Below are 53,409 nucleotides of genomic sequence, written 5' to 3'. Positions count from 1 at the left end.
GCTCACGTCATGCGACAGCGCGACACCCGCCGCGACTGCCCTGATACGGTCGGCGATGCGCCGTTTCAGCGCGCCGTCGAGCGTGCGCACCGTGCCGCGCAGATGAACGGTTTCGGGAATGACGTTATAGGTGACGTTCGAGTTGATGGCCGTCACCGACAGCACCGCCGCCTCGCGCGGCGGCGTATGGCGGCTGACGATGCCTTGCAGAGCGGCGATCAGCGCAGCGGACGCCACGATCGGATCGCGCGCCATGTGGGGATGGGCGGCATGGCCGCCGCTGCCGCGGATCACGATGTCGAAAAAATCCGCCCCCGCCTGCACCGGCCCCGGCGAGACATGGACATGACCGTGCGGCGTGAGAGGGGAATTATGCAGGCCGTAGATTTCGTCGACCGGAAAACGCGCGAACAGGCCGTCGTCGATCATGGCGCGCGCGCCGCCCAGCCCTTCCTCCGCCGGCTGAAAGACGAACACCACCGTGCCGTCGAAGCGGCGGGTCGTCGCCAGATAGCGGGCGGCGGCGAGCAGGATAGCCGTATGCCCGTCGTGCCCGCAGCCGTGAAAGCGGCCGGGGCTCCGCGACGCGAACGGCAGGCCGCTTTCCTCATGCATCGGCAGGGCGTCCATATCAGCCCGCAGGCCGATGCTGCGGTTGCCGCCGCTGCCGGCGCGCAGCACGCCCACGACCCCTGTGCGCCCGACGCCGCGATGAACCTCGACGCCCCAACCGGCCAGCCGCTCGGCGACGATGCCCGCCGTGCGCACTTCCTCGAATCCCAGTTCCGGGTGCTGATGCAGATCGCGGCGGATCGCCACGATTTCGTCGTTGAAGGCCGCGATCTCGTCCGGGATCGCGATACCGCCGTGTTCCGGCATGATGTCTCCACCTGTTGAGCCGGCGATAAAACCGGCGACACAATCGTCACGATAGCGCAGACCGCTGCCGTGACAACCGTTCCCGCGCGCGCCTCACCGCCGTTCCGGCGGATCGGCCGGCCGGCCGCGAAGGTCGAACGCGCCGCCGGTATGCGCCTCGCCGCGAAGCGTGACCGGTTCCTTGCCCGGCAACAGCGGAAAGACGAGTTCAGCGAAGCGGATCGCTTCCTCCAGATGCGGATAGCCGGAGAGCACGAAGGTATCGACGCCGAGATCGGCATATTCCAGAAGGCGCGCGGCGACGGTCGGCGCATCGCCCACCAACGCTGTGCCAGCGCCGCCGCGCACCAGACCGACGCCCGCCCACAGGTTCGGGCTGATTTCCAACCGGTCTCGCCGGCCGCCGTGCAGGGCGGCCATCCTTCTTTGCCCTTCGGAGTCCATGCCGGCGTAATTCTCCTGCGCCAGACGGATATCCTCGTCGGTGAGCTTGCTGATCAGGCGTTCGGCATCCGCCCACGCCTCCTCGGTGGTCTCGCGCACGATGACATGCAGCCGCACGCCGAAACGCACGCTGCGCCCGTATTTCGCGGCGCGATCGCGCACGTTGGCGATTTTTTCCGCCACCGCCGCCGGCGGCTCGCCCCACGTGAGATACGCGTCGACATGCTTCGCGGCCAGTTCATGCGCCGCCGGCGAGGAGCCGCCGAAATAGAGCGGCGGATAGGGCTGTTGCACCGCCGGGTGAATGTTGCGCGCGCCCTGCACGGTAACGTGCTTGCCGGCAAAATCGACCGTCTCGCCGCTCTCCAGCAACCGGCGCCAGACGGTCAGGAACTCGTCCGCGGCGTCGTAACGGGTATCGTGATCGTGGAACACGCCATCGGCCGCCAGTTCCCGCGCATCGCCGCCCGGCACGACGTTGAGCAGCAGACGCCCGCCGAGCGCCTCGTCGAGCGCCGCCGCCTGCCGCGCCGAGGCCGTCGGCCCGCTGATCGAGGTGCGCAAGGCCACCAGCAGCCGGATGCGATGCGTAACCGGCACAAGGCTCGCCGCCGTCACCCACGGATCGAGGCATGTCGAACCGGTGGGAATGAGCAGGCCGTCGTAGCCGAGATGCTCGGCCGTAACGGCGATCTGCCGCATGTAGGCGTTCGTCGGCTTGCGCCCGAAATCGGACTTGCCGAGATAACGGGTATCACCCGATGTCGGCAGGAACCAGAAGATATCAAGGCCCATGAAGCTACTCCGCGAACAGGCGACACGCCAACGGCCGGGCTCTCGCGAGCCGCTCCCGAAAACGGCATCGGCGAGGCGCGCCCTCGCCTGTCCGGTATCTCCGATGACGGGGAATTTTTATTCCATATAATCTACATTATCAATATATAATCAAAGTCACCGGCGGGCGCCGGCGGCGCCGAGATAGCGCTCGAGCCATCTGCTGTAGCGCGACCCGCCGGAGCAGAACGCCAGATAGATCGCAGCGACGAAAAGATAGGCCTCGTCATGGAAGCCGAGCCATTCGGGATCGGTCGTCGCCGCGCGGGCGGCGTTGAGGAGATCGACGATGCCGATCACGGTGAGCAGCGAGGTCGCGAGCAGAAAGCCGATGGCGAGGTTGACCATCGCCGGCACGACGGTGCGCAGAGCCTGCGGCAGGATGACGAGTTGCATGCGCCGCCAGTAGCCGAGCCCGAGCGCCGTCGCCGCCTCGTCCTGCCCCGGCGGAAGGGCCTGCAACCCCGCCCGCACGACTTCCGCGATATAGGCCGACCAGAACAGCGTGATCATGATCATGGCGCGGATGTTCTTGTCGATGAGCTGGCCGTCCGGCACGGCCATCGGCAGGATCAGCATCGCGACATAGAGTATGGCGACCATGGGGACGGCGCGCATCAGCTCGATGAAGGCGACGGCGAGCATCCGCACGCCGCGCATGGCGGATTGCCGGGCGAGCGCCAGCCCGATCGCCAGCGGCGTCGCGATGCCGAAGCACACCGTCCATACCAGCAGGGTGACGGGCAGCCCGCCCCATTGGTTGGACGGCACCGCCGGCGGCGTGAAGGTGCCCGCCATCAGCAGCCAGCTCGCGACGATGGCAGCCGGCCAGGCCAGCAGCAGTTCCCGCCGCCAGAAGCGCGGCAACGCCGTCACGGCGAGCAGGCCGAGCAGAAGAACGATCGCCAGCGTCGGCCGCCAGTGCAGCGCGGGCGGGTAGAACGCGAAGCTGATGAAGCCGAATTTCGCGGCCACGAACGCCCAGCAGGCACCCGCCGCCTCGGCGCAATCGGCCGCCGTGCCGCTCCAGGTCGCGTCGATGACGGCCCAGCGCAGGACGGGCGGCACGGTCCAGCCGAGCGCCGCGAGCGTGGCGAGCGTGATCGCGGTGTTGCCCCGCGTGCCGAACAGCCCGGCGCGAAGACGCCGCCAGAGCGGCGCAGGCCGCAAGGCTGCATGCGGCGCGGCTATGGGCGCGCCGGCCGGTTCGTTCCGCAACGTCATCGGCGGGCGGCTCCCCGCAACGCGACACGCCGGTTATAGACGTTCATGGCGTATGACACCGACAGATTGATCACGAGAAACACCCCGATGAGGATGACGAGCGCCTCGAACGCCTGTCCCGTGGTGTTGGCCGTCGTGTTGACGATGCTCACGAGATCGGGATAGCCGATGGCGACGGCGAGGCTCGAATCCTTGGTCAGATCGAGATAGTTCGAGGTGATGGGCGGCGTGATGACCCGGAGCGCCTGCGGAATCACGACGAGGCGCATGATCTGGCCCCGATGCAGGCCCAGCGCGCGCGCCGCCTCCCACTGTCCTTGTCCTACCGACTGGATACCGGCGCGGACGATCTCCGCGATGGCCGCCGAGAACTTGACCGTCAGCCCGATCAGAAGCGCGGTGAATTCCGGCGTGATGACCGCGCCGCCGCGAATGTTGAACCCGGCAAGCGCCGGCACGTCGAAACCGACGCGCCCGCCCGCGAGCGCGAACGCAACGCCTGCGAGAGCGGCGGCCGCGAGCGCAGCCGGCAGCGTCCCGCGCTTGGAGAGCGCGCCCCTGCGCCGTGCCCGCCACGAAAAAAAGGCGCAACCGGCGAGCACGGCGACGACGGCCAGCCCCGCGACGGCAGGGCTGTTCTCGAACGTCACGCCGGGAAAGAAGATGCCCCGGTTGGTCAGGAACACCGCGTCAAGCAGCGGCTGCGCCTGCCGCGGCGGCGGCAGCGCCTTGGTCAGCGAGACCCAGAAGAACAATTGCAGCAGCAGCGGCGTGTTGCGGATGGTCTCGATATAGCCGCGCGCAAGACCGGCGAGCAGCATGTTGCCCGACAGCACCGCGATGCCGACCGCGACGCCGAGGACCGTCGCCAGAACGCAGCCCGGCGCCGCCACCCGGAGGGTGTTGATGACGCCGGCCAGCATTGCATAGGCATAGGTGTTGCCGGGGCTGAACGGTATCGGCGACTCGCCGATCTCGAAGCCCGCCGCATGGCCGAGGAAGCCGAAACCGGGCGTGATCCCGATCCGCTCCATCGTGACGAAGGTATTGCGGCCGAGCAGGTAGAACAGGGCGATGACCGCGCATATCGTCACCACCTGCGTGACGATGCGCGGCCCCCACCATGTCCTGATCCGGTTGACGGCTCCCGGCGCAATCCGGGCCAGTCCCGTTTCCGACACGTTTTACGTCCGCCGATCAGCGGAACGGCGGCGAATAGAGCAGGCCCCCGTTGGTCCACAGGTTATTGTAGCCGCGCTCCCAGCCCAGCGGCTTCAGGTGGCGATCGAAGATCTCGCCGTAGTTGCCGAGGGTCTTGACGATGTTGTAGGCCCATTTGGGATCGAGCCCGATCGCCTCGCCGAGCGCCGGATCGACGCCGAGGAAGCGGCGGATCGCCGGATCTTCGGAGGTCAGGAACGTATCGACGTTCGCCTGCGTGATGCCCCATTCCTCGGCCTGGATGAGCGCGTTCACCGACCAGTTGACGAGTTCGAGCCAACGGTCGTCGCCGCCGGCGATGGCGGGCGCGAGCGGTTCCTTGGACAGGCGCTCGGGCAACACGATGTAGTTTTCGGGATTCTTGATCTGCTTCAGCTTGCCGACGAGATCGGACGAGTCCTGCGTGATCGCATCGACGCGGCCTTCCTCCAGAGCGGAAATGAACTGCTTCGTGTCCTCGATGGTCAGCGCCTTGAAGGACTTGCCGGCCTTGCGGAAGAAGTCGGCAATATTCAGCTCGCCGGTCGTGCCGCTCTGCACGCCGATGGTGGCGCCGTCGAGATCGGCGGCCTTCGTCACGCCGAGATCCTTGCGCACCAGAATGCCCTGCCCGTCGTAGAAGATGGTCGGACCGAAGTGGAAGCCGAGCTTGAAGGCGCGCGTGATCGTGACGGTGACGCCCGACAGCAGGATGTCAAACTCGCCGGCCTGCAAGGCCGGCAGGCGTTGCTGCGGCGAGGAGACGGTGAACTCGATCTTGTCCTGATCGCCGAGGGTGGCGATGGAGATGGCGCGGCCCACGTCGACGAAGAAGCCCTGCCAGCGGCCGTTGCTGTCGGGCGAGAAAAAGCCCGGCGTCGTGCCGACGCCCGCCTTGATCGCGCCGCGCTGGGTGATCTTGTCCAGCGTCGGCCCGGCCTTGGCGTCAACCGACAGAAGACTGCCGGCGACGACGAGCGACGCCGCCAGCGTCCGCCCCCAGCGCTTCACCAGCGCCTTGTGAAAATCGTTGATCGAAAGCCCCATGATTGCCCCTTCTTCACTTCAAACCAAACTGACGATGGAAAAACGGTCCCTACGCCCCGAGACTGTCGAGCGCCCCGGCGAGATCGCGGAGGATGTCGTCCGGGTGCTCGATGCCGACCGAAAGGCGCACATAGCCCGGCGATACGCCCGTGCGCAGTTGATCCTCCGGCGATAGCTGCGAATGCGTCGTGGTGGCCGGATGGATGGCGAGCGATCGCGCGTCGCCGATGTTGGCGACGTGGTAGAACAGCTTCAGCGCGTCGATGAAACGCCGCCCGGCTTCCACGCCGCCCGCCAGCTCGAAGCCCACGAGCCCGCCGTAACCGCCGTTCAGATAGGCTTGCGCGCGGCGCCCCTCTTCACCGGTCTGGAACGCCGGGAAGATGACACGGGATACCTCGGGCCGCGCCTTGAGGAAATCCGCCACCCGGATCGCGTTCTCGTTGTGCTGGCGAATGCGCAGCGGCAGCGTCTCCAGCCCCTGAATGAGCTGGAAAGCGTTGAAGGGCGAGATCGCCGCCCCCACGTCGCGCAGCAGCACCGCGCGGATGCGCAGCACATAGGCCACCGGCCCCAGCGGCTTCGCCGCCTCCGTCCATACAGCGCCGTGATAGCTCGGGTCCGGCTCGTTCAGGGTCGGGAACCGCGCCTTGTGCTCATCCCAGGGGAAATTGCCGCCGTCGACGATCAGACCGCCGATGGACGTGCCGTGGCCGCCGATGTACTTCGTCGCCGAATAGACGACGACCGCCGCGCCGTGCTCGAAGGGCCGGATGGTAAGCGGCGCGGCCGTGTTGTCGACGATCAGCGGCACACCCAGCTCGCGGCCGATGGCGGCGACTTCGGCGATCGGAAACACCTGAAGCTTGGGATTGGGCAGCGATTCCGCGTAATAGGCGCGCGTGCGCTCGTCGGTCGCGCGGCGGAAGTTTTCGGGATCGGCGGGATCGACGAAACGCACCTCGACGCCCAGATGCCGCAGCGACGCCGCGAACAGCGCCCAGGTGCCGCCGTACAGATCCGTGGAGCTGACGATGTTGTCGCCCGCGCCGGCGACATTCAGCACGGCATAGGCGGAAGCCGCCTGCCCGGAAGCGACGGCCAGCGCTGCCGCGCCGCCTTCCAGCGCGGCGACGCGCTGCTCGAAAGCGTCCTGCGTCGGGTTGGAAAGGCGCGTGTAGATAAAGCCGAGTTCCTTCAGCGCGAAAAGACGCTCGGCATGATCGGTATCGGTGAACTGGTAGGAAGTGGTCTGGTAGATCGGCACGGCCACGGCGCCGGTCGCGGTGTCGGCGCGGTAGGTGCCGCCGTGCAGCGCCAGCGTCTCGGGGTGTTTGAAATCGGATGGCATGAATCGGATCCTCAATGAACGGGAAAAAGAATGAAGCAGTCTTCAGCGCCGTTCTCAATAGGCGGGCGGCGCCTGTCCGCCCGCGCCCCGCCGCGCCGGCGCATCGGCATCTTGGCGGCTGCAACGGGATCGGGAACGGATGATGTAGACATCGAGGCTGCCAGTCTCTTCGCGATTCTGCCGTATTGTGGCAGCATGAATCATATTAGTCCATAGATTGTATATATTATATCTCCGACTCCAGGCCGCGCGGATCGGGCGCGGGAGAATTTTCGGCTTTCGGGAATAATCCGCGCGGCAAGCCGCTCATGCGGCGTCGTCCCTGCCGGCCTGCCCCGGCCGGATTTCGCTCTCGATCTCGCGCCGGCCGAGCGGCGAGGCGGTGACGAGGCCGGAAGCGGCCAGAACATCATATCCGAGGCCGGCGAGATGGCGCACGCCGGCGATGGCGCCCATCGAATCGCCGCCTGCGAAGATGGCGCGCGCCCGCTTCGATGGCGTCGGGCGGCGAGCGGAATGTGGTGGCGAAACCCGCATCGGTGAAATCGAGCACCGCGATCGCGCCGGAGTCGCGCATGATCCTCAGATCGTTGCCCGCGCCGGTGCCGGTGGCCTTCATGGGGCCGACCCGATGGCCGGCCCTGGTGAGCCCGCGCACCAGCACCGCCATGGATGAGGTCTTGCCCGCGTTCATCGAAGTGCCGCAAACGCAGATAACCGGCGCGGAGCCGCGCGGATTACGGGCGGGCAACGCAAATTCCGCCAGATTGAGCGCCCGCCCGTGGCTGTCGCCCAGCACGCCCGTCACGGTGATGTCCGTCGGCGGCCGGACCCGCCCGTGGAGCGCGACGACATTCGCGGCGATCCCGCCGCCTGCCGCCAGATGGCACGGTCCGAGCGCGTCGGGCACATAGGCCTCGAACTGGTCGGGCGCATAGCGGTTGCCGTAGGCGAGCAGGATCTCGTCGCCCGGAAAGATCGCGGACCTGCGACCGTCGACCGATTCCACGGCTTTGTGATGGCCGACGGTATCGACGACGGCCAACGCGATCTCGCCGGCGGCGGGAACGTGATCCGCATCCACGATGATCGTGCGCGCACGGCCGAGATCGACGATGCGCGTCGTGAAGCTCCACTTCACACCCTTGAAGCGGTGAATGTCGATGATCTGCATATCCGTAACCTCTTCATCCTTCCGCGGACGCGGTGTCCGCCTGCATGAGGATGAACGGGGCTGACGGCCTTCTATTCCATCGACGGCGCACTTTTCAGCCGGCGCGCTTCCCGGCTCCATGCGTCAAAGATGCTGGCTCTCCGTTTCCGCGCAGGAGTAACCGAGCATCGAAAGCCCCTCCTCGAGGAAATCGCCGAGAAGAGGCGTGCCGAGCAGATATTCGGCCGTGCGCCTGTTGTGCGCCTGCGCGGCCTCCTCGCGCACCTGCGGCCAGTCCTCGGAAGAGTAATCTTCCCGCCCCAGCCAGGTCAGCGCGACGAGATCGATCTGCTCGTCTTCGGACAGCGCCCTGATGAACGAGGTGAGTTCCTCCACCACCGGATCGTCCCGATGGCTTTCGAGAACCGCCGCGTCCATGTCGTCGGCGGGATTCGATCCGGGATCGGGTTCCGTCACCGCGTCCTTGGCGTCGAACTGCCGTGCCTTGACGATGATGAAACAAACGTTGTCCGGCGAGATCGTGAGCGAAGGGCCGTCTCCGTTGTCGGCGTCGTCGGTCTGTGTCGATCTTTCTTGCATGTTCGGTTGCCTCCCGTTGCAATGCGGAAATATTGACTGCCGGCCTGCAACACATCATTGGCATATATCATAACGATGCGCGATAAGCGGATTGCGGGGGCGGCACTCCCGCGCCGACATCCGCCGCCGTCACGCTCTCGTCGGCTTCGATGCGGGCGAGGATTTTGGCGCGCAGCGTATCGGCGCCCAGCCGGCCGACCAGTACCGGCGCGTTGGCGACGGCGTATTCCGCCGCTGTCTCGATCACCGCATGCGTCGTCACGATATCGAGTTTCTTGCCCCGTGTCGCGCCCTTGACGGCGTTGATGCCGTAGTCGACGGCGCGCCCCAGCAACTGCTCGGCGCGCAACTGCCGGATGATCGCGTGGATGCCGGCGGGGAGCCGGCGCAGCGCCCACGCGATCACGGCAATGACGATGGCCGACGCCCAGTCGAGCACGGCAGCCAGCCATGCGCCCCATGGAATTGTGATCACGCCGTCGGTCGCCGTGACCGATGCGTTCGCGAAAGCGAAATCGACGGCGGACGTGAGAAAAGCGAGCGCGAACGCGCCGCCCATGAAAAGGCCGCGAAACATGATGATGCTCCGGATGATCGGGAACGGGCTGCGCCGAACCGGCGCGCGGCGGATGAGCCGGGAAACGTCAGCGGGGAATCCTGAGGACCTCGCCCGGCGTCAGGTCGGTGCGCACCCGGCCGTTGCGTTCGACGAGGCGGAACAGATCCGCCCCGTGCCTGTTTGCGATACCGTAGAGCGTGTCGCCCTGCCGCACGACATACGTGCCGGGGGACTCCGCGGGATCGGCGGCCGGCGCCTTCGCGCCCGCCTCGCGCCACCACGCCCGCGCATCGAACGACGGGCAAGCCTTGCCGACACCGGGAAAATCGCGGTGCCCCAACACTTCCGCGCCGGGATAGCGGGTCAGCAGTTCCCGCACGAGCCGTTCCATCGCCGCCTTCTGGGCCGGCGTGCGGGTATCCTGCGCCACGTTGACATTGCTGGCCGAAACGCCGCCGACATAGCAGATGCCGATGGAGTTGGCGTTGTGGCCCGCGACATGCGCGCCGGCCTGCGCCTCCGCGCGACCGCGCTCGACGGTGCCGTCGAGCCGGATGACGAAATGATAGCCGATGCCGGCCCAGCCGCGCTCGCGATGCCAGCGATCGATCTCGGCGGCGGCGACGTCGCGCTCCGGCGGGGTGGCGCTGCAATGGATGACGATATGCGTGATTTTTCGCATCATGATCTTCTCCAGCCGACAAAAAGCCCGCATGAAGCGGGCGGCAAATACGGGCAGGTTGTGGAGGCCGGTCAGGCTTGAGGCCACGCGGCCGTCACGGCCCGCGCCGACGTTTCGTCGGACGCCGCCTCGACGGCCGCCTTTGCGGCGAGCCGCGCCGCCTCGATCTGCGCCCCGATGGCGAGCCATTGCTGATAGGCGGCGTGCACCACGTCCGCCACCTCGGCCAGCGTCGCTCCCGTAATGCCGATTTCGGCCGCCAGCAGCGGATAGTCGCCCGCGCCGCCGCTCTCGATATGGCGCGCCGCCTCGGCCGCCTTGGCCTGATAGGTCAGCGCCTGTCCTGCGCCCGGTGTGATGTAGCGCTGGCGCCCGGCCTCCGCCTGCGCGTCGATGCCGGCCTTGAGCGCTGCCTTGAGCGCGGCCAGGTCGGCCGGCGGCAGCGGCTCCGTCTCGTAGACCCGCGTCACCGCGCCCGTCTGCGCATCCCGATGCAGGGCGCTGCCGGTGGCGCGATGGCCGGCGGGCACCGGCGTTTCGACGATCGGACAGACGCCGATCGCCGCGAGTTCCGCCGCGCTCCACAGGCGCAGCACGCCGGCCGGATGTTGCACGCCGGCAGAGTCGGCGAAGGGCTTTCCCGGATGCAGCTCGACGGGCGCACCGTCGCGGATGATGGCATGTGTCATGGTCGTCTCCCGATGATCTACAGGAAGGTTGCGGTCTGGATCTTGCCGCCCTCGCCCACGGCCACGAACAGGCCGTCCTTGTAGGCGATGCCGCGCAGTCTGTTCGTCGTCGCCCCTGTCGCGGCGGTCCAGACGATGCCGTCAGGGCTCGTCTGGATCGTGCCGCCGTCGCCGCCGGCCACGAACAGGCCGGCGCTCCATGTCATGGCCCATATCGTGGCGGTATGGACGGAGGCGCGCGCGGTCCAGACGATACCGTCAGGGCTCGTCTGGATCTTGCCGCCCACGCCGCCGGCCACGAACAGGCCGTTGCCGTGAGCGGCGGCATAGATGCCGTTGGTCTCGACGGGTTCGGGATAGGCCGGCGTGCGGGCGGTCCAGACGATGCCGTCAGGGCTCGTCGCGATGGAGGCGCGATCTCCCACGAGCAGGAAGACGTTGCCGACACGCAGGATTTCACGCGCTATCGTCGCCTGCGGGCCGCCGCGCTCCGTCCAGACGATGCCGTCCGGGCTTGTCAGGATCGTGCCGTTGGTGCAGCCCATCACGATCAGGTCGTCGTTGTGGGCGAAGTTCAGTAAAATGTTCGTCGTTATGGTTTTCGGGGCGGACCAGACGATGCCGTCCGGGCTCGTCCGGATGGTGCCGCCGTCGCCGCCGATGAAGTACAGGCCGTTGCGATAACCGATGGCGTAAAGAGCGTCTGCCGCGGAGGTATCGCGCGCGGTCCAGACGATGCCGTCCGGGCTTGTCAGGATCGTGCCGCTGGTGCCGGCGGCGATGAACTGCCCGCCGAAGCGGCAGACGCGTACAAGCCTGTCCACAGCGACGGGCGTGGATTGCAAGGTCCATTCCCCCAGCGTGCGCGGCCCGGTCGGGGTCGGCTTTCCCGTCAGCATGGGATGTGTTCCCAGCAGCATGGCGCCCTCCTTACAGTGTGAAGCCGTTCAGCACGCTGAACACGACAGTGCCGGGCGCGACGACGAGGAAGGTGACGAGATCGGCCTCGCCCACCGCCTCGCTGATGGCGAATGAGCCGCCGGCCGGCGCCCAGGCGGAACCGAACGAGAGCGTCGCCGGGGCAGTGGTCCGCGTGACCCGGATGCTGCCGGATTGCCCGGCGCGGGCGTTGTCGGGGTTGGCGAGCGTGCGGTTGCCGGGCAGCGCCAGCGCGAAGTTGACGCCGGCCGCGAGATCGATGGAAACCGTGGCGGCGGAAGCGTCCAGCGCCACGGGCGCGTTGGCGTCTGCGACGGCCTTCGCGGTGACGAAGGCGGCCTCGTCCGCGCCGGCGAGCAGCGTCGCCGCCGGCGCCGGCGCAGGGATCGCCGCCGCATCGGCCTTGGCGGCAAGCGCATCCGTCAGGCCGGTGACATCCGCGATCGCATGGCCGTGCGCCGCGGGCGGGAAGGCATCGGGCTTGCCGGTGATGTCGCTCCATGCGAGCGAACCGCCGCCGCCGGAGCCCGCAGCGACCGCAGCGGCCACGAAGGCCGTCGTGGCAAGCCGGGTCGAGTTCGTGCCCGCTTCGGCGGTCGGCGCGGTCGGCTCGCCGGTGAAGGCCGGCGAAGCGAGCGGAGCTTTGGCGGCGAGCGCATCCGTCAGGCCGGTAACATCCGCGATCGCATGGCCGTGCGCGGCGGGCGGGAAGGCATCGGGTTTGCCGGTGACGTCGCTCCATGCAGGCGAACCGCCGCCGCCGGAGCCCGCAGCGACCGCAGCGGCCACGAAGGCCGTCGTGGCAAGCCGGGTCGAGTTCGTGCCCGCTTCGGCGGTCGGCGCGGTCGGCTCGCCGGTGAAGGCCGGCGAGGCGAGCGACGCCTTGCCGGCAAGCGCATCCTCAAGCTCCGCGACATCCGCAAGCACATGGCCGTGCGCCGCAGGCGGAAACGCGGCCGGCTTGCCGGTGACATCGCTCCATGCGAGCGAACCGCCGCCGCCCGTTCCCGCGTTGTCGCTGATCGCGTCCGCGATGGCCGTGAGCGCGACTGTGAGGCTTGTCATCGTATCCTCTCCCGAAGAAAGCAGCGTGCCGGTGGTGTCGTTGAAAAAGGCCAGTGCCCCGGCCAGCGTCGTCTCGGGGCCGGCAACTCCGCCCGCCCCCGCCAGCGCCGCAGCGAGACCGGCGACATCCGCGATCGCATGGCCGTGCGCGGCGGGCGGAAAGTCGGCGGGTTTGTCCGTGACGCCGGCCCAGGCCACCGCGTCAGCGACAGCCGCCGCATCGACCTTGCCGTCGCCATCGGCGTCGTAGACCGCCTTCGTCATGTCGCCGCCCGACGCGAGCGGGCGGTTTTCCCAAACCTCGCCGTCGAAGACGAGCGCATCGCCGGCCGCGAGATCGTCGACCGCGACGGCATGGCCGCCGATGCCGGCGTCGGTTCCGCCGCCCGGTCCCTGCGGGCCGGGCACGAGAATCTCGACCACCGTCGCGCAGGCATCGCCATTGCTTTCAGACATCGTTCATTCCTCCTTCCGCTGCGGCGCCCACGCCGATCATGAAGCCGGCGAGCAGCGTGCGCCGCTCTCCCGCTTCCACGTCGCGGATAAACCGGTAGGTGGCTATGCGTCCTTCGGGCAGGCGGGCGGTCTCGACGGGTTCCGCCCGCCATTCCACCGTCCCTTGCAGGCCCTCGACATGGAGGCCGCCGTCTCGGGAGCGGCGCACGAGCCCGCCGCCAGGCCAGTCGATATGCAGCGTCATGTCGCTTCCCGAGAGATCGAGCAATTGCGTCGCGCCCTCCTGCGTCACGGTCCGAAAGCGCACCGCGACGGCGGCGCTGTCGCCGCGCCGGATATGGAAATCGTGACACGGCGGAACGTGGGGCGGGATTCTGGGCGATTTGCGCCCGTTCGTGCAGGTCAAGGAAGCCTCCCGTCAGTACCAGGCATAGAAAACCTTGTCGGCGGCCGCATCGTAAACGCAGTCGAACGTGTTGCTTTGCCCGGCGCCCGCGCGCAGCGCCGGCGCGCTCCCGGAAAACGGCGCGAACGCCGCATTCAGCGTGAGCGTGACGTTGGCGCTGTTGGTGACGCGCAGGATGAAGCGCATGCCGTCCATGAGATTGACGGGCTTCGCGAGCGTGCGCGAACCGCCGGCCGCCAGCCGGAACCGGTCGCCGGCGGCGGCGTCGATGGTGACGGTCGCGGCATCCGTCAGGTTTACCCACGGGCGCGGCGCAATCCCGCCGGGGAAGGCCGCCCGCCCGCTCGCGCCGTCGATCCGCATCGCCTCGCGCCACATGGAGCCGTTGGCCGATACCTTGATCTGGAAATCGTCGTCGCCGATCAGCCCCATTTCCGCCCGGCCCGACCATCCGCGCTGGAAGAGCAACGAGAGCACGTTCGCCGCCGCCTCCTTGTTCAGCGTGTAACGCAGGTCGCCGGTGCCGCCCTCCGCAACGGTGGTCGCCGCCCACAGCGCCTTGCCGACTCTGGCGGAGAAGGGATTGACGGCATCCGCCTCGGTGCCGAGGCCGAACAGCGTCACGTTCTGCAACGCCCCGCCGCCCGCGCCGCCGCCGACAGCGATCCAGCCGCTCTGCGCCTTCACATAAAGAGCCCCCTCGTCACGCACGAAGGCGCGCCAGCCGATCTGCGGCGGATGGAAGCGCCACACGCCATCCTGAAAGGCGGCGACATGTCCCGCCTCGCCCGCCCATGCGCCCGACGCGCCGGCCCCGACGATGTAGCGGTCGCCGTCTGCGGGATTGGCAGGCGGCGCATCGCGGTCCTTGTCCATGACTTCGAGGTGCAGCAGCGCGTCGAGCTTCAGCAGCGCCTCGTTGTGGGTGACATGCTTCTGTGCCTGCGCCGCCGCGATGAGCGGCAGGCGCAGTTTCGTCGTCTCACTCATGTTGTCGATCCTTGTTCAGAGAACCTTCAGCGTGGCCCATGCCTCGAAGCCGCGCCCCACGCTCGCCCCGACCTGCGCGACGGCGACGGCGATGCTCGCCTGCGCCGCGCCGAAATCCGCCAGTTCCTGCGCCGAGGGATAGAGCGCCGCCGGCGCGGCCGCGCGCAGCGTGCGTTTCACCGCGCTGCCGGCGCGGATGTCGATCTCGTAAGCCTCGACTTCCTCCGACAACGGCACTTCGGCCAGTTCCCAGTTGTCGCCGCCGGCGCGCGTGCGGCGGATGAAGGAGATGACGACGCCCTCGCCCGTCCGCCGCGCCGCGAGATGCACCGGCGCGAGCGGCTTCAAGGCTTCCGCCGTCGCTGTCGCCGCGATTTCCACCGCCATCGGTCCGGCGTGGTCGTTCGACGCCGGGCCGACGCGGTAGCGCCACGGGCGGCCGATGTCGCCGGTGTCGGTCGTCAGCGGCACCAGCGCCGCATCGAGCACCACGACCTTCGCGCCCGCCTCCACCCGGCGCGCGGCTTCCGGCTCCGTGCCGCCGAGCCCGCGCAGCAGCCGCGACAGGCGCACCGTGCCGGCGGCGGCGAGGTCCGCCCGCGCCGCCGAAAGCACTTCCCAGCGCCCGTTTGCCCCTTGCACGGCGAGGGTGTTGCCGCCCGCGAGCGCCGCCGCGTCGTCGATGCCGGTCAGCGTGCCGCCGCGCAGCCGCACGTCGACGCTGTTGCCGATGTCCCAGCGCCACAGCGGCCCGGGTCCGAGCGGCGTCAGCGTCTCGCCGACGATGGCGGAGAGTTCCGCCACCGCGTGGAGCGTGAAGCCGCCGCCCTCGCCCGCGCGCCACACGGCCTCGCGCCCCGGCCAGGGATCGGCGAACACCGCCATCGCCTGCAACGGCGCGGGCGCCGCCGCGACGATCGGCAGGTCGAGCACCGTCACGTCCGGCGGCCCCGGCAGCAGCGGCACGCTCGGCAGCGGGCGCGGCAGGCTCGGCACGGCGTCGCGCTGCAACGAGGGCGCGACCGCCTGCGCCTCCACCTGCCGCACCGCGCCGTCCGTGATGCGCGCGATGCGGAAGGGCCGCATTTCATCGCCCACCGGCAGCGCGATCACATCGCCGGGTTCGCACCGCACATGGCGCGGCGAAAGCGCGAAGGAAGCGGATTCGCGCCCGATCCACAGCGCCTGCAATCCGATGTCGGCGAGATGCTGCGCCAGCCCCGGCCGCAGCACGGCGGCGAGGTCGCGCCCTTCCGAGCGTTTGCTGCCGACGCCGAGCCGGCGCGACAGCGCGGCGGCGCGGCGGTAGTCGCGGTCGCCGTCGGTGTAGCCCAGCCGGATTTCCGACGGCAGATCGCCTTCCTGCGCGCGCCGCAGCGTGAGCCCCGCGCCGTCGCGGTCCGGCACGATCTCGTCCGCCGTCACGGCGATGACGGCAGGCCCCGCGTTGCCGCGAAAGCGCACGCGCCCGCCGCTTGTCGTGGCGTGGAAACCGAAGGCGCTCGCCAGCGGCTCCAGAACCTGCCGCGCCGACATGGGCCGGTCGACGACATAGCCGTCGAGTTCCCCGTCGAGCGCGATATCGGCGTCCGGCAGCCCCCATTCGGTGACGACGCTTCCCACCAGCGCCTCCAGCGTCAGCCCTTCCAGCCGCCCGGTGAGCCAGTGGCCGGTTTCCCAGTTGCCGCCGTCGCGCCACACGTCGATGAGCGCCGGAAAGGCCGGATAGGGCCGCGCGTCCCACGTCCAGACATAGACGCGATCCGCCGGCACCATGGGCAGCCCGTCGCGCGGCGAGAGCGGATTGGCCGCGCTCTCGCCGGAGCCGTAGGCGTTGAGAAGCGCCTTGAGCCCCCGGTTCTGGATCAGGTCGTCGCGGGTGCCGCGCGAGAAGGGCGGATAGGCCGATTCCGACGATTTCGGATCGGGAAACACGTTCGGCCCGTTGGTGCCCCGGTCGACCGCCGGAATGCCGATCTCGGTGAGCCACACATGCTTGCCCGCCGGCACCCATGCCGTGGCGGCGGTCTCGGCGCCGCCCATACGCTCGACATGCGCATTGGCCCACCAGCCGGCGAGATCTTTTTGCCGGAACATCCACGGCTTCCCGTGGCTCCCGTCCGTGATCGGCAGCCGCTGTTGCGCCGCCCGCCCGGCGGCGTCCGCATAATACCAGTCGAAGCCCTCGCCCGAGATCACCTTGCGGGTGAGGTAATCGAGGTCGTAGACCGAGGCCGCTTCCTGCGCGTCGGCATGGCCGTCGCCGTCGCGCCAGTCGGAGAGCGGCGCGTAATAATCGATGCCGACCGCGTCGATATGGGCGCTGGCCCACAGCGGATCGAGCGGAAAGCGCACCTCCGCCCCGCCGTCCAGCACATGCGCGCCGTATTCCGTCCAGTCCGCCGCATAGGTGATGGCGACGCCGACGCCGACGATGGCGCGCACCTCGGCCGCGAGCGCGACGAGTTCCGCCACCGCCGGATAGACGCCGGGAGCGGAGCGCACGCGCGTCAGCCCCACGAGTTCGGAACCGATGACGATGGTGTCGACGCCCCCCGTCTGCGCCGCGAGCGACGCATAGTGCAGCGTGAGCCGGCGCAGGCCCCAGCCGCCCGCCGCGCCGAAGAAGCGCGCCACCTGCGCCGCCGCGGCCGCCGTGCCGTCCGGCGAGCCGGCGCGTCCGGGCGCGGGATCGCAGGTGACGCGCCCGCGCCACGGATAGGGCGGCTGCTTCGTCGCGCCGGTGCGCGGATCGGGCAATGCATTGTCCGACGGCACGTCCATCATGACGAAGGGATAGAGCGTCACCGCCCAGCCGCGCGCTTTGGCTTCCCTGATCGCCGCCCTCACGGAAGCGTCGGAGGGCGTGCCGCCGTAGGCGGGCGCGTCGTCGACCCGGCTCACCGTGAGCGCCGTGGCGCGCACCTGCCCGGCCACCGACCATTCGCCGCCGTATGTCTTCTTCTCCTTGTGCTCCACGCGCGGCGTGATGGTGCATACGCCGGCGCGCAGATCGCTGCCGAACCAGCTCGCCACGATCGCCACCCGTTCGAGATTGGGACAGAGCGCCTCCAGCGCGTCGAAGGAGGCGAGCACGTCGGTGGCGCGTTCCTGCTGATGGGTGTTTTCCGGCGTGCTGACGCCCGGCCCGTCGAGCCGCACCACGGCGGCGGTGTCGTAGATGAACTCGGACGCGCCGGGAATGATCTCGATGGCGCGGATGCGCGCGCCGAGCCCGTTCGCGGGCCGCACCACCTCGAAGGAGAACTGCGGCACGCGGTTGCCGAATTCCGCCAGCGGCAGCCGCTCGAACACCACATAGGCGATGCCGCGATAGGCGGGCGCGTTCTCCGCGCCTTCCTTGGCGACGATGAGATGGTCCGGCTGCTGGTCCTGCGTGCCCTTGTGGACGCGAAAGCCGATGGCGGGGTCGAGTTCCTTGCCGTCGGCCCACACGCGGCGCACCTGCGCGATCTCGCCTTCGCACAGGCCGATGGCGAGATTGGCGTAATAGGAATAGGTCGAGGTCACGGAAGCCTTTCCCCGCGCGCCGCCCTTGCCGCCGCTGGCGGACGAGCGCGTCACGTCATAGGACACCACCTCCTCGAATCGCGTCGCCCAGATGAGTTGCCCGCCGATCCTGGCCCGCCCGTAGACGCGCGGCACCGCCGCGCCTTCCGTGGAGGTGAGCCCGTCCATGTCGGCGAGGCGCGGCCCCTCGCCGTATTGCGCGCCGCCGCCGCCTTGCGCCAGCAGCGTGCTGTCGATCATCGCCCCGGCGATGCCGCCGAGCGCCCTGCCCGCGATCGCGCCGAACGGTCCGCCGATGAGGCCGCCCACCGCCGCCCCCGCCACCTGCAACACCAGCGTCGCCATGTGCGCCTTCCTTCACTGATCGAGACAACCGGGAAACGCGAAAGCGTAGGCGAGATGCCGCCGCCACCAGCCGGAGAGCGCCACCTCGCACACGGCGGCCCCGTCATGCGCATGCACCATGCGCGCGCCGCCAGGCCCCGCTTCCGTCACGATGGCGAGATGCTTGGCCGGCACATGCGCCCGCCAGCGGAACAGCAGCACGTCGCCGGCGCGCATCGCGTCGCCCGCCACGGGCAGGAGATGCCGACGCGCGGCGTCGCGCAGCGTCTCGATACCGCCGGCTTCGGCCCAGTCGGCGCTGTAGGGCGGCGGCGTTTCGGGCGGTTCTCCGCAGAGCGCCGCCCACACGCCGCGCACGAGGCCGAGGCAATCGCAGCCCACGCCCTTCAGCGCCGCCTGATGCCGGTAAGGCGTGCCGATCCAGCTCCGCGCTTCCGCCACGATCTGCGCCCGCGCGATCATCGGAACAGGCTCCCGCCGTCGAGCCCCGCCTCGCCCTGAAGCGGATAGCGCACGATGAAATCGTTGCCCGGCATGTGCGGGAAGCCGCGGAAGTTGACGGCATTGGCGAACCTGGCCCGGCACATGGAAAAGCTCTTGTCGCAGCCCGCCGTCACGATGAAGCGGTCGCCGGCGGCGATGGCCTTCGCCACGGGCACCCACAGTTCCAGCGCGCCGCCGCTGTGCGCCTTCACCTCCGCCGTCACGCCCGCGTTCGCGCCGGAGGTGAAGCGCAGCGCCCCGCCCGTGAACCAGCCGGCGGCATGGCCGGCGAGCGCGCCGGCCGAAAAACCGAGCCGCCCGGCCGGCGTCTCCACGCTTCCCTCCGCGCGCAGATGCGGCGCATTCAGCGCCACCCGGCATCGGGAATCGCCGAGATCGGCCGCGCAATCCGCCCGATACAGACGGCCCTGCTCCTGGTCGTAGCGATGCATGATGCCGCGCAATTCGGCCGTGAAGGCGTGCTCGCTGCGCCGCACCTCGCCGATGGCGGCGACGTCGAGCAACAGCCGCTGCTCCGCGTCCGCCCAGTTCACCAGCCACGTCTCGACGCTGGCGTCGTCGTATTTTCCGGCCGCGAGATCGTCCTCGGTGATGCTCGCCGCCGCCAGCACGCCGGCGACGTCGCCGCCCGAGACGGCGAAGCCGAGTTCCCCCGTCGCTTCCGCCGCCTCCAGCCCGGAGCGGGCGAGGAAAGTGACGCCGGCGAAGGCGAGATCGCGGTCGTGATCGGTGAATCCCGCGACATGGCCGTCGCGGCGCAGCAGTTTCCAGCAGCGGCAAAGCGTGGTCACGCCTTCGCCCAGATGCGACGAAAGCCCCTCCGATAGCGTGCGCATGGCGGCTCCTATTCGATGATTTCGATGAGCGGGATCGTGGGGATCGCGCCGGCCGAGAACGCGGCGAGATCGACGGTGAGCGCGTCGGTGTCGAAGCGCACCGGCACGTCGAAGGCGAATCCCGCCGTCACGCTCACCCCTGTCGGCGGCGCCTGCGCGAGCGTCACGACGCCGGTCGCGGTGTCGACGCCGAACGCTCCGCCGCCGAGCGCCGCGCCGCCGACGCCCACGACGACCGTTCCCGCCACGGGCTTGACGATCCGCCGCAGGTAGGGCGCATAACCGGTGCCGTAGCTCTTGACGAGCCGGAAGGCCCTCGACGCGCCGTCGCCCTCGCCGATGCGCTGGTCGTTGAAGGCGGGCGTGCGCGAGGGCGGCCCGGAGCGGCAGTCGAGCCGGTCGTGCCAGCGGAAGCCGTGGAGCCGCCCGCGCCGCTCCTCGAAGAAGGCGAGCACGGCATGCAGCGCGTCGAGCGTCTTGATGCCGTAACCGGCGTCGTAGCGCCGGCGCGACTGGCTCCAGCGCGCGTTGCGGTGTTCCGCGCCGGAGCCGAGCGTCACCACATCGGTGCGCCATTCCGGCCCGCCGGCCGCGCCGAGCGCGATGTCGAGCGGAAAGCGCACTTCATGAAAGCTCGCGGGCATGAGAATCTCCCGTTTCATCAGGAAAGGCGCGCATGAGCGCGCCAAGCTCCGCCGCCGACAGCGGCGCGGCCGGGCGGCCATAGACGCCGTCCAGCGCCGCCGCGAGTTCGCGCGGCGTCAGGCTCCAGAACGCCGCCGGTGAAAGCCGCAGCACGCCGAGGCCGAAGCGCATCGCCTCCTCCCAGGGAAAAGGCCGCGCCCCGGCGCTCACGGCGTCTGCGGCGGCGGAGGGTTTGCGGCCTCCTCCGGTCCGAAGGTGGCGGCGAGCAGCTCCGCCACCGCGCGGGCGATATCCGGCAGCGCCCGCGCCACGGGCAGGCAGGCGGCGTCGAGATCGCTGCCCGCGCCGCGCAGGCCCGCTTGCAGGATATGCACGATGTCGCGCGCCGAAAGCCGCCCCGCCGCGAGCCGCTCCCCCAGCGCCGCCAGGTCGGCGACGCCGAAGGCGTCCTCCAGTTCCGCGAGCGCGCCGAGCGTCAGCACCAGCCGGTGCCGTTCGCCGCCGAGCAGCGCCTCGATCTCGCCCCGTCTGCGATTGACCATGGCATTCCTCATCATGATCGCCTCACAACAAGCTGAAGGTGAGCGCCCCGGCCGATTCCAGCGCGAGGTCGAAGGTCACTTCGCCGGCATGGTCGCCGCGGTATTCGAGGCTGGTGATCTGGAACGGCCCTTCGATGCGCCCGAAATCGGGCACGATCACCTGCCAGGCGATGATCGTGCCTTCAAAGAAGCTGTGGCGCACCAGCGCATCGGACGTTTCATCCTTGAATACCCCGGCCCCGGTGACGCCAGCGCGCCGCACGCCCGCGCCCGCGAGCAGTTCCCGCCAGCGCCCGGCGGATTCCGCGTGGGTGATATCGACGGTTTCGGCGTTGAAAGCGATCTGGTGTGCGCGCAGTCCCGCCACGGTGACGAAAGCGCCGCTGTCGTCGCGCACCTTCAGCAGCAGGTCCTTGCCTTTCTGGGCTCCCATCCGATCCTCCTTCACATGTCAGGTCAAAGCACTTCCGTCACCGCCCGCAGACGCAGCACGACGCGCTGACGGTCGGCACGGGCGTCGCGCCGCGTTTCGGACGCGGCAAGGCGCAGGTTCACCAGCCGATGGCCGTCGAGCGCGAGCGCGGCGTCGTCCAGCAGCGCGGCGATGCGCGTCGCCGCCAGCAGCGCTGCCCGCGCGCCGCCTTCCCCCGACCACACGGTGATGAAGACATCCTGCTCGTGGCCGTTGTCGGTGCCGGTCGACCAGTCGCGCAGGCGCGTTTCCGAAAACACGGCATGCACGCCATGGATGCCGCGCGGCGGCGCGTCGTAGATGCGCGCGCCGCAAAGCATCTCCGTCAGCGCCGCATCGCCCGCGAGGCGCGCGAGCATCGCCTCGCGCAGCGCCAGCACCGGCCCTTTCGCGCTCATGGCGTCACCTCCTGCGCCACGATGACGAGATCGCGCCGCCGCCCGTCCGGGTCGGCCGCCGAGAGCACGGCGAACACCCGTTCCCCGAGCCGCAGGCGGCTGCGTCCGTCGATGCCGGGGCGATAGCGCGTGACGATCCGGCAGACGCGCGCCAGTTCCCGCCGCTCCGCCACATCCCTCTCCGCGCTCGCCGACGCGCCGGGCGTTTCCAGCGTCCCCCACAGGCAGGCGACATGCGCATGGTGCCGGATGACGCCGCCCGCGCCGTCGCCGACCTCCACCGGCGTTTCGAGCGCGAAGCGCCGCCGCCGTTCGCCGATCGTCCTTTGCGCCATTTCACAGCCTCCCGCGCCGGTAGGGCGCGATGAGCGCCAGCGCCTCGCGCGGAACGGCGGGCGCCTCGCCGCCGTCGCCGCGGTGCTCGTACCAGCGGGCGACGATGGCGCGCACGGCCTGGCGCAGCGGCATCGGCACGGCGTCGGCCGTCGCGCCGTAACCCGTGGTCACGTCGAGTTCGATGCCGGAAAACGCCCGCCCCGGCGCGGGCAAGGCCCCGGCGGCAACGAGCCGGGGCGGATCGTCCGCCGCATGCGCGTGAAAATGCGCCGCCGGCAGCACGGTCGCGGCGCCGTCGGCGGCGAACACGCGCGCTTCCTCCAGCCCGATGAGGGGCGAGAGCGGCAGCCGGATCGCGCCGGAGGCCGGCCAGCGGTCGAGCACCAGCCGCCATGTCTGGGCGATGAGGCAGCGGCCGCTTTCGGCCTCGACCATCAGCCGCGCGGCTGTCATAAGCGAGGCGATCAGCCTGTCCTCGTCGTCGTTGTCGAGGCGCAGGTATCCCTTTATATCGGTCAGCGTCACCGGCTCCGTCGCCGGTCCGGTCAGGAGAAGCGGGGTCATGACGATCCTCATTGCGTTGGTGCGGCGTCTCGCGCCTGTCGCGGCGGCCGCCGCCGCGTGCCTCGCGGCGGCTTCTCCCGCCGCCGCCATCGTGCGCGGCGCGGCGGACGACGGCCCGCTGAAGGCGCGCACGGTGATGGTGCTGGCGTCCGGCGGCGGCGTGTGCTCGGGCATCGTGCTGGCGCGCGACGCGGTGCTCACCGCCGGTCATTGCGTGGCGGGCGGACGCGACATCCGCGTCCATTTCCGCGATGCGGCCGGCGCGCCGGTTCTGCTGGAGACGGCCGAGATAGCCACCCACAACGGCTACAACGCGCGGGCGATCGAAGCGCGCCAGCGCTCCATCGATCTCGCGCTGGTGCGCCTCGCCACGCCCCTGCCCGCCCGCTTCGCGCCCGCGACCCTCGCCGACGCGCGGTTGCCGCGCGCCGGCACGCCGGTCACGGCGCTGGGCTGGGGCGCCTCGGCCGAGCACGATCCGGCGACGATGGGCACCTTCCGCGCCGCCGCTCTGGTGACGGTGGAGCCCTACGGGCCGGGCAAGATCCTGCTCTGGGCGGCGGACCCGGCGGGGCTTGGCAAGCGCGCCGGCGCCGGCGTCTGCCAGGGCGATTCCGGCGGCCCCATCGTGCGCGCCGACGGCGCGGTGATCGCCGTCTCCACCTGGGCCAAGGGCGCGGGCGGCAGCGCCTGCGGCCTTTACACGCAAGGCGTGCTCGTCGCCCCGCAGCGCGGGTTCATCGACGGCACGCTCGCGCGCTGGGGCCGCAAGGCCGACTGGCGTTAGGGAATGACCGGCGAAGCCGCCGAGGTGCCGAACTTCAGCAGCTTGATGGCGTCGAAGTCCTGCACCCCGCCGCCGACGCGCTTCGTGGTGTAGAACAGCACGTAGGGCTTGGCGGAATACGGATCGCGCAGCACGCGCACGCCCGCGCGGTCGACGATGAGATAGCCGCGCCGGAAATCGCCGAAGGCGATGGACAGGCTGTCCGCGCCGATGTCGGGCATGTGCTCCGCCTCCACGATGGGGAAGGAGAAGAGCGACGCGGCCTGATCGGCGGATGCGGGCGGCTGCCACATGTAATGTCCGTCGCTGGCCTTGAGCTTGCGCACGGCGCTCTGCGTCTTGCGGCTCATGAGGAAAGCGCCGTTCTGGCGGTAGCTCGCCTTGAGGCTGTAGATGAGGTCGAGCAGGATGTCGGCGGGATCGCTCGCCGGAAAGCCGCCCGAGACGCCGGTCGGCGTGGCGCCGATCTTGCCCCATTCCCAATCCGCGTGCGCCACGGTGGGATAGCTGACGATACCGGTCGGCTGGCCGGTGCCGGTGCCGACGATGAAGGCCTTGCCCTCCTGTTCCGCGAAAACCGTCTCCACCTCCGAGACGAGCCATTCCTCGATATTGACGACGGCGTCGTCGAGCAGCGTCTGGGTGGCGGCGGGCAGCGCGTAGAGTTCGAGCGCCGGGAAGTCGAGTTCCGCCAGCACCGGCGAACTGGTCTGCGTGCGCGCGCCGGTTTCCGCGACCCATCCGGCGGCCGCCGCCGTTTTGGTGATCGCGCCCTTGTAGGCCGCGCCGGAGATCAGCCGCACGGAGGCAAGCGCACGCATGGGCGAGATCGCGCCGAGGCGCGCCAGCACCTCGCGCTCCACGGAATCGGGCGTGAGATAGCCGCCGTCCGGTCCCGATCCGGCCGACAGCGCCTTCATCTCCAGCGCCTTGAGCCCGCCCGTCTCGCCGCCGCGCACATAGGCGCCGAAGGCGCTTCTGTGTTCCTCGACGGCGGGATCGGCCGCGCGCCCCTCGCCGCCGAGCGCGGGGCGGCGGGCATCGAGCATCAGGCGGTCGAGGCGGCTTTTGGCGTCGTCGACGGCCCGGTCGATGCGCGCGACCTTCTCCTCGATCACCGGATCGCCGGCAAAGCGCGTTTCCAGCGCATCGAGACGGGCGTCGTTGGCCTCGCGGAAGGCGGCGAAGGCATGCGAGAAGTCCGCGAAGGCGGCGGCGACATCGCCGTGGGACGCGCCGTGAGACGCTCCTTGCGGGGCGACCTTCGTTTCGGGCGCGCCGGCGGGCGTGGCGAGAGCATATTCAACGGTCATCGGCAATATCTCCGGTCAGGCATGAAGGGTTGCGGCCGCGCGCCTGATGGCGTCGGCAAGCGGTGACGGGGCGAATGGCGCGGCATCTCCCTTCGTGGCGGGAGATGCCGCGAGCACCCGCGCTCCCGGCGCCATCGGAAAGGTCACGACGGACACTTCCCACAGGTCGAGCCGGAAGATCCTGCGCTGGCCGGTGCTTTCCCGGCGCGCGCGTTCGGTGCGGAAGCCGATGGACAGGCCGTCCACGGCTCCGGTTTTCAGCAGCGCGGCGACGTCGCGCGCCCGCCGCGCGCCGAGGCTCAGCCGCCCGCGCACGCGCAGGCCGCGCGCATCCTCCGCGAGCGACAGCCACGCGCCGATGGGCTCGCCGGGATCGTGCTGCCACAACAGCCGCACGCCGGCGGCGCCCCGCCGGGCGAGGCTTTCCGCGAAGGCGCCGGGCGCGATGATGTCGCCGCCGAGATCGGGCACACCGAACAGGCTGGCGTAGCCCTCGAACACGCCGGCCTCGTCCAGCGGCCCGATGACGCCCGTGAGCGCCTTCAGCTCCGGCGCGGCCCCTTGCTCCGGCGCGGCCCCCTGGCATGCATCCGCGCGCGCCGCCATCACCGGCCCTCCGGCGCGCGGCCGAGCGCTTTCGTCTGTTTCGGCCCGGGCGCGGCATCGAGCTTTTCGAGCACGCGGATGAAGCCGGCGATGGCTTCCTCGCCCTTGCGCGGCGTCCTGCATGGCGGTTTGCGCGGCTGCGCCGCCTTGGGCGCCACGCGGGTGCGGTTGATCGCACGGGTCATGTCAGTCTCCCTGTCCTGCGTCCGCCCTGTCGTGGCGGCGGTTGAAGCGGGCGAGTTCGCGCACGAAATCGTCGAAGCGCCGGTTGGCGCTGGCGAGGTCGCGCAGCGTCGCCACAAGCAGCGCGGAAGCGCCGCATGCCCACAGCAGCAACGCGAGGTGAGCGAGGTCGCCCCGCGCGATGAAGCTCTCCGTCACCGGCGCGAGGGCGGCGGGAAAGGCGCCCGTCATCGGCCTGCCTCCCGCGCCGCCGGGCGCGCGCCGTAGCCCACGGCCTCGCGCTTTTCGTCGACGGTAAGGAAATCGGCGGCCGTGATGCGCCGCCACAGCGCCTCGCGCTCGCCGGCAAGCGCCTCGATGCCGTCGAGATCGGGTTCGAGCGCGAGCGTCGCGCCATAGGCGGGCGAGAGCCATTGCGCCAAAGCCTGCGCGGTGCGCCGCACCAGCGGAATGACGGTCTGCCGCCAGAAGGCGCGGTTCGCCTCCGCATAATTGGCGTAGGTCGAATCGCCCGGCAGGCCGAGCATCAGCGGCGGCACGCCGAAGGCGAGCGCGATTTCCCGCGCGGCTGCGGCCTGCGCTTCGGCAAAGTCCATTTCGGCGGGCGTGAGCGACAATTGCCGCCAGTCGAGCCCGCCTTCGAGCAGCAGCGGCCGGCCGGCATTGGCCGCGCCCTGAAACTGCGCCTCAAGCTCCGCCTTCAGCCGCTCGAACTGCGCATCGGTGAGGTTGCCGCCGTCGGTGCCGGCGTAGATCAGCGCCCCGGAAGGCCGGGCGGCGTTGTCGAGCAGCGCCTTGTTCCAGCCGGCGGAAGCGTTGTGGATGTCGAGCGCCATCGCCGCCGCCTCCATGGGCGACAGGCCGTAATGATCGTCTGCCGGATGGAAGAGCCGCAGATGCAGGATCGGCGGCACCTCTCCCTCCTGGCGAAAGCGCACGGCGTTGCCGCCGGCGCGGTAGTCGTAGGCGGCGGCCCAGCCGTCCGGTCCCGGCACCACCTGCATGCGGTCGGGCCGCAGCGCGTAAAGCTCGCGCGGCGCGCCGTCCAGCGCCACGGCCTCCACATAGGCGTTGCCCGCGACCAGCAGATGCCCGAAAACGGCTTCGAGAAAAGCCGCGCCGGCCTCGCGCGGGTTGGGGCGCGCCAGCAGCGCGAGCAGCGGATGGGTGTCGAACTCACGCCGCCCTTCCCTCAGCAGCAGCGGCACGGAAGCGGCGGCTTCCGCGATGAGCCGTACACAGCGGTGCACGACGGCGTTGCGCTGGAATCCCTCGCGCGCCAGCGCGTGATAGTCGCGCGGAGTCCACACCGGCCGCCCCGGCCCGGAGACGGCAAACAGCGCCGCCGTGCGCGACGCCTTGCGTTCCGGCGGCGCGGGATGAGCCTGAACGGACGCAGACGCGCGCCCTCCGCCGCCGAAAAGGCGGCCGATGAAAGGAGCCATGATTTTTTCCTGTTTTTGAGAAAACCCGCGCCGCACCGACGCCCCCCGCGCTTCGCGCGGCAAGCGCGAACGCGCGCCCGAGCCAATGCGAGGTTCTTAAAAAAGAAGCGGAAGGCGCCGAAGAGCGCCTCACGCTTTACATGCACACTCGCTCCCCCATCCAGATCACAACCCCCGCCTTCCGCGCGCGACGGCGCGGGCGAGCGCGGCGGCCACCTGCGCTTCGGAGCGGCGAAAACTCTCGGCGTCGCTGGCGTTGATGGTGACGTTCACGGTTGCGCCGCCCGCGCCGCCGGCCGCCTGCACGCCGAGTTTCCCGTCCGGTCCGCGCGCCAGCGGCATGATGGCTTCCGCGCCTTTTTCGCCCATCAGCCCGGTTCCGCGCCCGAGCGGGAAATAGGTCGGCGCGGCGATGACGCCCCCGTCGGCGAAGGGCCGCACCGTGCCGCCGGCGATCACGTTGCCGTTGGCGCTGGCCGAGAGCAGGTTGCCCGACAGCGCCGAACCCAGTGAGCCGATGCCCTTGTCGAGCAGGTTGCCGAGCCCCGATGTCACGGCGGTTTCAAGCGGCTTCAGCGCCGATTGCAGGGCGAGCTGCGTCAGCCGCGTGCCGAGCGAGCGGATCACGTCGTCGAACTGCTTGCCGTTGACGACGGCGCGCGAGAATACGCCGGTCACGGTGTTGCCGAAGCGCTGCGCCACGTTTTCGAGGTCGAGCATCGCCTCGCGCGCGCCCTCGACGCTGGCCGTGAGATCGCCCGCGAAGGGGCCGGAACCGGCATCGCTCATGTCGTTCTCCTTCAAAGGGTTCTGACGCGCGGCTGCGCGCGCGGCCCGCCCATCAGGCTGGTGATCGCCCACACCAGCGCGTCGAGCCGGTCGGGCGAGCGGCCGCTGGAGAGCCCGCCGGGGCCGAAATCCGCCATTTCGTCTTCCAGCGCCGGGAAAACGCCGGCGTGGCGCACCTTGCCCTGCTCGTAGAGCGCGGCGACGGGTTCGGCCCGCAGATACTTGCCGCGCGTGGCGCGCACCGGCGTCACCGGCACGCCGGCGTCGACCTCGCCCACCACCGCGATGGCCATTTCCCCGCCCTGGTTGATCTCCACGGCGAGCGCATCCGCATTATGGCGGTGGAACAGCGCCACCGCGCGCGCGGCCCATTCGGCGGGGCGCGCGCGTTCCATGGTGGCGTCTTCCAGCACGTAGAACGCACCCGCCTCGTCGCGCCCGGCCGCCACCAACCCGCAGGCGTCGGCCCGTTTGCCGGAGGTCGCCGGCGGATCGACGGCGACCACGATGCGAGAGAGCGGCGGCGCGGCGTCGATGCGCGCGGCCTCGATCATGGCGCGCGTCCACAGAGCGTCGGCGCGTTCCTCGATCAGCTCGCCGTCGAGTTCCTGCCGCCCGAGCCGCGTGCCGGCATAGCGCCCGACCACGGCGTCGAGAAAGGCGGGCGCGAGATTGAAGGCGTTGTCGCGCGTCGCGGCGCGGGTGATCGCCGCGCGCGGATCGGCGATGAGGCGCTTGAGCAGCGGCACGGGGCGCGGCGTGGTGGTGACGAGCTGGCGCGGATGCCGGCCCAGCCGCAGGCCGAATTGCAGCATGTCCCAGGTTTCCTCCGCCTGTCGCCACTTGCAAAGCTCGTCGCACCAGGCGGCATGGAATTGCGGGCCGCGCAGCGCTTCCGGGTCTTCGGCCGAAAACACCTGCGCCACTGCGCCGTTTCGCCATTCCAGCCGGCGGCGGGAGGGAATCCAGACGGGGCGCTGGCCGCGCGGATGCACGCCGAGCACGCCGGAGACGCCTTCCACCATCACCTCGCGCACGTCCGCCACGGTTTCGCCGACGAGCGCGATGCGCCCGGCGGGCGTGTCGGCGAAGGGCGGCAGGCCGAGCGCCATGCCGCGCACCCATTCCGCGCCGGTGCGCGTCTTGCCCGCGCCGCGCCCGCCGATCACGAGCCATGTCGTCCAGTCGCCACCGCCCTGCGCGGCCTTCGGCGGCAACTGGTCGTCGCGCGCCCACACTTCCGCCCAGGCATGCGCGAGATAGCGCAGGTCGGCGGCGTCACAGGTCGCGAGAAACCCCTCCAGCCGGCCGCTGGCGAGACAATTGCTCAAGGCGTCGCGCAAGCGTGTCGCGCAGCGTGTCGGCGTCGCGCGGGAACATCTCGTCATCGTCGTCTCCCGTCTGCGTTTCCGCCAGTTGCGTTTCCACGCGGTCGATGGCGGCAAGCTCGCGCAGCGTGCGCGCCAGCGTGGCGAGCGCCCGCGCATGCCGTTCATGGTCGGCGCCGGGGGCCGCATCTCCCTCGGCCGCCGCCGCCGCGTACTGGCGCAGCCGCGCGTCGATGGCGGCAATCTCCCGCGCCACGGTCTTTTCCAGCTTGCGGATCAACTGCCGGCGGCTGTTGAGGCTTTCGGTGCGTTCCAGCTTGCCGCCGTCGGCGGGCGCGCGTCCGGCCGGCTTGCTCCGGGCCGGCCGCTTGCCCCAGCCGCGCCGTTCCGCCAGCCGGTAGAGCGCGCGCGTGCCGCTCTTGCCCAGCATGGCCGCGATGTCCCGCGCCGGCGTGTTCGTCTGTTCGTAGAGGCGGCGCGCTTCCGCCAGAAGAGCGTCGTCGCCCGCGCGGGCGGCGCGATCAGGCTGAGGCATGGCCCCTCCTCGTTCGTCATGTCGGGCAGGTTGCATCGGACAGGCGTGGCGCGTCCGCCCGGCGGCGGGTGACAACCGCCGCCGCCGACCGGGCACACTTGTGGAGCATGTCAGGAACATACTCCGACAGCGCGCCGCTGTCAAGGACTATTTTCCTATACCGGGATTCGCGCCCCGCCGCCGCGATCACGGGAACTTGAAACGAAGCGCTTGATATTCGTGGTGAAAATACCACACGTTAAGGGATTTGCCGCACAATACGCCTGACGGAACTTTTCCGGCATCCGCACGTCATCAAATTGCCCTCACTTCGCGCGAAGGCCATCAACAATTATGTCGATCCTGCCATTTTTACGTGTGCAGGTCTTTCCAGCCTTGAGGATATGATGTTCGCGATCAGCAGGCGTATGTTCGTCATCGGAGCCCCCCTCGCAGCGGCGGGCTGCGTCACCCAGTCGCCCCTCACACCGCCGACGGTGGTGTCGGCGGTGCCCGGTCTTGAGCCGGCCGCCGGTCTCGATCCGTATTTCGTGAGCATGTACGCCGAGATTCCGTATGAACGCTTCCCCCTGCCGGCCATCGATCTGTCGCAGATCGATCCGCAGTTCTTCCGCCGCGAGGTCGCTTTCGAAACGCGGGAGGAGCCGGGCACGATCATCGTGGATCCGGGCAAGCACTTCCTCTTCCTCGTGCGCCCGGAGGGCCGCGCCATCCGCTACGGCGTCGGCGTGGGCCGCGACGGTTTCGGCTGGAACGGCCGCGCCATCATCCGCCGCAAGGCCGAATGGCCGGTGTGGACGCCGCCCGCCGAAATGATCAAGCGCCAGCCGGAACTGGAGGAATTCCGCAACGGCATGCCGCCGGGGCTCGGCAATCCGCTGGGCGCGCGCGCGCTCTATCTCTATCAGGGCGATCGGGATACGCTCTACCGCATTCACGGCACCAACGATCCGTCGTCCATCGGCCTGTCGCTGTCGTCGGGTTGCATCCGCCTGCTCAATCAGGACATCATCGACCTTCACAACCGCGTGCCGCTCGGCACGAAGGTGCTGGTGCTGAAGGCCGACATGCCGGCCGAACTGGCCGCCCTCTGATGACCGGAGCGCCTGTCATTCCGCCGCCAGGCGGGCGGCGGCGGCTTCGGGCGCGAGCCAGGCGAAATCCGGCAGTTGATGCCGGAACCAGGTGAACTGACGTTTGGCGTAGTGGCGCGTGTCGGCCTGCGCGCCCGCGATCGCTTCTTCCCGCCCGATTTCTCCCCGGATATGGCGGATGAGCCACGGCACGCCGTGGGCGCGCATGGCAGGCAGCGCCGGGTCGAGCCCGCGCGCGGCGAGGCGGCGCACCTCGTCGAGCCCGCCGGCGTCCATCATGGCGAGGAAGCGCGCGTCGATACGCGCGTTCACCGCGGCGCGCTCGGGCGCGAGGAAGATTTTCCGCACCGGCACGCCGGCGAGCGGGCCGGGCCGGCGTGCCTTGCGGAACGCGGCGAGCGGGCGGCCCGTCGCGGCGAGCACTTCCAGCCCGCGCAATATCCGCTGCCGGTCGGTGGGGCTGATTCGCAGCGCGGTTTCGGGATCGCGCGCGGCGAAATCCGCATAGAGCAAGGGCGTTTCGCGGCCCTGCGCCTGGTCGCGCACCCGCGCGCGCACCTCCTCCGGCACCGGCGGCACGTCCGACAGCCCGTCGATCAGCGCCTTGAAATAGAGCCCGGTTCCGCCCACAATGACGGGCAGGCCGCCGGCGCGCCAGACATCCTCCAGCGCGGCCGCCGAATCCGCGAGCCAGCGGCCGACCGAATAATTCTCGCCTGCGTCGACATGCCCGTAGAGCCGGTGCGGCGCAAGCGCCTCGTCGGCCACCGTGGGGCGGGCGGTGATGATTCGCAGATCCGCGTAGACCTGCATCGAATCCGCATTGAGCACCACGCCGCCATGCCTTTGCGCAAGCGCCGTCGCGAGAGCGGACTTGCCGGATGCCGTCGGGCCTGCGATGAGAATAGCCCGCTTTCCGTCCCGCCGTTCGTCGTTTTCAATCATCGTTGGTCCGCATGACATCCACCGCTCAATCGCCTGCTGCATCCGAATTGCCGATCGCGTCGCCCATCACGCCCTATGTGGCGACGCTGGTTTCCGATCCGGCAACTCCCGCGCTCACCGATGCCGCCGTTCGGCGCGCGGCGCAAGCCCTGCCGGGTTCGCCGCCCGTGCGCTGGCTCGATCCTGGCATCGCGGCCGATCTGGTTTTCACGCCGGGCGAGGGCGAGGAACCGCGCGCCATCGCCGACCGCGTGCGCGAATCGCTCGCCGGCGAGCCGGTCGACATCATCGTCCAGCCGCTGATCGGGCGGCGCAAGAAGCTCTTTCTCGCCGACATGGATTCGACCATGATCGGGCAGGAATGCATCGACGAGCTGGCGGATTTCGTCGGGCTCAAGGCGAAGGTTTCCGCCATCACCGAGCGCGCCATGCGCGGGGAACTGGCCTTCGAGCCCGCGCTGCGGGAGCGCGTGGCCCTGTTGCGCGGCCTGCCGGTCGGCGTGGTGGATCGCATCGTCGCCGAGCGCATCACGCTGACGCCGGGCGGCGTGCGCCTCGTGCGCACCATGCGCGCGCATGGCGCCTACACCTGCCTCGTCTCCGGCGGCTTCACGCTGTTCACCAGCCGCATCGCCCTGCTCACCGGCTTCCACGAACACCGCGCCAATCGCCTCGTGGTGACGGAGGAGCATCTCGACGGCGTCGTGGAAGAGCCGATTCTCGGCCGCGAGGCCAAGCTCGCCACGCTGCGGGAGCTGCGCGCGGCGCAGGGTCTCGCCGCCCACGAGACGCTCGCCGTCGGCGACGGCGCCAACGATCTCGCCATGCTGGGCGAGGCGGGGCTCGGCATCGCCTTCCGCGCCAAGCCCGCCGTGGCCGCCGCCGCCCATGCCCGCGTCGAACACGCCGATCTCAGCGCCCTGCTCTACATCCAGGGTTACAGGCGCGAGGATTTCTCCGCCGATTGAGGCGGCACGCCCTGTTCCTCAAACCGGCCCTATTCCTCAAGCCGGACGGCGACGAAACGCACCTCGCCGTCGCGCCCGGTGACGAGCAGCAGCGCCGAGCGGCGGCCTTCCTTGCGCTGGGCGGCCAGGGCGCGCTCCACCTCGGCGGGCGTCGTCACCGGCGTCCGCCCCACTTCCACGATCACGTCGCCGGGCGCGATGCGCTTGTCCGCGGCGGGCGAATCGGCATCGACCTCCACCACCACGACGCCCTTCAGCTCGTCGGCCAGCGCGAATTGCTGGCGCAGTTCCTCGTCGATTTCCGAAAGATGCAGGCCGAGGGCGCGATTCGGCCGCGCCGCCGCATCGCCCGCCGTCTCGGCCGCGTTCTGCGCCTTCTCGCTGTCCTCGAGACGCCCGAGCGTCACCGATACCTTGCGTTCCGCGCCGTCGCGCAGCAACGTCACCTCCACCCTGTTGCCGATCGGCGTCGCGGCGACGCCGCGCGAGAGGTCGCGCGGCTCCTTCACCGCTTTGCCGTCGAGGCGCACGATGACGTCGCCCGCCTTGATGTCCGCGCCGGCGGCGGGGCCGGCCGCGTCGACACTGGCGACGAGCGCGCCGTCCTGGCTCTTCAGGCCGAGCGCGTCGGCCGCATCCTCATCCAGCGGCTGCACGCGCACGCCGAGCCATCCCCGGCGCGTTTCGCCGAATTCCCGCAGTTGCGCGATGGTCGGCGCGGCGAGTTCCGCCGGCACCGCGAAGCCGATGCCGACCGAGCCGCCCGAAGGCGACAGGATCGCGGTGTTGATGCCGATCACCTCGCCGGCCAGGTTGAACAGCGGCCCGCCGGAATTGCCCCGGTTGATGGCCGCGTCGGTCTGGATGTAATCGTCGTATGGGCCTTGCTCGATATCGCGGCTGTGGGCCGAGACGATGCCGGCCGTCACCGAGCCGCCGAGACCGAACGGATTGCCGATCGCCACCACCCAGTCGCCGATGCGCAGGTTTTCCGAATTGCCGAACTTCACCGCTTTCAGCGGCTTGTCGGCCTTCACCCTGAGCACGGCGAGGTCGAGCTTGTCGTCGCGCCCCACCACTTCGGCCTTGCGCTTGGCGCCGTCCGTGAACGCGACCGTGATATCGTTCGCCTCGCCGATGACATGGCTGTTGGTGACGATGACGCCCGTCTCGTCGATGACGAAGCCGGAACCGGCCGATTCGGCGCCGCGCGGGCGCGGCCCGTCCTCGCCGCGACGCTTGCGGAACTCGTCGAACAGATCGCCGAACGGCGAGCCGGGAATGGCCGGCGGCACGTCGCCGCGCCGGGTCGCGGTTTCCGTTTCGGTGGCGGAGATGTTGACGACGGCGTCCATCACCTCTGCGGCGAGGTCGGCGATGGCTTCCGGTCCGCGCGCCGGAGCGGGCGCGATCGTCGCTTCGGCCGCCGCACGGGCCCTCACCTGGGCCGGCACGGCGAGCATCGCCGTCATCGCCAGGCCGAGCGCGAGAACGGCTCCGCCCCGGCGTGAAGCTTGTAGGATGTTCTGCATGGTCACTGACAGCCTCTGGAGCATCGAGCTGAAAAGCATGCGCACATTTCGTTTCGCGGCCCTTCGGGCCGGAAAAACTTGATGCGCAAACAACCGGATGAGCCGCCTGCCGTTCAGGCGGAATCGTCTGAACGGCCATAACGCGCCCGCAATCAATAGCCCGGAGCACGATCTCCCGAAAGTGGATACCGCTTTTTGGCGGAGGATCATGCTCAAGCAGGAGGATAGAGCATTTCCGCGTTTCGGCGAAAAAGAGAGACGCCTTGACGCGCCGTCCTCAGAAAAAGCCGCCCCAGCGCACCGCCCAGATCAGCACGACGCCGATGACGGCGAAAAGAATGCCGACGAGGCGCATGCGTTCCGCCGGCGATTGCGCCGCCTCGCTCAACACGCGCTGCGCCACGCCGGGAAGCGCCGCGAAGAAGATGCCCTCCAGAGCGAGCAGCAATCCGAAAGCGGCAAGAAAATCTGTCATTCGGTCCACGGCCCCCCGGCGGCGCGGCGAAACCTGTCTGCCGGCGCTGGCGCCGATCCTGTTCGCGCCGCGACCGATGTTTCGCTCTTCATTCAGGATGAAAAAACCACGGCGGGGCGCAAAAATAAAGTCTCTGCAAAACCATGGCACAACAATTGTGCGGCGGGCGGGTGCCTTCCGCGCCCGTCCTCGCGAATGCGGCGAGCCTTCGCAGGAAGGCCCGCCGCCTCGGTCACTGGCCGGAAGCGTCTCCAGGCGACGCATCGGCGGGCGACGCATCGGCGGGCTCTTCCCGCGCGGCGGCGGCGGCGGGCGCCGCCGAGGGGGCGACCGAAGGCGCGGCCTGCGCGGTTTCGCCCGGCCCCGCCAGATAGCGGAAGAACGGCGAATCGGGCGACAGCACCCAGCGCGTGCCGTTGCCGGCGAGGCTCGCGCCATAGGCTTGCAGCGAGCGGAAGAAGGCGAAGAATTCCGGGTCGCGGCCATAGGCTTCGGCCAGGATGCTGTTCACCTGTGCGTCGCCCTCGCCGCGCGTCTGCTGCGCCTGCTGGTTGGCGTCGGCCCGAATCACCGTCACGTCGCGGTCGGCGCGCGCGCGGATGGTCTGGGCGAGTTGCGAGCCCTGCGCGCGGATGTCGGCGGCCTCGCGCTGGCGTTCCGTCTGCATGCGCTGGAACACGGCCTCGCTGTTCTGCTGCGGCAGGTCGGCGCGGCGCAGGCGCACGTCGATCACGGTGATGCCGAGGCCCTGGGCCTGCCGGTTCACCTCGTCGCGGATTTCGCCCATCAGCCCGGCGCGGTTGCTGCGCACGATGTCCGTGAACGAGGCTTCCGCCACCACCGAGCGCACGGTGGAGTTGATGATGTTGGCAAGCCGCAGGTTGGCGCCGGCGATGTTGTTCACCGCCTGATAGAAGCGCACGGCGTCCGTCACCTTGTAGCGGGTGAAGGCGTCGACGACGAGGCGCTTCTGGTCGGCGGCGATGACCTCCTGCTCCGGCAGGTCGAGGTCGAGCACGCGCTTGTCGATGTCGACGACGGCCTCGATCAGCGGCAGCTTGAAATAGAGCCCCGGCTCCGTGGCGACGGAGCGCACGCCGCCGAAGCGCAGCACCAGCGCCTGCTCCGTCTGGTGCACGATGAAGGTGGCGCTGTAGAGCACGAACGCCACCACGGCGAGGATGACCGCGCCGGCAACTTTCAAGGTCTGGGCGTTCATCGGCCGGCTCCCTGCTGAATGCTCGTTCCGGGCTGGTTGCGCGGGGCGCCGCCGGCTTGCGGCTGCAACGGAGCGGGCGCCTGCAACGAACCCAGCGGCAGCAGCGGCAATGCGCCCTGCCCGACGCCGTGATCGAGAATAACCTTGTCGGAGGCGCCGAGCACCTTTTCGATGGTCTCGATGAACATGCGTTCGCGCGTCACGGCGGGCGCGGTCTTGTAGGTTTCGTAAACCTGCGTGAAGCGCGCCGCCGCGCCGCGTGCGTCGGCGACGACGCCCTCGCGGTAGCCTTCGGCCGCCTGCACGATCCGGGCCGCCTCACCGCGCGCCTCGGGCACCACGCGGCTGGCGTAGGTCTCCGCCTCGTTGCGCACGCGGTCCTGATCCTGCCGCGCGGCCTGCACGTCGCGGAAGGCGTCGATGACCTGCTGCGGCGGGTCGACCTTCTGCAACTGCACCTGGCGGATTTCCACGCCCGCGCCGTATTCGTCGAGCTGCACCTGCATGAGGCGGCGCACCTCGGCCTCGATCGGCCCGCGGTCGGTGGTGAGCACGGCCTGGATGTTGCGCCGGCCCACTTCCTCGCGCATGGCGCTTTCGGCCACCGCCTTGATCGAGGCGTCGGGGTTCTTCAGGTTGAAGACGTAATGCTCGGGGTTGGTCGGGCTGACCTGCCACTGCACGGTGAAGTTGATGTCGACGATGTTCTCGTCGCCGGTCAGCATCAGGCTTTCCTCGGGCACCTCGCGCTGCGAGATGCGCTGCGTCGTGTCGCCGGTGCGCTGGCCCACCTCGATCGTGTTCACGGTGGTCACGCGCGGCTTGATGACGGAGCCGACGGGATAGGGAAAGTTGTAGCGCAGGCCCTCGCCCGTCTTGCCGACATACTTGCCGAAGATCAGGTTGAGGCCGACCTCGTCGGGGCGCACCGTGTAGAAGCCGGTGGCGAGCCAGAGCAGAACGGCGCCGAGCGCGATGGCCGCGATGCCGCGCGCACCGCCGCTGCCGCCGGGAATGAAGCCCTTGAGCTTGTCCTGGCCGCGTCTCAGGATATCCTCGAGATCGGGCGGCTGCCCGCCCCCCTGCGGGCCGTTGCCCCAAGGCCCCTGTGGTTTCTGGCCCCAAGGACCGCCGCTCTGGTTACTCCAAGGCATAAGTCAGCCATTCCCTTCTGATGTCTCGCCCCTGATGACAGGCTTCCGGGCGGGACATTCGCACCTGTATGCCAACAACGTGACGTCCGCCGCGCGAACCCTGCAACCCGATGTCCGCAACTTGGGAGACGCAGGCGGCGGCGTCAAGTTCCGACGCCGGCATTTCCTCAATCCCTATCCGTTTGCCGGATATAGTCAACAAACGCGAATGCGTGATCGTCCCTTTCTCCGGCGGCGTGCGCTTCCCGCCGCACCTCGCGGAAGACAGGCGGAATCGCGGGAAAACGGGCGTCGCCCTGCGGCGCGGCGTCGACCCACGTGAGATACAGGCGGTCGGCGAGCGCCAGCGCCTGCGCGAAAACATCGCCGCCGCCGGCGATCACGATCTCATCAGCGCCGTCGCGCGCCGCGATGGCGTCCGCGAGCGCCAGCGCCCGGGCGAGATCGGGCGCATGCGCGACCTCGCCGTCGTCGGGCGAGACGGACGGCGGCGAGCGACTCAGCACCACGAGCGGCCGGCCGGGCAAGCGGCCCTTCGCCGGCGCGCCGTTCGCGGCGGGGCGCGCCGGCGGCAATGATTCGAAGGTCTTGCGGCCCATGACGACGGGCTTGCCCATGGTCAGCGCCCGGAAGCGTCTCAGATCGCTGGCGAGCCGCCACGGCAACGTGTTGCGCACGCCGATGACGCCGTTCGACGCCACGGCGGCGACGATGACGAGCGGAAGACGCCGCGCCGTTTCCATCGCCGTTCAGACCGCAACCGGCGCGCGAATGGCGGGATGAGGGTCGTAGCCCTCGACCGCGATATCGCCGGCATCGAAATCGAACACCGACGCGACGCCCTCGCGCAGCGCGAGGCGCGGCAGCGGGCGCGGATCGCGCGCGAGCTGGGTGCGCGCCTGTTCGACATGGTTGAGATAAAGATGCACGTCGCCGAACGTCATGACGAATGCGCCGGCCTTCAGGCCGACGACATGGGCGACCATCTCCGTCAGCAAGGCATAGCTTGCGATGTTGAACGGCACGCCGAGAAACACGTCCGCCGAACGCTGGTAAAGCTGGCACGACAGCTTGCCGTCCGTGACATAGAACTGGAAAAGGCAATGGCACGGCGCGAGCGCCATCTTCGGGATGTCGACCGGGTTCCAGGCGCTCACCACCAGCCGGCGCGAATCGGGATTGCGGCGGATTTCGTCGACGACCCAGGCGATCTGATCCACGGTCTCGCCGCCGGCGCCGGCGAAGGCGCGCCATTGCTTGCCGTAGACCGGCCCGAGATCGCCGTGCTCATCCGCCCATTCGTCCCAGATGGTGACGCCGTGCTCATGCAGATACGCGACATTGGTGTCGCCGCGCAGAAACCACAGCAGCTCACGCACGACGGATTTCAGATGGACGCGCTTCGTCGTCAGCAGCGGGAAGCCGCGCGCGAGATCGAAACGCAACTGCTCGCCGAACAGCGACAGCGTGCCGGTGCCGGTGCGGTCGTCCTTGCGGCTTCCCTCGCGCAGGATGCGGTCGACGAGATCGAGATAGGCGCGCATGATCGCAATCCTCGCAAAACGGAAAAGCGCCGGCGCGGGCACATATGACCGGCGTCCGAATGCCGCGCACGCTATCATACCGGCTTGTCCGCGAAACAGCGGAGAACGAAAAAAACGGAGGATATCCGCGCACGGCGAATAACGCGGCGATAATTTTTCTGCCTCTTCCATCCGGGGCCGACACGCCTTATATTCACTTTGCCGTCGCAAGACGGCTATGACGATAAACGGTCATCGCAATAAGCCATTCGGACCCGGGGGCGGTACCCGGCGCCTCCACCAAAGGCCAGCAATATCATATGGTTGCTGGTTTTTGGCGGGGGCGAAATAGGATCGACGAGGGTGTAAAAGGTGTGCTTTCGTCCGGCATGATTCCGCCGTTATCGGGTCAAATCAATAGTTGCCAACGACAACTATGCTCCGGTTGCTGCCGCCGCGTAATGCGGTGTTGGTGATCGATTAAAAGTCCCTGCGGTTAGCCCCGTAGGGCGGGGTTCGGAGGCACCTGGCAACAGAAGCCTCCACTTTCCTGATCGACGGCGGGAGCAGACAAACCGCTGCGGCCTGTGGCGTCAGGACTTGCGCAGACCCCTGCAAGTCTGGCATCTAGGGTGCCCGGAGATGCGGTTTCTGCATCGGCATATTTCAGGCATCTGCTCCCATGACCCAGGACTACATCCGCTACGACCTTCACGTTCAGGATGCTCTGCGCGGCGTTGTCCGCAAGGTGCTTGCCGATGTGGCGCGGGACGGGCTGCCCGGCGACCATCATTTCTACATCACGTTTCTGACGCGCCATCCCGGCGTCAAGCTGTCGAGTCGCGTGCGCGCCCGGTATCCCGAAGAGATGACCATCGTGCTCCAGCACCAGTTCTGGGATCTGACCGTGTCGGAAACGACCTTCGAGGTCGGGTTGTCGTTCGGGAGCATCCCGGAAAAGCTCGTCGTGCCGTTCGAGGCGATGACCGGTTTCTTCGATCGGTCGGTCGATTTCGGCCTGCGCTTCGAGACGGAGCTCGATACGTCCGACGACGACGAGAACAACGAAGCGGAAACCGATGCCGATGCCGCAGCCCCGGAGCCCGCGGCGTTTCCGCGTCGCATCTTCGAGATCGCGCCGGCCCGCGCGGGCGAAGGCGACGAGGCGCAGGGCGACCGCGCTCGGGACGAGAGCGCGCAGGACGCGCCCGTTTCTCTCGCGCAGCAGGAGGCCGGCGAAGCGCAGCCCGCGGAAGCGGAAGCGGGTGAGCCCGGCCGGAACGACGCGCCTGAGGGCGAAGGCGAGCAGGCCGGCGCGCAGGTGGTGCGGCTTGACGCTTTCCGCAAGAAGAACACCTGACAAGAAGAACACCTGATCCGCATCCGCCCGGCCGCCGGCGGCATGACAAAATCGCCGATTCGTCACCTTATCCCGCGCGATCGCCCCGCTCCCCCCTTTGCGCGTTGCTTCGGGTGCGGCTATACCCCTTCCCCAATGGATTGCGGCCTGCCATGCTGCGGCCGCCCCAGGCGAGAGAACGCAGCGCCGCCGGCCGGCGGCGCCTTGCGCGTGTGGCTTTGAGCGAACGCTTGCGCCAAATGTTTGCCGCGAAGCGTATCGCCCTTCGAGGAGCGCCCGATGACGCAGACCCGTACCGAAACCGATTCTTTTGGCCCGATCGAGGTTCAGGCCGATCGCTACTGGGGCGCGCAGTCCCAGCGCTCGCTCCAGAATTTCCGCATCGGCACCGAGAAAATGCCGCTGCCGCTCGTCCATGCCCTCGCGTTGGTGAAGCGCTCCGCCGCCCTCGTCAACAAGGATCTCGGCGCGCTCGACGGCAAGGTGGCGGACGCCGTCGCGACTGCCGCGCAGGAGGTGATCGAGGGCAAGTTCGACGACCATTTCCCGCTGGCGGTGTGGCAGACGGGCTCCGGCACGCAGTCGAACATGAACGCCAACGAGGTGATCGCCAACCGCGCCAACGAGCTGCTCGGCGCGCCGCTCGGCTCCAAGACGCCGGTTCACCCCAACGACCACGTCAACAGGGGCCAGTCGTCCAACGATACGTTCCCGACCGCCATCCACATCGCCGCCGTGCTCGATGTCACCAACCGGCTGCTGCCGGCGCTGGAGCACCTGCACAAGGCGCTCGTCGCCAAGTCGCAGGAGTTCGCGGATATCGTCAAGATCGGCCGCACCCACCTGCAGGACGCGACGCCGGTGACGCTGGGCCAGGAGTTTTCCGGCTACGCGGCGCAGATCGAGACCGGCATCCGGCATGTGAAGCAGGGCCTCGAATCGCTTTATCCGCTGGCGCAAGGCGGCACGGCGGTGGGCACGGGCCTCAACGCCCATCCGCAGTTCGCGGAGCGCTTCGCCGCCAAGGTCGCCGAGATCACCGGCCAGCCTTTTGTGACGGCGCCGAACAAGTTCGAGGCGCTGGCGAGCAACGACGCCATCGTTTTCGCGCACGGCGCGCTGGTGAGCATCGCCACCGCCCTGTTCAAGATCGCCAACGACATCCGCCTGCTCGGCTCCGGGCCGCGCTCGGGGCTTGGCGAGCTGTCGCTGCCGGAGAACGAGCCCGGCTCGTCCATCATGCCCGGCAAGGTCAACCCTACCCAGTCGGAAGCCGTGACCATGCTCGCCGCGCAGGTGATCGGCAACGGCACGACGATTTCGATCGCCGGCAGCCAGGGGCATCTTGAACTCAACGTGTTCAAGCCGGTCATCGCCCATGTGTTCCTGCAATCGGTGCGTCTGCTCGCCGATGGCGCCGTGAGCTTCACCGACAATTGCGTCGTCGGCATCGCGCCCAACCGTGAACGCATCACCGAGCTGCTGGAGCGCTCGCTCATGCTGGTGACGGCGCTCGCGCCGAAGATCGGTTACGACGCCGCCGCCGACATCGCCAAGGCGGCCCACAAGCACGGCACCACGCTGCGCGAGGAAGCGCTGAAGTCCGGCAAGGTCACGGCGGAAGAATTCGACGCCGTCGTCCGCCCGCAGGACATGCTGGCCCCGCACTGACGAAAAGCCCGATGGCCGAAATCGTCAACCTGCGCCGCGCCCGCAAGGCGCGTGCGCGATCCGAAAAAGAAGCGCAGGCGGCGGAGAACCGCCTGCGCTTCGGCGCGACGAAAGCCGAGCGCACCGCCTCGGCCGCCGCCCGCGAGAAAGATGAACGCCATCTCGATGCCCATCGCCTCCCGGAAGAGAACGGCGGCGATACGGATGGCGGCAAGGTGTGAGCAAGGCGGGCGCAACCGGCTCCGTCGTCAAGCGCTCGGTCATGATCGCCGGCCATCGCACCAGCGTGTCGCTGGAAGAGCCGTTCTGGCAGGCGCTGCGCGACATCGCGGACGGCCGCGGCATGCCGGTGGCGACGCTGATCGCGGAAATCGACACGGCGCGCAGCGACAGCAACCTGTCATCCGCGATCCGCGTTTTCGTGCTGGAGCAGTTCCGCCCGTCTTCGAAGCGCGGGGATAGCCCCGGCTCCTGATCCGGCGCGTTTTCGCACGCCTTGGGGCAGTTTGCGTTCAAGCCGATCCATCGGATTGAACGCAAGTTGGGGCGAAATTCGGAACGTGCGGTGCCTTAGAGCATTTCTGCGTTTCGTTGAAACGCAGAAATGCTCTATCTTATTGACTTGACGCGTTTTCTTCACGCAAAGCGGTATCCGCTTTGCTTGAAAACGCTTTAGCCGTAGCGGGCGAGCGACAGGTCCGACGCATCGATGTCCGGCTTCGCGCCGGTCACGATATCCGCCAGCAGTTTTCCCGAGCCGCAGGCCATCGTCCAGCCCAGCGTGCCATGCCCGGTATTGGTGTAGAGATTGGTGAAGCGCGTGCCGCCGATGATCGGCGTGCTGTCCGGCGTCATCGGACGCAGGCCGGACCAGAGCTGCGCCGGCGCCGGATCGCCGCCACGGGGAAAGAGATCGTGCAGCACCAGCGCCAGCGTGCCCTTGCGGTCGGGATGCAGCGCAATCCGGTAGCCTGATACCTCCGCCATGCCGCCGACGCGGATGCGGTCGCCCAGGCGGGTGATCGCGACCTTGTAGGTGTCGTCCAGCACGGTGGAGACCGGCGCATCGTCCGGCTCCGCGACATCGACGGTAATCGAATATCCCTTCACCGGATAGACCGGCACGCGCAAGCCCAGCGGCTTCAGCAGATGCGGGGAAAAACTGCCGAGCGCGACCACCACGGCATCCGCCGGCTCAAGCCCCTGCGCCGTGCGCACGCCCGTGGCTCTGTCGCCTTCCGTGTCGATCCCGAGCACCTCCACGCCATGGCGGAAGATCGCGCCGGCTTCCTGTGCGAGCGCGGCCAGCGCGTTCGTGAATTTGAAGCAATCGCCGGTCTCGTCATGAGGCAGGCGCAGGCCGCCGACGATCTTGTGGCGGGTATGCGCGAGCGCCGGCTCCGCCGCCACGCAGCCATCCGCCGACAGCAGCTCGAACGGAACGCCGTACTGGCGCAGCACCTCGACGTCGCCCTCCACGGCGTCGAGCTGTTTCTGCGTGCGGAACAGTTGCAGCGTGCCCTGCGTGCGTTCGTCATAGGTGATGCCGGTCTCGGCCCGCAGCGCATCGAGACAGTCGCGGCTGTATTCGGCGACGCGCACCATGCGGGCCTTGTTGACGGCGTAGCGCGCGGCGGTGCAATTGCCCAGCATCCGCACGAGCCAGGCGAGCATGTCGGCTTCAGCCCTCGGCCGCAGGATCAGGGGCGAATGCTCCATGAACAACCACTGGAGCGCCTTCAGCGGAGTTTCCGGCGTGGCCCATGGCGACGCGTAGCCGGGCGACACCTGCCCGGCGTTGGCGAAGCTCGTTTCGAGCGCCGGTCCCGGCTGCCGGTCGAGCACGGTGACTTCACAGCCGGCCTTGGCCAGATACCACGCGGAGGTCACGCCGATGACGCCGGCGCCCAGAACGATGACTTTCATTGGATACGACTTCCCCGATGCGATGAAAGGCGGGCGCGAATCAGGACGGCAGGGCCGCGCCGCGATAGATGCGCCTGTAGCGATGACCGAGCGATGTCAGGATCTCGTAGCCGATGGTGCCGGCCGCCGTCGCCACATCGTCGACGCCCTGGCGATCCCCGATCAGCTCGACGCGCGTATCCGTTCCGACAAGCCCTTCGGGCAGCGCTGAAATATCGACGCAAACGCTGTCCATCGACACCCGGCCGAGAATCGGCAGACGGTGGCCGTCGAGCCACGCCGCGCCGCGCCCGCTCAGGCTGCGCAGCCAGCCGTCGGCGTATCCCACGGCAAGCGTGGCGACGCGCGCGGGCGTGGGCGCCTCGAACGTATAGCCGTAACCGACATGGGCGCCTTGCGGGATGGCGCGCGTCTGGATCACCCGCGCGGACAGGCGCACGACCGCCTGCATCGGGTTGCCGCTTCCCGGCTGCGGGTTGATGCCGTAGAGCGCGGCACCCGGACGCGCCATGTCGAAATGATAGTCCCGCCCGAGGAAGATGCCGGACGAGTTGGCGAGACAGCGGCCCGCCCGTGCGAAAGCGGGATGGGCGGCAAGCGCCGCATGGCCGGCCCGGAAAGCGGCGAGCTGCTCCGCGTTCGCCGGGTGCGCCGGCTCGTCGGCACAGGCGAGATGGCTCATGAGGAAGCGGATATCCAGCCCCGCGAAGGCCAGCCCGTCCCGCGCCAGCGCCTCGACATCGCGCGGCGCGAGGCCCAGCCGCGACATGCCGGTGTCGATCTGCACGACGGCGGGCAGCACGCGCCCGAGCCGGCCGGCCTCCGCGCGCCACGCCGCCAGTTGATCGGCGGAATTGAGCACCGGCACGACGCCGGACAGCGCGCATTCGCGCACGGCGTCGCCGGCAAGTCCGTTCAGCACGTAGAGCGTGCTGTCAGCCGGCAGCAGTGGGCGCAGCGTCAGCGCCTCATCGAGATGGGCGACGAAAAAATCACGGCAGCCTTCCGCGTGCAGCACCGGCGCGACATACGCCGCGCCGAGCCCGTAGGCGTCCGCCTTCACCACGCCCGCGCAGCGCGCGCCTGCCAGACGCGCCTGCAACAGCCGATAATTGGCGCGAATGGCTGAAAGATCGACGTCGAGCACCCCTGCCGAGGCAGATGCCGAGGATCGATCGTTCAAATGCTCAGAGGAAGTCATCGTCCATGCCGCCCGGAAGAGAATCTTTCAAGGGCCGGACGCTTGCGCACCCTTGCCCCGCCGCCCGAGAAGGCGCGGGCATTGTGGCGAATGTCGGGACGGGATGCAAACTTCCGCTTCAGCTTCCGTCGAGGAACAGCCGGTAGGCCGGGTTGTCGGTTTCCTCCCAGAAGGGATAGCCGAGTTCGTCCAGAAAGCCCTCGAAAGCCGGCCGGTCGCCCCGCTCCACCTGAATGCCCGCGAGCACGCGGCCGAAATCGGTGCCGTGGTTGCGATAGTGGAACATGGAGATGTTCCAGTCCGAGCGCAGCACTTCCAGGAAACGCAGCAACGCGCCGGGCCGCTCGGGAAACTCGAAGCGGTAGACAAGTTCGTTGTCGACGGAAGCCGCCCGCCCGCCCACCATGTGCCGCACATGCAGCTTGGCGAGTTCGTTGTCGGTGAGGTCGATGGCGGGATAGTCGTGCTCCCGCAGCAGAGCGAGGATCTGCTCCCTCTCCCGCTCGCCCTCGCGCAATTGCACGCCGACGAAGATGTGCGCGTCGGAGCCGGCCGCGAAACGGTAGTTGAATTCGGTGATCTGCCGGTCGCCCAGCAGGCGGATGAAGCGGCGGTAGCTGCCTGGCGCCTCCGGGATGGTGACGGCGAAAAGCGCCTCGGAGCGCTCGCCGATCTGCGCGCGTTCCGCCACATGCTGAAGGCGGTCGAAATTGAGATTCGCGCCGGAATTGATGGCGATGAGCGGGCCGTTGCCCGCCTCGGGCAGGGTGCGGTAGCGCTTGAGGCCCGCGAGCGCGAGCGCGCCGGCCGGCTCCGCGATGGCGCGGGTGTCGTCGAAGATGTCCTTGATCGCCGCGCAGATCTCGTCGCCGGAAACGGTGATGACGCCGTCGAGCAACTCGCGGCAGATGCGGAAGGTTTCCGCGCCCGCCTGCGCCACGGCCACGCCGTCCGCGAACAGGCCGACATGCGGCAGCACCACGCGCTCGCCCGCCGCGATCGCCGCCTTCATGCTGGCGGCGTCGTCCGGCTCGACGCCGATCACCTTCACGGCCGGCCGCAGGAACTTGATGTAGAGCGCGATGCCCGACGCGAGCCCGCCGCCGCCGATGGGCACGAAAACAGCCTCCAGCGGCCCCGGATGCTGGCGCAGCAACTCGACCGCGACGGTGCCCTGCCCGGCGATCACGTCCGGGTCGTCGTAAGGATGGACGAAGACGAGGCCCTGCTCGCGTTCGAGTTCGGCCGCGTGGCGGCGCGCGTCGTCGAAGGCGTCGCCGAACAGCACCACTTCGCCGCCGAGGTTGCGCACGGCCGCGACCTTGATGCCGGGCGTCGTGCGCGGCATGACGATGACCGAGCGAATGCCGAGTTTCTGGGTGGCGAGCGCCACGCCCTGCGCATGGTTGCCCGCCGACGCGCAGATGACGCCGCGCGCGCGCTCCTCCGCCGAGAGCTGCGCAACCTTGTTGTAGGCCCCGCGCAGCTTGAAGGAATAGACGGGCTGCAAGTCCTCCCGCTTCAGGAAAACCTGCGCACCGACGCGCTGCGACAGCCGCTTCATGGTGTCGAGCGGCGATTCGATCGCGACATCGTAGACCGAGGATGTCAATATGCGCCGGATGTAATTCTGCGTCTCTGGCATTGCTTGTCTGCGCCTGTCATGATGACGGCGTACCTGTTACGAGGATGCGCCCTGACGATTCCCTGCCGGCCACGCCGGCACCACGGCAAACCCATAGCGCACCTTCGCACGGGACGGAACACCGGCTTTGCCGGATCAGTATCGCGTTGCGAACATACATATGCCGATCGGCTCGCGGGCGCCGCGTCCCGAAAGGTCAGGAGACCGAATGCCCGATAACGACGACACGCCGGAAACCGTGCCCTTCGACGACATGATCGACATCGAGGAAGTGCTGCGGGCGCTCGACCGCGATCTGGAGCGGCGCATGTCGATCGCCCGGCGGCTCGAACCGATCCTGCGCGATGTCATCCGGCATTATGGCGTGCCGGCGGACAACTGGCATTCGTTCGGCGTCGTCTTTCGCTTCGACGGTGAGGAGAGCGGCGCCGCCGGTCTCGAAATCGGCGGCATGGCGCTGCGCGCTTCGGGCACGCGCGAGCGCCAGCCCGGCGCGGGCGAGACGACCCATGTCGAAACGCACCGGTCCGCGCACGGCGGCGATGGCGACGACGATTTCTGACGCGGTATTTTCACGTTCGCGCAAGCCATGCGTGCGATACTGCCGCATCGGCGGTGCGGCGTGCGAAAAGATGAAACGGTTCAGGCGCTTCGGGGAGTTGCAATCATGGAATGGATCATCGTCGGCGTCATCGTGGCGCTGCTTCTTTACGCGGTGTTCGTCTACAACGGGCTGGTGGCGCTCCGGCAGCGCGTCAACCAGGCGTTCGGCGACATCGACGTGCAGTTGAAGCAGCGCCACGACCTCATTCCCAATCTCGTGGAGACGGTGAAGGGCTATGCCGCCCATGAGCGCGATACGCTCGATTCGGTCACGCAGGCGCGCCAGCTCGCGCTGGGCGCGCACGATCCCGCCGCGCAGGCGGGCGCGGAACAGGCGCTGTCGGGCGCGCTGGGGCGCCTCATCGCGGTGGCGGAATCCTATCCCGATCTCAAGGCCAGCAGCAATTTCCAGCAGTTGCAGCGCGATCTCGCCGATATCGAGAACAGGCTCGCCGCCGCGAGGCGCTTCTTCAACAACACCGTCAGCGAGTATAACGCGGCCATCGAATCGTTTCCCGCGGCCCTCTTCGCCACCAAACTGGGCTTCTCGCACCGCGCGTTCTTCGATGTCGGCGAAGGTGCGCGCCAGCAGCTCGACGCGCCCCCGGCCGTGAAGTTCTGAGCCGGAAACGCCGCCCATGGCCGCGTTCGGGCTATACAGCCACATCCGCGCCAACCGCGTCCGCTCGGTCTTTCTGATCGGCGGGCTGTTTCTGCTCGTTTACGTGCTGGTGTTCGCCGGCGCGCTGGCGGGCGAGGCGCTGGCCGAGGATGCGCCGTTCGATGTCCTCGTGCGGCGCGCGCTGGCGGATCTGCCGTCGGCGATACCGGCGGCCACGCTGGCGGCGCTGGCGTGGATCGCCATCGCCTATTTCTTCCACCAGAAGATGCTCGGCGCCATTACCCACGCGCACGACGTGACGCGCGCCGATGCGCCGGAGCTTTATGCGCTGCTCGAAAACCTGTGCATTTCCCGCGGCCTGCGCACGCCACGCCTCGCCGTCATGGACACGGACGCGCTGAACGCCTACGCCTCCGGCCTCAGCGAAAGCCAGTACGCCGTCACCGTCACCCGCGGGCTGCTGGAGACGCTGGACCGCGACGAGATCGAAGCCGTGCTGGCCCATGAACTCACGCACATCCGCAACAGGGACGTGCAGTTGATGGTGACGGCCATGATCATCGCCGGGGCGATTTCGTTCTTCGGCGAGATGATCTTCCGCTGGCTGCGGTTCGCGCCCATGCGCCGCTCGCGCGCCTCTTCCGGCGACGACAGGAAGGGCGGCGGCGCGGCCATCGCCATCGTGGTGGCCATCGCCCTTGCCGTGCTGGCGTGGGCGCTCTCCGTCCTCATCCGCTTCTCGCTGTCGCGCTCGCGGGAATATCTCGCCGATGCCGGCGCCGTCGAGTTGACGAAGAACCCCGACGCCATGATCTCCGCCCTGCTCAAGATTTCCGGGCGCAGCGACCTTGCCGCCGCGCCCTCGGCGGTGATGGAGATGTGCATCGACAACCCGCGCGCCGGCTTCAGCAGCCTGTTCGCCACCCATCCGCCCGTCGCGGACAGGATCGATGCGCTGGTGCGCCATGCGGGCGGGCGGCTGCCCGCGAGCGCGACCGGCGCGCCGCAGCCCCCGGCGGGGGAAAACGACGCCCCCACGCACAGAAGGGGGCCGTGGGGCTGACGCCGGCCGCCGTGTAAGGTCAGCCGTTCATTTCCCGCAGCGCGGCGCGGTTGCTCAGCCGCACCGTGCGGGCAGACTCCAGCGCGATGACGCCCATCGCCTCAAGCTGCGTGAAGGTGCGGGAAACGGTCTCGATCGTCAGGCCGAGATAGTCGGCGATGTCCTGCCGCGACATCGGCAGGTCGAACAGCACGTTCGCGGTTTCCAGCACGTTCCTGCCCGCGATCCGGCTCGCGAGCGCCAGCAGGAAGCAGCCCACCCGCTCCTGCGCGCTGCGCCGGCCGAGCAGCAGGATGTGCTGCTGCGACCGCAGCAGCTCGCGCGCGGTCATCTCCCACAGCGCGCACGAGAGATCGCCGCCCGCCTCGATCTGCGCATGGACGGTGCGCATGCGCACCGCCCTGAGCGTCGCGCGGCAAACCGCCTCGGCACAATACTGGTGCCGGCGGCCGACTTCCAGACCGACGATGTCGCCGGCCATGTAGAAGCCGTCGATCTGCCGGCGGCCGTCGTTCAGGATCTTGCAGGTGCGGATGACGCCGCTCTCGATCCGGTAGAGATTGTCGACCTGCCCGTCTTCCGCATAGAGTTCGCCGTTTCGCGGCACCACGACGGGCGTTCCGATCTCGGCGAACAGATGAACGATGCGGGCGTCGAGCGACCAGTCGGCGATCTGGTCCGCGGAAGGCAGCCATTGCCCGCGCACGGCGACGCCGCCGGTGCCGACCGAAGGCGTCCGCACGGGAACATTGGCGGTGGTGACAGTCTGAGGCGTTTGCAGGATGCTGGACATGTCGTCTCCCTTCGTCATGTCCTCGTTGTATTCCTGCCGCCGTCGGCGCGAAATTCGGTCGACTGCGTAAGGGGAATCCCTTAGTAGCAGATTCAGGGCCCTTTTCCGGGCCGCCTCCGGGCAAGACGGCGGGCGTCCGGCCGCCGCCGGCATGAGAGACGCCGTATGACGTGAGCAGAGAACGGCGATGACGGAAACCGAGCCCCGTCGCGATCCGGGAAGCGCCCGGAACGGCGACTTCGGAAATGACATTAGCGCATCGGGCAACCCGCACGCATTGCGGGAACGCAATCGCGCGCAGGAAGGCGTTTCCGCCTGCCCGTTTTCGGCCGGACGCAAGCGGGCGCTGCGGCAGGCGGACCGCCCGCCGGGAGGCGTAGGGCCCGCGGATTACCTGCACGGCCTGTTTGCCGTCGCCTTCGTCGGGGTGCTCGGCCTGATCTTCGGGCTCGGGGAGACGCCCGCCCTGCTGCTGTCGATGCTTGCGATCGCCGTCCTGTTCGGATGCGAGCGCGGCTTTCGCCCCGGCCTTGCGGCGACCGCCGCGGCGTTGGCCACCGCCGGCGCGCTGACCGATCATGCGCCGGACGAGGTGCAGGCCGATGTGGCCGCTGCCATCGCCTTTTCCCTTCTCGGCCTCGGCATGGCCTATGCGGGCGAGCGCCTGCGCGACCGCACTTCGGCCGGGCTCGTCGCCGCGGCGCGGGATCTGCGCGTGAGGGAGGCGCATCTGCGCTCGATTCTCGATACGGTGCCCGACGCCATGGTCGTCATCGACCGCTCGGGGCATATCCGCTCGTTCTCCCGCGCGGCGGAGCGGCTTTTCGGCTTCACCGCCGGGGAGACGCTGGGCCGGAACGTCTCCATCCTGATGCCCTCGCCCTACCGGGAAGATCACGACAGCTACATGGAGCGCTATCTGCAAACGGGCGAGAAGCGCATCATCGGCATCGGACGGGTGGTCATGGGGCAGCGCAAGGACGGCTCCACCTTCCCGATGCAGCTCGCCGTCGGCGAGACCACGGGGCCGGGCGAAATCTTCTTCACCGGCTTCATCCGCGATCTCACGGAGCGGCAGCTCACGGAAGCCCGCCTTCAGGATCTTCAGGCGGAACTCGTGCATATCTCGCGCCTCACCGCGATGGGCGAAATGGCCTCCACGCTGGCGCACGAGCTGAACCAGCCGCTCACCGCCATCGCCAATTATCTGCGCGGCGTGCGCCGCCTGCTCGCGGACGAGGACGCACCCCGCACCGCGCGCATGCGCGACGCGCTCGAAAAGGCGTCCGACCAGGCCCTTCGGGCGGGGCAGATCATCCGCCGCCTGCGCGAATTCGTGGCGCGCGGCGAGAGCGAACGGCGCGTGGAGAATCTCACCAAGGTCATCGAGGAAGCGAGCGCGCTGGCGCTCGTGGGCGCGCGCGAATACGGGGCGCGCGTCACCTACGATCTCGATCCGCAGGCCGCCTGGGTGCTGGCCGACAAGGTGCAGATCCAGCAGGTGCTCGTCAACCTGCTGCGCAATGCGCTGGAGGCCGTGCAGGATTCGGAAACGCGGGAAATCCGCGTCACCACGACGCCCGCCGGAGACGGCATGGTCGAGGTGAGCGTCATCGATACCGGCCCCGGCCTCGCGCCCGATGTGGCGCGGCGGCTGTTCCAGCCGTTCGTCACGACGAAACGCAACGGCATGGGCGTGGGGCTGTCGATCTCCCGCACCATCGTCGAGGCGCACGGCGGCCAGATCGGCGCCGAGGCCGCCCCCGGCGGCGGCACCATCTTTCGCTTCACCCTTCGTTCGGTCCAAGAGGAGGCACAGGAGCATGCGTAGCGGCACCGTCCACGTCATCGACGACGATGAATCAGTGCGCGATTCGCTGGCGTTCCTGCTGGAAGGCATGAACCTGACCGTGCTCACCTACGCTTCGGCGGCGGCGTTTCTGGAACAGCGGCCGTGGGGGCTCGGCGGCTGCATCGTCTCCGACGTCCGCATGCCGGGAATCAGCGGCATCGATCTGTTGCGCATCCTGCGGGAAAAGGGCATCGACCTGCCGGTGATCGTCATCACCGGCAATGCGGATGTTCCGCTCGCGGTCGACGCCATGAAGATCGGCGCCAGCGACTTCCTGGAAAAGCCGTTCGACGACGAGGTCTTGCTGGCGGCGATTCGCACCGCGCTCGAAGGGCCGAAGGCGTCGCCCGGAACGGCCGCCGAAACCATCGAGATCACCGAGCGGCTGCAAACCCTGACGGCCCGCGAGCGCGAGGTGCTGGACGGGCTGGTGAGGGGAATGACCAACAAGCACATCGCCGTATCGCTGGGAATCAGTCCGCGCACCGTCGAGGTGCATCGCGCCCACGTGATGACAAAGATGAACGCCGCGAGCCTCTCGCATCTCGTCCGCATGGCGATGGTCAGCGGCCATGCGCCGGAGAGCGCGCGCAGCCTCGCCGGCCAAGCCGGCAATCCTTGACGGCCGCCCCCTGACGGCGGCCGCCCCGAGCCCGGCGCGAAACGGTGCGGTTGATTCACGTCGTTGATCCACGTCAAGGCAACCATTTGCGAAATATGGCGAACTGGCACAAACTCCTGTTGCATCGCCGAATGCGGGCGCGACGCGAGACCCGGCGGCCGCCGCGCCTTTCCATCGGACGGGGAAACCGGATGCAATGCCTCAAGAGCGGTCGGGACGTGGTGGCACGCTGTGAATACCTCCGATAATTGTCGCTGTGGAGAAACGGCCTTTCCGCGCGGACAGAGCGCAAGCCACCCGCCGGCGGATGGCCGGCTGATCATCGACAGGCGGACCGTGCTCGTCATCGACGACGATCCCGCCGTTCGCGGCGCCCTCAAGTTCTCGCTGGAGATCGAGGGTTTCCGCGTGCTCTGCTACGCCAGCGCGGCGGAATTCCTGCAAGCCTCCGACCTGCCCCGGCGCGCCTGCCTCGTGGTCGACGAGAAAATGCCCGGCGCGAGCGGCCTCGACATGCTCGTGTCGCTGGCGCACGAGCGGCGGGCCACCCTGCCCGCCATCCTGATCACCAGCTATCCCAGCGCGGCCTTGCGCGCCCGCGCGCTTGCGGTCGGCGTGCCGATCGTGGAAAAGCCCCTGCTCAACAACGCCTTGAGCGAAGCCATCGACGCCGCGATGAACGGCTTGCAGAACTGAACGCTGGCGGCGCGATGCCGTCTGAACGTCCGCCGCCCTATTCGGGAACGGCCACCGGGCCGGTGAGGGTGGTGTGATCCTGCACCTTGGCGACACCGGGAATGCGCTCCGCCGCCACGCGCAGGGCCGCGCGCTCGGTGGGCGAAACCACCTGCCCCCACAGATGCACCACGCCGTCGGTAACGACGATGGTGTTCTCCAGCCTGCGGCCCCAGGGCTGGCTCGCGAGTTCCCGCAGCAATGCCTCGCGGATGGCCCGGTCGTCCTCCGTCGGCTGCGCCCGCGTATCGGCGACCGAGGCATAGGCGCGCACGAGATCGCTGCGGCTGATGATGCCGACAAGCCTTTCTTCCTCGACCACGAGGACGCTGTGGATATTGTAGCGCTCGAGAACGTCCGCGATCTCGGCCAGTTCGACGTCCGGCCCGATGCGGGGCTGGTCGGTGCGCATGACGTCACGCGCCTTCAACCCGCGCGAGCGCACGTAATCCTGCTGCAACGCCGCCTCGCTGGTGAAAAACTCCGCCAGCCGCGAACGCCGCCGCTCGGTGCCCGTCTCGACGCGGCGCAGGAAATCGTCCTCGGACACGACGCCCGCAACCCTGTCGCGCTCGTCGAGCACCGGAAGGCTGCCGATGCGATGGCGCACGAGCAGATCAGCGATCTCGGTCAGCGATGCGTCGATCCCGATGGTGATGACGTTGGCTGTCAGAATATCCCGCGCTTTCATGGCCTCACCTTCTCGCCCCATCTCGCCTTTCGACCGAC

General features: G+C 69.0%; 59 protein-coding genes and 1 other RNA gene (1 of these 60 running past the window's edge). 14 read left to right on the top strand and 46 right to left on the bottom strand.

The genetic code is table 11. The annotated features are described in order from the left end of the window. The 26 genes from ACOYJQ_RS05420 to ACOYJQ_RS05295 form a co-directional block, all read right to left on the bottom strand. Positions 1–879, bottom strand: partial view of a M20 aminoacylase family protein gene (locus tag ACOYJQ_RS05420; protein WP_433456975.1) — the 5' portion only. It extends 306 nt beyond the left edge of the window; only the first 879 of its 1,185 coding nucleotides appear in the window; the start codon lies at positions 877–879; its stop codon lies beyond the left edge, outside the window. A 93-nt stretch (positions 880–972) separates the two neighbouring features. Then, the gene (gene ssuD, locus ACOYJQ_RS05415; protein WP_433456974.1) at positions 973–2,118 is read right to left on the bottom strand and encodes an FMNH2-dependent alkanesulfonate monooxygenase; all 1,146 of its coding nucleotides are present in this window, start codon (positions 2,116–2,118) and stop codon (positions 973–975) included. Between the two features lie 156 nt (positions 2,119–2,274). Next, entirely contained in the window at positions 2,275–3,381 is a 1,107-nt protein-coding gene (locus ACOYJQ_RS05410; protein WP_433456972.1) for an amino acid ABC transporter permease, read from the bottom strand. Then, entirely contained in the window at positions 3,378–4,562 is a 1,185-nt protein-coding gene (locus ACOYJQ_RS05405) for an amino acid ABC transporter permease (protein ID WP_433456970.1), read from the bottom strand. The genes ACOYJQ_RS05410 and ACOYJQ_RS05405 overlap by 4 nt, the downstream gene beginning before the upstream one ends. 16 nt (positions 4,563–4,578) lie before the next feature. Continuing rightward, the gene (locus ACOYJQ_RS05400; RefSeq protein WP_433456969.1) at positions 4,579–5,628 is read right to left on the bottom strand and encodes an amino acid ABC transporter substrate-binding protein; all 1,050 of its coding nucleotides are present in this window, start codon (positions 5,626–5,628) and stop codon (positions 4,579–4,581) included. Between the two features lie 49 nt (positions 5,629–5,677). Then, a complete protein-coding gene (locus ACOYJQ_RS05395) occupies positions 5,678–6,979 on the bottom strand; it encodes an O-acetylhomoserine aminocarboxypropyltransferase/cysteine synthase family protein (RefSeq protein WP_433456968.1) in 1,302 nt (433 codons plus the stop codon). Between the two features lie 306 nt (positions 6,980–7,285). Beyond that, positions 7,286–7,435, bottom strand: coding sequence for a hypothetical protein (locus ACOYJQ_RS05390; RefSeq protein WP_433456966.1), 150 nt, complete (start codon positions 7,433–7,435; stop codon positions 7,286–7,288). Then, the gene (locus ACOYJQ_RS05385; protein ID WP_433456965.1) at positions 7,389–8,153 is read right to left on the bottom strand and encodes a hypothetical protein; all 765 of its coding nucleotides are present in this window, start codon (positions 8,151–8,153) and stop codon (positions 7,389–7,391) included. Before ACOYJQ_RS05385 ends, ACOYJQ_RS05390 begins: the two co-directional genes overlap by 47 nt. Before the next feature lie 123 nt (positions 8,154–8,276). After that, positions 8,277–8,732 (bottom strand): DUF3775 domain-containing protein, encoded by a 456-nt coding sequence (locus ACOYJQ_RS05380; protein WP_433456964.1) that lies wholly within the window; start codon positions 8,730–8,732, stop codon positions 8,277–8,279. A 67-nt stretch (positions 8,733–8,799) separates the two neighbouring features. Beyond that, positions 8,800–9,309 (bottom strand): hypothetical protein, encoded by a 510-nt coding sequence (locus tag ACOYJQ_RS05375; protein ID WP_433456963.1) that lies wholly within the window; start codon positions 9,307–9,309, stop codon positions 8,800–8,802. A 67-nt stretch (positions 9,310–9,376) separates the two neighbouring features. Then, on the bottom strand, positions 9,377–9,976 hold the full coding sequence (locus tag ACOYJQ_RS05370) for an N-acetylmuramoyl-L-alanine amidase (RefSeq protein ID WP_433456962.1): 600 nt from the start codon (positions 9,974–9,976) through the stop codon (positions 9,377–9,379). Positions 9,977–10,044: 68 nt separating this feature from the next. Beyond that, positions 10,045–10,662: a hypothetical protein gene (locus ACOYJQ_RS05365; RefSeq protein ID WP_433456961.1), complete on the bottom strand. Its 618-nt coding sequence runs from the start codon at positions 10,660–10,662 to the stop codon at positions 10,045–10,047. Positions 10,663–10,679: 17 nt separating this feature from the next. Next, positions 10,680–11,582, bottom strand: coding sequence for a hypothetical protein (locus ACOYJQ_RS05360; RefSeq protein ID WP_433456960.1), 903 nt, complete (start codon positions 11,580–11,582; stop codon positions 10,680–10,682). Positions 11,583–11,592: 10 nt separating this feature from the next. Continuing rightward, positions 11,593–13,122 (bottom strand): hypothetical protein, encoded by a 1,530-nt coding sequence (locus tag ACOYJQ_RS05355; RefSeq protein WP_433456958.1) that lies wholly within the window; start codon positions 13,120–13,122, stop codon positions 11,593–11,595. Beyond that, positions 13,115–13,528 carry a hypothetical protein gene (locus tag ACOYJQ_RS05350; RefSeq protein WP_433456957.1) on the bottom strand — a complete coding sequence of 138 codons (414 nt, stop codon included), beginning with the start codon at positions 13,526–13,528 and terminating at the stop codon, positions 13,115–13,117. The genes ACOYJQ_RS05355 and ACOYJQ_RS05350 overlap by 8 nt, the downstream gene beginning before the upstream one ends. Positions 13,529–13,540: 12 nt before the next feature. Continuing rightward, a complete protein-coding gene (locus ACOYJQ_RS05345) occupies positions 13,541–14,518 on the bottom strand; it encodes a DUF2793 domain-containing protein (protein ID WP_433456956.1) in 978 nt (325 codons plus the stop codon). A gap of 15 nt (positions 14,519–14,533) precedes the next feature. Further along, a complete protein-coding gene (locus ACOYJQ_RS05340) occupies positions 14,534–18,394 on the bottom strand; it encodes a baseplate multidomain protein megatron (RefSeq protein ID WP_433456955.1) in 3,861 nt (1,286 codons plus the stop codon). A 12-nt stretch (positions 18,395–18,406) separates the two neighbouring features. Continuing rightward, the gene (locus ACOYJQ_RS05335) at positions 18,407–18,856 is read right to left on the bottom strand and encodes a peptidase P60 (protein ID WP_433456954.1); all 450 of its coding nucleotides are present in this window, start codon (positions 18,854–18,856) and stop codon (positions 18,407–18,409) included. Then, positions 18,853–19,734: a DUF2163 domain-containing protein gene (locus ACOYJQ_RS05330; protein ID WP_433456953.1), complete on the bottom strand. Its 882-nt coding sequence runs from the start codon at positions 19,732–19,734 to the stop codon at positions 18,853–18,855. Before ACOYJQ_RS05330 ends, ACOYJQ_RS05335 begins: the two co-directional genes overlap by 4 nt. Before the next feature lie 8 nt (positions 19,735–19,742). Then, positions 19,743–20,378: a phage distal tail protein, Rcc01695 family gene (locus ACOYJQ_RS05325; RefSeq protein WP_433456952.1), complete on the bottom strand. Its 636-nt coding sequence runs from the start codon at positions 20,376–20,378 to the stop codon at positions 19,743–19,745. Continuing rightward, positions 20,359–20,589: a rcc01693 family protein gene (locus ACOYJQ_RS05320; RefSeq protein ID WP_433456951.1), complete on the bottom strand. Its 231-nt coding sequence runs from the start codon at positions 20,587–20,589 to the stop codon at positions 20,359–20,361. The genes ACOYJQ_RS05325 and ACOYJQ_RS05320 overlap by 20 nt, the downstream gene beginning before the upstream one ends. Next, entirely contained in the window at positions 20,586–20,921 is a 336-nt protein-coding gene (locus ACOYJQ_RS05315) for a gene transfer agent family protein (RefSeq protein ID WP_433456950.1), read from the bottom strand. The genes ACOYJQ_RS05320 and ACOYJQ_RS05315 overlap by 4 nt, the downstream gene beginning before the upstream one ends. 22 nt (positions 20,922–20,943) lie before the next feature. After that, the gene (locus ACOYJQ_RS05310; RefSeq protein ID WP_433456949.1) at positions 20,944–21,354 is read right to left on the bottom strand and encodes a phage major tail protein, TP901-1 family; all 411 of its coding nucleotides are present in this window, start codon (positions 21,352–21,354) and stop codon (positions 20,944–20,946) included. A 23-nt stretch (positions 21,355–21,377) separates the two neighbouring features. Further along, positions 21,378–21,791: a DUF3168 domain-containing protein gene (locus tag ACOYJQ_RS05305; RefSeq protein ID WP_433456948.1), complete on the bottom strand. Its 414-nt coding sequence runs from the start codon at positions 21,789–21,791 to the stop codon at positions 21,378–21,380. Further along, positions 21,788–22,126: a head-tail adaptor protein gene (locus ACOYJQ_RS05300; RefSeq protein WP_433456947.1), complete on the bottom strand. Its 339-nt coding sequence runs from the start codon at positions 22,124–22,126 to the stop codon at positions 21,788–21,790. Before ACOYJQ_RS05300 ends, ACOYJQ_RS05305 begins: the two co-directional genes overlap by 4 nt. A gap of 1 nt (position 22,127) precedes the next feature. Further along, complete coding sequence (locus tag ACOYJQ_RS05295) at positions 22,128–22,691, bottom strand: head-tail connector protein (RefSeq protein WP_433456946.1); 564 nt, start codon at positions 22,689–22,691, stop codon at positions 22,128–22,130. Here ACOYJQ_RS05295 and ACOYJQ_RS05290 point away from each other — a divergent pair. Next, entirely contained in the window at positions 22,690–23,478 is a 789-nt protein-coding gene (locus tag ACOYJQ_RS05290) for a S1 family peptidase (protein WP_433456945.1), read from the top strand. The two genes, ACOYJQ_RS05295 and ACOYJQ_RS05290, sit on opposite strands and share 2 nt — an antisense overlap. Here the strand turns inward: ACOYJQ_RS05290 and ACOYJQ_RS05285 are convergent. The 8 genes from ACOYJQ_RS05285 to ACOYJQ_RS05250 form a co-directional block, all read right to left on the bottom strand. Beyond that, the gene (locus ACOYJQ_RS05285) at positions 23,475–24,791 is read right to left on the bottom strand and encodes a phage major capsid protein (RefSeq protein ID WP_433456944.1); all 1,317 of its coding nucleotides are present in this window, start codon (positions 24,789–24,791) and stop codon (positions 23,475–23,477) included. The genes ACOYJQ_RS05290 and ACOYJQ_RS05285 overlap by 4 nt on opposite strands. 15 nt (positions 24,792–24,806) lie before the next feature. After that, a complete protein-coding gene (locus ACOYJQ_RS05280; protein WP_433456942.1) occupies positions 24,807–25,397 on the bottom strand; it encodes an HK97 family phage prohead protease in 591 nt (196 codons plus the stop codon). Continuing rightward, positions 25,397–25,582 carry a hypothetical protein gene (locus tag ACOYJQ_RS05275; RefSeq protein WP_433456941.1) on the bottom strand — a complete coding sequence of 62 codons (186 nt, stop codon included), beginning with the start codon at positions 25,580–25,582 and terminating at the stop codon, positions 25,397–25,399. Before ACOYJQ_RS05275 ends, ACOYJQ_RS05280 begins: the two co-directional genes overlap by 1 nt. 1 nt (position 25,583) lies before the next feature. Next, positions 25,584–25,811 carry a hypothetical protein gene (locus ACOYJQ_RS05270; protein WP_433456940.1) on the bottom strand — a complete coding sequence of 76 codons (228 nt, stop codon included), beginning with the start codon at positions 25,809–25,811 and terminating at the stop codon, positions 25,584–25,586. After that, positions 25,808–27,025 (bottom strand): phage portal protein, encoded by a 1,218-nt coding sequence (locus tag ACOYJQ_RS05265; RefSeq protein WP_433456939.1) that lies wholly within the window; start codon positions 27,023–27,025, stop codon positions 25,808–25,810. Before ACOYJQ_RS05265 ends, ACOYJQ_RS05270 begins: the two co-directional genes overlap by 4 nt. 165 nt (positions 27,026–27,190) lie before the next feature. Continuing rightward, positions 27,191–27,814, bottom strand: coding sequence for a phage tail tape measure protein (locus ACOYJQ_RS05260; RefSeq protein ID WP_433456938.1), 624 nt, complete (start codon positions 27,812–27,814; stop codon positions 27,191–27,193). Between the two features lie 11 nt (positions 27,815–27,825). After that, positions 27,826–29,202, bottom strand: a complete 1,377-nt coding sequence (locus ACOYJQ_RS05255) for a DNA-packaging protein (protein ID WP_433456936.1) — start codon at positions 29,200–29,202, stop codon at positions 27,826–27,828. Beyond that, complete coding sequence (locus tag ACOYJQ_RS05250; RefSeq protein WP_433456934.1) at positions 29,093–29,677, bottom strand: hypothetical protein; 585 nt, start codon at positions 29,675–29,677, stop codon at positions 29,093–29,095. The genes ACOYJQ_RS05255 and ACOYJQ_RS05250 overlap by 110 nt, the downstream gene beginning before the upstream one ends. A gap of 407 nt (positions 29,678–30,084) precedes the next feature. Between ACOYJQ_RS05250 and ACOYJQ_RS05245 the strand changes: the two genes are divergently transcribed. After that, complete coding sequence (locus ACOYJQ_RS05245; protein ID WP_433456933.1) at positions 30,085–30,771, top strand: L,D-transpeptidase; 687 nt, start codon at positions 30,085–30,087, stop codon at positions 30,769–30,771. Between the two features lie 15 nt (positions 30,772–30,786). Here ACOYJQ_RS05245 and miaA read toward each other — a convergent pair whose 3' ends face one another. Beyond that, positions 30,787–31,716, bottom strand: coding sequence for a tRNA (adenosine(37)-N6)-dimethylallyltransferase MiaA (gene miaA, locus ACOYJQ_RS05240; RefSeq protein WP_433456931.1), 930 nt, complete (start codon positions 31,714–31,716; stop codon positions 30,787–30,789). Positions 31,717–31,727: 11 nt separating this feature from the next. Here miaA and serB point away from each other — a divergent pair, with 11 nt between their 5' ends. Beyond that, positions 31,728–32,684, top strand: a complete 957-nt coding sequence (gene serB, locus ACOYJQ_RS05235) for a phosphoserine phosphatase SerB (RefSeq protein WP_433456930.1) — start codon at positions 31,728–31,730, stop codon at positions 32,682–32,684. Between the two features lie 29 nt (positions 32,685–32,713). On the opposite strand, the gene ACOYJQ_RS05230 is transcribed toward serB, so the two are convergent. From ACOYJQ_RS05230 to ACOYJQ_RS05205, 6 genes are all read right to left on the bottom strand, one after another. Then, entirely contained in the window at positions 32,714–34,216 is a 1,503-nt protein-coding gene (locus ACOYJQ_RS05230; protein WP_433456929.1) for a Do family serine endopeptidase, read from the bottom strand. A gap of 277 nt (positions 34,217–34,493) precedes the next feature. Continuing rightward, positions 34,494–34,691, bottom strand: a complete 198-nt coding sequence (locus ACOYJQ_RS05225) for a DUF2065 family protein (protein ID WP_433456928.1) — start codon at positions 34,689–34,691, stop codon at positions 34,494–34,496. A 232-nt stretch (positions 34,692–34,923) separates the two neighbouring features. Continuing rightward, the gene (gene hflC / locus ACOYJQ_RS05220) at positions 34,924–35,910 is read right to left on the bottom strand and encodes a protease modulator HflC (protein WP_433456927.1); all 987 of its coding nucleotides are present in this window, start codon (positions 35,908–35,910) and stop codon (positions 34,924–34,926) included. Then, positions 35,907–37,064, bottom strand: coding sequence for an FtsH protease activity modulator HflK (hflK, locus tag ACOYJQ_RS05215; protein ID WP_433456926.1), 1,158 nt, complete (start codon positions 37,062–37,064; stop codon positions 35,907–35,909). The genes hflC and hflK overlap by 4 nt, the downstream gene beginning before the upstream one ends. Before the next feature lie 167 nt (positions 37,065–37,231). After that, entirely contained in the window at positions 37,232–37,807 is a 576-nt protein-coding gene (locus tag ACOYJQ_RS05210; protein WP_433456925.1) for a dihydrofolate reductase, read from the bottom strand. A 6-nt stretch (positions 37,808–37,813) separates the two neighbouring features. Then, positions 37,814–38,608, bottom strand: a complete 795-nt coding sequence (locus ACOYJQ_RS05205; RefSeq protein WP_433456924.1) for a thymidylate synthase — start codon at positions 38,606–38,608, stop codon at positions 37,814–37,816. A 161-nt stretch (positions 38,609–38,769) separates the two neighbouring features. Here ACOYJQ_RS05205 and ssrA point away from each other — a divergent pair. From ssrA to ACOYJQ_RS05180, 5 genes are all read left to right on the top strand, one after another. Further along, positions 38,770–39,134: a transfer-messenger RNA gene (ssrA, locus tag ACOYJQ_RS05200) on the top strand. A gap of 135 nt (positions 39,135–39,269) precedes the next feature. After that, on the top strand, positions 39,270–39,947 hold the full coding sequence (locus ACOYJQ_RS05195) for an SspB family protein (protein ID WP_433456923.1): 678 nt from the start codon (positions 39,270–39,272) through the stop codon (positions 39,945–39,947). 279 nt (positions 39,948–40,226) lie between these two features. Further along, positions 40,227–41,618 carry a class II fumarate hydratase gene (gene fumC, locus ACOYJQ_RS05190; RefSeq protein ID WP_433456922.1) on the top strand — a complete coding sequence of 464 codons (1,392 nt, stop codon included), beginning with the start codon at positions 40,227–40,229 and terminating at the stop codon, positions 41,616–41,618. 11 nt (positions 41,619–41,629) lie between these two features. Continuing rightward, positions 41,630–41,839, top strand: a complete 210-nt coding sequence (locus tag ACOYJQ_RS05185; RefSeq protein ID WP_433456920.1) for a DUF4169 family protein — start codon at positions 41,630–41,632, stop codon at positions 41,837–41,839. Further along, positions 41,836–42,093, top strand: coding sequence for a ribbon-helix-helix domain-containing protein (locus ACOYJQ_RS05180; RefSeq protein WP_433456919.1), 258 nt, complete (start codon positions 41,836–41,838; stop codon positions 42,091–42,093). Before ACOYJQ_RS05185 ends, ACOYJQ_RS05180 begins: the two co-directional genes overlap by 4 nt. A gap of 197 nt (positions 42,094–42,290) precedes the next feature. On the opposite strand, the gene ACOYJQ_RS05175 is transcribed toward ACOYJQ_RS05180, so the two are convergent. From ACOYJQ_RS05175 to ilvA, 3 genes are all read right to left on the bottom strand, one after another. Next, entirely contained in the window at positions 42,291–43,544 is a 1,254-nt protein-coding gene (locus ACOYJQ_RS05175; RefSeq protein WP_433456918.1) for a D-amino acid dehydrogenase, read from the bottom strand. A 40-nt stretch (positions 43,545–43,584) separates the two neighbouring features. Continuing rightward, a complete protein-coding gene (alr, locus tag ACOYJQ_RS05170) occupies positions 43,585–44,745 on the bottom strand; it encodes an alanine racemase (RefSeq protein WP_433456917.1) in 1,161 nt (386 codons plus the stop codon). Between the two features lie 118 nt (positions 44,746–44,863). Then, the gene (gene ilvA, locus ACOYJQ_RS05165) at positions 44,864–46,390 is read right to left on the bottom strand and encodes a threonine ammonia-lyase, biosynthetic (protein ID WP_433456916.1); all 1,527 of its coding nucleotides are present in this window, start codon (positions 46,388–46,390) and stop codon (positions 44,864–44,866) included. Positions 46,391–46,598: 208 nt separating this feature from the next. Here ilvA and ACOYJQ_RS05160 point away from each other — a divergent pair, with 208 nt between their 5' ends. The 3 genes from ACOYJQ_RS05160 to ACOYJQ_RS05150 all read left to right on the top strand — a co-directional run bounded on the left by ACOYJQ_RS05160 (position 46,599) and on the right by ACOYJQ_RS05150 (position 48,678). Then, complete coding sequence (locus ACOYJQ_RS05160) at positions 46,599–46,952, top strand: hypothetical protein (RefSeq protein ID WP_433456915.1); 354 nt, start codon at positions 46,599–46,601, stop codon at positions 46,950–46,952. Positions 46,953–47,057: 105 nt separating this feature from the next. Beyond that, positions 47,058–47,615: a LemA family protein gene (locus ACOYJQ_RS05155; protein WP_433456914.1), complete on the top strand. Its 558-nt coding sequence runs from the start codon at positions 47,058–47,060 to the stop codon at positions 47,613–47,615. Between the two features lie 16 nt (positions 47,616–47,631). After that, a complete protein-coding gene (locus ACOYJQ_RS05150; protein WP_433456913.1) occupies positions 47,632–48,678 on the top strand; it encodes a M48 family metallopeptidase in 1,047 nt (348 codons plus the stop codon). A gap of 19 nt (positions 48,679–48,697) precedes the next feature. Here ACOYJQ_RS05150 and ACOYJQ_RS05145 read toward each other — a convergent pair whose 3' ends face one another. Then, the gene (locus ACOYJQ_RS05145; RefSeq protein WP_433456911.1) at positions 48,698–49,489 is read right to left on the bottom strand and encodes a helix-turn-helix domain-containing protein; all 792 of its coding nucleotides are present in this window, start codon (positions 49,487–49,489) and stop codon (positions 48,698–48,700) included. Between the two features lie 259 nt (positions 49,490–49,748). Between ACOYJQ_RS05145 and ACOYJQ_RS05140 the strand changes: the two genes are divergently transcribed. From ACOYJQ_RS05140 to ACOYJQ_RS05130, 3 genes are all read left to right on the top strand, one after another. Beyond that, positions 49,749–51,302, top strand: coding sequence for a sensor histidine kinase (locus tag ACOYJQ_RS05140; protein WP_433456910.1), 1,554 nt, complete (start codon positions 49,749–49,751; stop codon positions 51,300–51,302). Further along, positions 51,295–51,945, top strand: a complete 651-nt coding sequence (gene fixJ, locus ACOYJQ_RS05135) for a response regulator FixJ (RefSeq protein WP_433456909.1) — start codon at positions 51,295–51,297, stop codon at positions 51,943–51,945. Before ACOYJQ_RS05140 ends, fixJ begins: the two co-directional genes overlap by 8 nt. A 231-nt stretch (positions 51,946–52,176) precedes the next feature. After that, complete coding sequence (locus tag ACOYJQ_RS05130) at positions 52,177–52,641, top strand: response regulator transcription factor (protein WP_433456907.1); 465 nt, start codon at positions 52,177–52,179, stop codon at positions 52,639–52,641. A 37-nt stretch (positions 52,642–52,678) separates the two neighbouring features. On the opposite strand, the gene ACOYJQ_RS05125 is transcribed toward ACOYJQ_RS05130, so the two are convergent. Then, positions 52,679–53,371: a CBS domain-containing protein gene (locus tag ACOYJQ_RS05125; RefSeq protein WP_433456906.1), complete on the bottom strand. Its 693-nt coding sequence runs from the start codon at positions 53,369–53,371 to the stop codon at positions 52,679–52,681. Positions 53,372–53,409 lie beyond the last annotated feature (38 nt).

It is taken from the genome of Pseudochelatococcus sp. (assembly GCF_050946405.1).
GTDB lineage: Bacteria > Pseudomonadota > Alphaproteobacteria > Rhizobiales > Beijerinckiaceae > Pseudochelatococcus.
Note: the sequence above shows the minus strand (reverse complement) of the source record. Positions and strands in the feature narration are given on the sequence as shown.

What these genes read in the sequence shown, in the direction of transcription:
- ACOYJQ_RS05310 (WP_433456949.1), bottom strand. Translation starts at nt 21,354, where the DNA reads ATGGGAGCCCAGAAAGGCAAGGACCTGCTGCTGAAGGTGCGCGACGAC.
- ACOYJQ_RS05305 (WP_433456948.1), bottom strand. Translation starts at nt 21,791, where the DNA reads ATGAGCGCGAAAGGGCCGGTGCTGGCGCTGCGCGAGGCGATGCTCGCG.
- ACOYJQ_RS05365 (WP_433456961.1), bottom strand. Translation starts at nt 10,662, where the DNA reads ATGACACATGCCATCATCCGCGACGGTGCGCCCGTCGAGCTGCATCCG.
- miaA (WP_433456931.1), bottom strand. Translation starts at nt 31,716, where the DNA reads ATGATTGAAAACGACGAACGGCGGGACGGAAAGCGGGCTATTCTCATC.
- ACOYJQ_RS05270 (WP_433456940.1), bottom strand. Translation starts at nt 25,811, where the DNA reads ATGACGGGCGCCTTTCCCGCCGCCCTCGCGCCGGTGACGGAGAGCTTC.
- ACOYJQ_RS05315 (WP_433456950.1), bottom strand. Translation starts at nt 20,921, where the DNA reads ATGGTCAATCGCAGACGGGGCGAGATCGAGGCGCTGCTCGGCGGCGAA.
- ACOYJQ_RS05280 (WP_433456942.1), bottom strand. Translation starts at nt 25,397, where the DNA reads ATGGCGGCGCGCGCGGATGCATGCCAGGGGGCCGCGCCGGAGCAAGGG.
- ACOYJQ_RS05175 (WP_433456918.1), bottom strand. Translation starts at nt 43,544, where the DNA reads ATGAAAGTCATCGTTCTGGGCGCCGGCGTCATCGGCGTGACCTCCGCG.
- ACOYJQ_RS05255 (WP_433456936.1), bottom strand. Translation starts at nt 29,202, where the DNA reads ATGACGAGATGTTCCCGCGCGACGCCGACACGCTGCGCGACACGCTTG.
- ACOYJQ_RS05400 (WP_433456969.1), bottom strand. Translation starts at nt 5,628, where the DNA reads ATGGGGCTTTCGATCAACGATTTTCACAAGGCGCTGGTGAAGCGCTGG.
- ACOYJQ_RS05330 (WP_433456953.1), bottom strand. Translation starts at nt 19,734, where the DNA reads ATGCGCACGCTATCGGAGGGGCTTTCGTCGCATCTGGGCGAAGGCGTG.
- ACOYJQ_RS05390 (WP_433456966.1), bottom strand. Translation starts at nt 7,435, where the DNA reads ATGGGCGCCATCGCCGGCGTGCGCCATCTCGCCGGCCTCGGATATGAT.
- ACOYJQ_RS05260 (WP_433456938.1), bottom strand. Translation starts at nt 27,814, where the DNA reads ATGAGCGATGCCGGTTCCGGCCCCTTCGCGGGCGATCTCACGGCCAGC.
- ACOYJQ_RS05370 (WP_433456962.1), bottom strand. Translation starts at nt 9,976, where the DNA reads ATGATGCGAAAAATCACGCATATCGTCATCCATTGCAGCGCCACCCCG.
- serB (WP_433456930.1), top strand. Translation starts at nt 31,728, where the DNA reads ATGACATCCACCGCTCAATCGCCTGCTGCATCCGAATTGCCGATCGCG.
- ACOYJQ_RS05205 (WP_433456924.1), bottom strand. Translation starts at nt 38,608, where the DNA reads ATGCGCGCCTATCTCGATCTCGTCGACCGCATCCTGCGCGAGGGAAGC.
- ACOYJQ_RS05300 (WP_433456947.1), bottom strand. Translation starts at nt 22,126, where the DNA reads ATGGCGCAAAGGACGATCGGCGAACGGCGGCGGCGCTTCGCGCTCGAA.
- ACOYJQ_RS05125 (WP_433456906.1), bottom strand. Translation starts at nt 53,371, where the DNA reads ATGAAAGCGCGGGATATTCTGACAGCCAACGTCATCACCATCGGGATC.
- ACOYJQ_RS05345 (WP_433456956.1), bottom strand. Translation starts at nt 14,518, where the DNA reads ATGAGTGAGACGACGAAACTGCGCCTGCCGCTCATCGCGGCGGCGCAG.
- ACOYJQ_RS05185 (WP_433456920.1), top strand. Translation starts at nt 41,630, where the DNA reads ATGGCCGAAATCGTCAACCTGCGCCGCGCCCGCAAGGCGCGTGCGCGA.
- ACOYJQ_RS05385 (WP_433456965.1), bottom strand. Translation starts at nt 8,153, where the DNA reads ATGCAGATCATCGACATTCACCGCTTCAAGGGTGTGAAGTGGAGCTTC.
- ACOYJQ_RS05250 (WP_433456934.1), bottom strand. Translation starts at nt 29,677, where the DNA reads ATGCCTCAGCCTGATCGCGCCGCCCGCGCGGGCGACGACGCTCTTCTG.
- ACOYJQ_RS05395 (WP_433456968.1), bottom strand. Translation starts at nt 6,979, where the DNA reads ATGCCATCCGATTTCAAACACCCCGAGACGCTGGCGCTGCACGGCGGC.
- ACOYJQ_RS05145 (WP_433456911.1), bottom strand. Translation starts at nt 49,489, where the DNA reads ATGACGAAGGGAGACGACATGTCCAGCATCCTGCAAACGCCTCAGACT.
- ACOYJQ_RS05335 (WP_433456954.1), bottom strand. Translation starts at nt 18,856, where the DNA reads ATGATCGCGCGGGCGCAGATCGTGGCGGAAGCGCGGAGCTGGATCGGC.
- alr (WP_433456917.1), bottom strand. Translation starts at nt 44,745, where the DNA reads ATGACTTCCTCTGAGCATTTGAACGATCGATCCTCGGCATCTGCCTCG.
- ACOYJQ_RS05150 (WP_433456913.1), top strand. Translation starts at nt 47,632, where the DNA reads ATGGCCGCGTTCGGGCTATACAGCCACATCCGCGCCAACCGCGTCCGC.
- ACOYJQ_RS05295 (WP_433456946.1), bottom strand. Translation starts at nt 22,691, where the DNA reads ATGACCCCGCTTCTCCTGACCGGACCGGCGACGGAGCCGGTGACGCTG.
- ACOYJQ_RS05360 (WP_433456960.1), bottom strand. Translation starts at nt 11,582, where the DNA reads ATGCTGCTGGGAACACATCCCATGCTGACGGGAAAGCCGACCCCGACC.
- ACOYJQ_RS05210 (WP_433456925.1), bottom strand. Translation starts at nt 37,807, where the DNA reads ATGGAAACGGCGCGGCGTCTTCCGCTCGTCATCGTCGCCGCCGTGGCG.
- ilvA (WP_433456916.1), bottom strand. Translation starts at nt 46,390, where the DNA reads ATGCCAGAGACGCAGAATTACATCCGGCGCATATTGACATCCTCGGTC.
- ACOYJQ_RS05245 (WP_433456933.1), top strand. Translation starts at nt 30,085, where the DNA reads ATGTTCGTCATCGGAGCCCCCCTCGCAGCGGCGGGCTGCGTCACCCAG.
- ACOYJQ_RS05380 (WP_433456964.1), bottom strand. Translation starts at nt 8,732, where the DNA reads ATGCAAGAAAGATCGACACAGACCGACGACGCCGACAACGGAGACGGC.
- ACOYJQ_RS05265 (WP_433456939.1), bottom strand. Translation starts at nt 27,025, where the DNA reads ATGGCTCCTTTCATCGGCCGCCTTTTCGGCGGCGGAGGGCGCGCGTCT.
- ACOYJQ_RS05285 (WP_433456944.1), bottom strand. Translation starts at nt 24,791, where the DNA reads ATGACCGTTGAATATGCTCTCGCCACGCCCGCCGGCGCGCCCGAAACG.
- ACOYJQ_RS05325 (WP_433456952.1), bottom strand. Translation starts at nt 20,378, where the DNA reads ATGCCCGCGAGCTTTCATGAAGTGCGCTTTCCGCTCGACATCGCGCTC.
- ACOYJQ_RS05160 (WP_433456915.1), top strand. Translation starts at nt 46,599, where the DNA reads ATGCCCGATAACGACGACACGCCGGAAACCGTGCCCTTCGACGACATG.
- ACOYJQ_RS05290 (WP_433456945.1), top strand. Translation starts at nt 22,690, where the DNA reads ATGACGATCCTCATTGCGTTGGTGCGGCGTCTCGCGCCTGTCGCGGCG.
- ACOYJQ_RS05340 (WP_433456955.1), bottom strand. Translation starts at nt 18,394, where the DNA reads ATGGCGACGCTGGTGTTGCAGGTGGCGGGGGCGGCGGTGGGCGGCCTC.
- ACOYJQ_RS05410 (WP_433456972.1), bottom strand. Translation starts at nt 3,381, where the DNA reads ATGACGTTGCGGAACGAACCGGCCGGCGCGCCCATAGCCGCGCCGCAT.
- hflC (WP_433456927.1), bottom strand. Translation starts at nt 35,910, where the DNA reads ATGAACGCCCAGACCTTGAAAGTTGCCGGCGCGGTCATCCTCGCCGTG.
- fumC (WP_433456922.1), top strand. Translation starts at nt 40,227, where the DNA reads ATGACGCAGACCCGTACCGAAACCGATTCTTTTGGCCCGATCGAGGTT.
- ssuD (WP_433456974.1), bottom strand. Translation starts at nt 2,118, where the DNA reads ATGGGCCTTGATATCTTCTGGTTCCTGCCGACATCGGGTGATACCCGT.
- ACOYJQ_RS05195 (WP_433456923.1), top strand. Translation starts at nt 39,270, where the DNA reads ATGACCCAGGACTACATCCGCTACGACCTTCACGTTCAGGATGCTCTG.
- ACOYJQ_RS05230 (WP_433456929.1), bottom strand. Translation starts at nt 34,216, where the DNA reads ATGCAGAACATCCTACAAGCTTCACGCCGGGGCGGAGCCGTTCTCGCG.
- ACOYJQ_RS05275 (WP_433456941.1), bottom strand. Translation starts at nt 25,582, where the DNA reads ATGACCCGTGCGATCAACCGCACCCGCGTGGCGCCCAAGGCGGCGCAG.
- ACOYJQ_RS05355 (WP_433456958.1), bottom strand. Translation starts at nt 13,122, where the DNA reads ATGTCTGAAAGCAATGGCGATGCCTGCGCGACGGTGGTCGAGATTCTC.
- hflK (WP_433456926.1), bottom strand. Translation starts at nt 37,064, where the DNA reads ATGCCTTGGAGTAACCAGAGCGGCGGTCCTTGGGGCCAGAAACCACAG.
- ACOYJQ_RS05155 (WP_433456914.1), top strand. Translation starts at nt 47,058, where the DNA reads ATGGAATGGATCATCGTCGGCGTCATCGTGGCGCTGCTTCTTTACGCG.
- fixJ (WP_433456909.1), top strand. Translation starts at nt 51,295, where the DNA reads ATGCGTAGCGGCACCGTCCACGTCATCGACGACGATGAATCAGTGCGC.
- ACOYJQ_RS05375 (WP_433456963.1), bottom strand. Translation starts at nt 9,309, where the DNA reads ATGTTTCGCGGCCTTTTCATGGGCGGCGCGTTCGCGCTCGCTTTTCTC.
- ACOYJQ_RS05225 (WP_433456928.1), bottom strand. Translation starts at nt 34,691, where the DNA reads ATGACAGATTTTCTTGCCGCTTTCGGATTGCTGCTCGCTCTGGAGGGC.